The organism is Allorhizobium ampelinum S4 (assembly GCF_000016285.1).
Taxonomy (GTDB): domain Bacteria; phylum Pseudomonadota; class Alphaproteobacteria; order Rhizobiales; family Rhizobiaceae; genus Allorhizobium; species Allorhizobium ampelinum.
In genome coordinates, this window is sequence record NC_011989.1 from 3,152,596 (window position 1) to 3,209,655 (window position 57,060).

Below are 57,060 nucleotides of genomic sequence, written 5' to 3' on the forward strand. Positions count from 1 at the left end.
GAGACTGAAATCAACACACGATTTGCTTCCTATCTCCGCTCCTTGCTTACAGCGCTTACCGCTTCACTGGTGTTTCCGGCACGGGTGTCTTGACCATACCGTTTTCAAACCAGCCGATCAGGTTATCCGCCACCAGATCGGCCATGGCATTGCGGGTCGGCACCGAGGCGGAGGCGACATGCGGCAACAGCGACACATTGGGCAGATCGAGGAATTCCGCCGGTACTTTCGGTTCTTCGTAGAACACGTCCATTCCGGCGGCGGCAATCGTGCCATCCTTCAAGGCTGAGATCAGCGCCGGTTCATCGACGCTCCAGCCACGGCCGACGCTGATGAACACGCCGTTCGGCCCCAGCGCCTTCAACACGTCGGCATTGATCGCCTTGTGGGTTTCCGGCGTTTTCGGCACAATGCAGATCAGCGTATCGACGGCTGCGGCCAGATCCGTCAGCGAGGCATGGTAATCGTAGGGAACGCCGGGCTTGGGGCTGCGGGTATGGTAGCTGATCTTCACCTTGAAGGGTTGTAACCGGCTGGCGATTTCACCACCGATCCGCCCCAATCCATAAAGCCCGACATGGCGGCCCCGCAGCGACAGCGGCGACAGTGTAAACGGTCCCTCGTTCTGCCAGCGCCCGGCCCGCAGATAGCTTTCCGCCTGATGGAACTGCCTGATCGTGTTGAGCAGCAGCGCAATCGTCGTATCGGCCACTTCATCATCCAGCACGTCAGGCGTGTTGGTAACGATAACATTTTTAGACGCAGCTTTTGCCACATCCACCCCGTCATAGCCGACGCCGAAATTGGCAATGATTTCCAGCTTCGGCAGGCTGTCGATCAAGGCGCCCGGCACAGCACCGGCAATGGCAATGCCCCGCACGCGGGCGGCGTCAGCATCGTTTAACGCAACCGGCTGGCCGGGCGGGGTCTGCACCAGTTCGAAACCAGGCTGCAAACGTTCCAACACGCGCGGATGAATTTTTCCGGGAATGAGAATTACGGGCTTATTGGTCATAGGATCAAATCTCTATTCGTCTCGATGTTTAACGGGGCCAGTCGATTGGCGGATACGCATTTCAGGCTTGATAAGGTGAATACCATCAGGCTCATGACTGCCCGCCAGCTTATCCAGAAGCGCGCGCGCCGCAAGCCTGCCCACTTCCGCCTGTCCGTTTGACACAGTGGTCAGTGCCGGCGTGGCAATAGAGGCTTCCTCCAGATCGTCGTAGCCGGTGACGGATATATCGCGGCCCGGCACCAGCCCGGCACGCGATATGCCATTCATCAACCCAATCGCGACCAGATCGTTCCAGCACACCGCCGCCGTCGGCTTTTGTGGCAGCGACAGAAAATTCACCGCCGCCTCGAAACCACCCTGTTTGGTGCGCGGTCCGGGAAGGCGCAGATTGGGATCGACGGCAATGCCCGCCTTGCGCAAGGCGTTGACATAGCCCTGATAGCGGTCGCGCCCCGTCGAGGTTTGATCGGTGCCGCCAACCATGGCGATGACGCGGTGGCCAAGGCCGATCAGGTGGTTGGTGGCCAGCGAAATGCCGTAGCTGTCATCGCCGCGATAGGTCGGAAGGGCCAGCCCGTCCATGGACCGGGCAATCAGGATGGCGGGCATGCCATTGTCTTCGGCCAGCATCACATCCTCCGGCGGTGAGCCGATGGCAGGCGACATGATCACCCCGTCACCGCCCAGTTGCAGCAGCGTCTCGATGAAGGTCCGCTGCTTTTCCACCGAATCGTAGTGGTTGGACAGAATGAACGTCTGGCGGCTGCGGTCCAGCTCGCTTTCAATGGCTTTCAGAATTTCGCCGTAAAACGGGTTCATGATGTCATGAACGACAACACCGATAATGCCGGAACGCGAGGTGCGCAGGCTGGCGGCGCGACGGTTATAGATATAGCCAAGCAGCCGGGCTTGGTCCTTGATCTTTTCGCGCGTATCTGCCGCCACCAGCGGACTGTCTCGCAAGGCCAGCGATACCGTGGCGGTAGACAGGCCGAGACTTTCGGCAATGGTCGATAACTTGATCTTTTGCGCCACGGCTCCCCCCTCTGCCGGACGTGAACAGGCCGGCTTCAACGCATTTAAACAGTTTAATTAAAACGTTGAACGCGCCATGGCAAGGGCAGATGCACGGGCTCCTTCGATCAGTCAGCCAGGGGTTCATCGACCAGGTCGGGCCGTTGTGCGTCGGCAGGCGCCAGTAGATTGGCATCGATGGCGGCAAGCAGTTTCATCAACACTTTCACCTGCTTGCTGCTAAAGCCACGGGTAGCATGGCGCTCCACCGCAACATTGGCATCGGCGATCTTTTCCACCGTAGCCCGCCCCATTTCTGTCAGGAACACTTTCGTCTGGCGGCCATCGGCATCCGAGCCGCGCCGTTCGACAAAGCCCTGCACCTCCATGCGCCCGATGGTGCGAGTCATGGTCGGCGCCTTGACGCCCAGGCGCTGCGCCAGAAGGCCGGGCGTCAACCCTTCCTCCTCAGCCAGCAGCAGCACCACGCCTTCCTGCCCGGAATAGAGCCCGCTGCCGGTCAAAAGCCGCGTCTGCACCGTGCGAAAACTGCGTGACGCCTGGGTGATTGCCATGCCCAACTCGCCACTCAAGCCAAGTTTCGCCTGTTTCACCTCGTCTTTGGACTTGCCGGATTTCTTCTTTTTCTCGGTCTTATCTTTTTTAGCCATGCTACCCCCGCAGTCGAAAGAAAGTGCTGTTGTCACAGGCGCTCATGTCACGCATATGATGCATAGACAAAAACAGGTCAGTAAACCAGATGTCCCATCCAGAACCGTATTTCCAGTGCAACGATCCGGCTCTTTCGCCCGCCGAAAGGGCCAACTGGATTGCCGTCCTGCCGCTCGGCGCCCATGAACAGCATGGCCCGCATCTGCCCTTTGAGACCGACACGATCATCGCGCAGGGGGTTGTGGACCGGCTGATCCTAGCACTGCCCGACACCCTGCCCGTCACCTTTCTGCCCGTCGAGCCGGTCGGCTATTCCGTCGAGCATATGGATGTATTCGGTACGCGCACGCTTACCTTTAACGAGGCCGTGGAGCGCTGGCTCGGCATCGCCGAAACCCTGAGCGGCCAAGGCATTCGTAAGCTGATGATGCTCAACGCCCATGGCGGCAATTCGCCCTTGATGACCGTGGTCGCCACCGAAGCGCGCATCCGTTTTTCGATGCTGGCCGTGGCAACCAGTTGGACCCGCTTCGGGCAGCCGGACGGCCTGATCCGGCCTGAAGACAAGGCCATCGACATTCATGGCGGCGATATCGAAACTTCGGTCATGCTGGCATTGCGTCCAGACTTGGTCGCTATGGACAAGGCTCAGAATTTCTCGTCACGGCAAAGCGAGTTTGCTGCCCGCTTCACCCATCTGCGCGCCTATGGCCCACATGCCTTCGGCTGGAAAATGGCGGACCTCAATCCGCTGGGCGTCGCCGGAAATGCCAGTGTGGCAACAGCGGAAAAGGGCGAAAACCTGCTTTCCCATGCCGTTCACGGACTTGTGGAGCTCCTGTGGGATATCCATGACTTTGATATCGAGAAAGCCTTTGAACTGCCACCCCACTCGTCCTATATGGGGTAATATAGTTACAGGGCGGCGCGATGCTGCCTTCCAATCATCGAGGTTCCCATGAGTGAAGCAGCCGTAAAACCCACACCCGTTACCGTGCTGACCGGCTATCTCGGCGCAGGCAAGACCACGCTTCTCAACCGGATTCTGTCGGAAAACCACGGCAAGAAATACGCTGTCATCGTCAATGAATTCGGTGAAATCGGCATCGACAATGATTTGATCGTCGAGTCGGACGAAGAAATCTATGAGATGAACAATGGCTGCGTCTGCTGCACGGTGCGCGGCGATCTGATCCGGGTCGTCGAAGGACTGATGCGCAGGCCTGACCGTTTCGACGGTATCATTGTCGAAACCACCGGTCTTGCCGATCCGGTGCCTGTCGCCCAGACCTTCTTCATGGATGACGATGTGCGCGCCAAGACCGAGCTGGATGCCGTCGTCGCCCTTGTGGATGCCAAGCACCTGCCGCTGCGCCTCAAAGACAGCCGCGAAGCCGAAGACCAGATCGCCTTTGCCGATGTCGTTGTTATCAACAAGGCGGATCTCGTTACTCATGAGGAATTGCACCGGATCGAGGATATCGTCCGCGCCATCAATCCCTCGGCCCGGATCTACACCACCACTCGCTCTGGCGTAGACCTGTCGAAAGTGCTGAACCAGGGCGCCTTCAACCTGGAACGGGCGCTGGAAAACGATCCGCACTTCCTGAGCCATGATGAAGACGACGATCATGTCTGCGGCCCTGATTGCGACCATGACCATGGACACGATCATCATCATCACGACCATGGGCATGACCACGATCATGACCATGGACATCACCACCATGACCACGGTCCCTCGCCTATTCATGATGTGACCGTCACCTCGATATCGCTGCGCGGTGGCGAAATGAACCCGGACCGCTTCTTCCCCTGGATTCAGAAGGTCACCCAGACCGACGGCCCGAACATCCTGCGCCTGAAGGGCATTATCGCCTTCAAGGGCGATGCCGAGCGCTATGTGGTGCAGGGTGTTCATATGATTATCGAGGGCGACCACCAGCGGCCATGGAAAGATGGCGAAAAGCATGAAAGCCGCCTGGTGTTCATTGGCCGGGAACTGGACCGTGAAAAGCTGGAAAACAGCTTCAAGGCCTGCGAGGCTGCGGCATGAAGCTTATCCCTTCCCTGCTGCCAAACCCTGACAACCATACCGGAAAGACTGCCTGATGCCGACTGTTGCCCCGCTCGATCTGGAAGGCCACGTACTGACCGCGGCCTTCCTTGGAGACATTCCGGTTTTCGTCACAGCGGCTGGCGCTGTTCACCGTCTGGATGGCGGCGAGCAGGTCACCGAAACCGGGTCGGGCCTGCTGACCGCCATCAAGGACGACCATAACCAGACGCTTTTGACCGGCGGCGAGGATGGCAAGGTGCTGCGCATCGCTCATGATGGCACGGTCACGGAACTGGCGCACGCACCCCGCAAGTGGATTTCCGTTGTCGCAGCCGGGCCGCAAGGCGCGGTTGCCTATGGTTATGGCAAATCCGCCTTCGTGCGGCTGGCAAGCGGCGCGATACATCCCTATGAAGAGGAACGCACAGTCGAGGGTCTCGCCTTTGCGCCCAAGGGTTTGCGCATCGCCATTTCCCGCTACAATGGCGTGACGTTGCGCTTTGCAGCAGCCGAGGGCAAGCCAGTCGATCTGGAATGGAAGGGCGCCCATACTGGCGTCAGTTTTTCGCCTGACAACCGTTTCGTCGTCACCACCATGCAGGAAAATGCCCTGCATGGCTGGAAGCTGGATGGTGCTGGCAGTGATACCCGCCATATGCGCATGACCGGCTATCCCGCCAAGGTCAAGTCGATCTCCTGGTCGGCCAAGGGCAAGTGGCTCGCCTCATCCGGCGCGCCCGCTGCGATCGTCTGGCCCTTTGCCTCCAAGGACGGCCCGATGGGCAAGGCCCCGCAAGAGCTGGGCACACGCGCCAATATCATGGTCACCCAGGTCGCCTTCCATCCCGCAGAAGAGGTGCTGGCCATTGGCTATATCGACGGCATGGTACTGGCGGTGCGCCTGGCCGACGGCAAGGAGGCGCTGCTGCGCCGCCCGGGCAAGGGTGCGATCACCAGCCTGGGCTGGAGCGCAAGCGGCAAGTTGCTGGCCTTCGGGTCTGAAGCTGGCGATTGCGGCGTGATAGATATCTCCGGCTGATCTCAAGTAGAAAAACAACCATGCCAAGAAAACCAGGGCTAATGCCCTGGTTTTTTATTATTTAAATCAACTAGATTCAAATTTTAAGGAAAACATAACCAACCAGAAACTAAAAGAAATATGCTTTTTAAAGCGCTCTTGAAAAATAAGCGATGTGTTCAATTTTAGACCATAACCTGGCCACATCACCTCGACGCTTTCGTCCGCGTGATCTGCTCCTCCCGACATCACTTTCTGCGGACCACAACTATGAAGCTCAGCATATCCTCCACGGTGATCATTTCCGGCGTGATCCTTGCCGTCGGAGTCGTCATCACACTCGCGACAGCCATGCAGACCCTCCAGCGGCTGAAGGTCAACGGACCGATCTATCAGCAGATCGTCGACAGCAAGGACCTGATCGCCGATATCCTGCCGCCGCCGCTGTATCTGGTCGAGGCTTATTCCCTGATCAATGAGTCAGCGCTTCAGCCGGATATGGCCGCTATCAATATCGACCGCCTGAAACTGCTGAAAAGCCAGTATCAGGAACGCCGGGACTATTGGAAAGGCACAACCCTGCCTGATGCTCTGCGCAGCAAGTTGCAGCAGGATGTTTTGGTGAAAGGTGACGCGTTCTGGACACAAATGGATCAAGCCGTCGTTCCAGCCCTAAGCGGTGCTGATCCGACCGTGCTGAAAGCCGCACTCAATGAGTTGAAGGAACGGTTTCACACCCACGAAGCCGCCGTTAATCAGTTGGTCGACATGGGGAATACCTATGGTAAGCTGCGGGAAACCGAAGCCGCTACGGAGACCGCATCGCGCGAAACCTTCAGCTATGCGCTGGGAAGCGCGCTGATCCTCCTCAGCCTCGCCTCGATTTTCATCGTTCAACGCCGCGCCCTGTCGCCGCTGCGCCATATGACCACGGCGATGACCGCCATGGCCCATGGCGATCTCGATACGCCTCCTCCCTATGCGACCCGCACCGATGAAATCGGCGAAATCGCCCATGCGCTGTCGATCTTTCGCGATGCCGGCCTGGAAAAGCGCCGCCTGGAGCAGGAGGCGGATGCCAGCCGCGCCAGCACGGAAGAGCAGCGCCGGCAGCGTGAGGCCGAGCGGGCCGCCGAGGCGCAAGCCCTGCGCCGCGTGGTCGAAGAACTTGGCGACGGTCTGCACCGGTTGGCCGAGTGTAACATGCGCACCACGCTCGACACGCCGTTCGATGCCCGGTTCGACACTCTTCGCAGCGATTTCAACGACTCCATCCTGACGCTTCAGACCACTCTAAAGCAGGTTCTCGATGAGACCGGCTCTCTGCAAACCAATAGCCGCGAGATGCGGGACGCCGCCGACAGCCTGGCCAAGCGCACCGAGCAACAGGCCGCCGCCCTTGAAGAAACCGCAGCAGCGCTCGAAGAGGTTGCCTCGACCGTGAAGGCCTCCACCACAAGAACCCGCGAAACCCGGATGCTTGTGAAAGATGCGCGTGACTGTACCAATTCCTCCAATGACGTGGTCAACAATGCCATTACCGCCATGCAGCGGATTGAAAGCGTCTCCGGTGAGATCGGCACAATCATCGGCGTGATCGATGAGATCGCCTTCCAGACCAACCTTCTGGCGCTGAATGCCGGTGTGGAAGCTGCCCGCGCTGGGGAAGCCGGCAAGGGCTTTGCCGTGGTGGCCCAGGAAGTGCGCGAACTGGCCCAACGCTCGGCAGGTGCCGCCAAGCAGATCAAAACGCTGGTGGATCGTTCCAGCACGGAAGTGGCAAGCGGCGTGAAACTGGTAGGAACCGCTGGCGATGCCCTGACCCAGATCGGCGGCTTTGTCACCAAAATCGACGATAATATCGATGCCATCACCAAGGCCGCAGAAGAACAGGCTATCGGCCTTCAGCAGATCAGCAGTTCGGTCAACAGTCTCGACCAGATGACCCAGCAGAATGCTGCCATGGTCGAAGAGACCAATGCCATCAGCCAGACGCTGGCCGACGGCGCCATCTCACTGGCAGCCCTCGTCAATCGCTTCCAACTGCCGGCAACCCCCATGGCCCGGGCGGCGTGAGACGAACGGCGATCGAAAGATCGTCTTTCCTGTAAGCCAGTCTTCGGCCTTTACCCAAATCAAGCGCTCAGAAACAAAAATGGCGGCCACTTTAGCCGCCATTTTCCTATGTATCTCGATGAGGTTTAGAAGCGGTAGGTGACACCGGCGCCGATCAGCCATGGATCGAGCTTGGCAGTGCCCTTGACCTTGGAGCCACCAACGGTCGCTTCGAAATCCGGGCGCAGGTAATATTTCTTGACGTCGAAGTTGACGCCCCACTTGTCGTTGATCATGTAGTCGAAACCGACCTGCACGGCGGCACCGAAGGTATTCTTGACATCGAGCTTGGTGGCGGAACCGGTCGCCGACTGATTGTAGAACATCGTATAGTTGACGCCCGCGCCAACATAGGGCTGGAACTTGCCGAAATCGGTGAAGTGATATTGCAGCGTTACCGTTGGCGGCAGGATCCAGACCTTGCCGAGCTTGCCCAGGCTACCGATTGAGCCCCCGGCATTGACGTTCGCTGACGTCGTGCCGAGAATGAGTTCGGCAGCGATGTTGCGATTGAAGAAATAGCTGAAATCGACTTCCGGCGTGACGCTGTTGCTGTAGGACAGATCGGAGCCGCCAATGCCATCCACCGAGCCGCCATCATTGGGTACCACGGCCAGCGCACGGGCGCGGACCTGCCAGGGGCTGTAGGGCGTCAGCAGCGATTCGGCTTGCGGAGCGCTTGCCGCCGGTGTCAGATCCGCCGCAGAGGCCAGAGGCGTCGCCAAAGACAGCGATGCGAAAGCAAGGGGCGCAAGCGCTATCAAGCCAAGGGTGCGGTTCGTTGACATGTCATCTCTCCTTTATCGATTGATCAGCAGGTCCCCCTGCTGCATTGCAACCGATTATCGGTGACCGGACACCACCGTCCTTGAGACAAATCAAGAAAAGACAACCTTACGACAGGCCGCCAGTATTCAAGGATGAAGTGTGGCTTCCATGCATCATCTTTTTGATTTCTATCAATTTTTCTTCGAACAAGACCACCCTCCGACCAGACCTCAAAGCGGTGGCCCACATGCTCGCGTCAACCGGCAAAGGAAGGGTTATTTTTCATCGCCGCTTCCTATCACCCACTTGTGAGTACCCGGGCGGCGATTGGAGCGAGACAAGTCCTCTTCCGTCACGGAACTGTTAAAAACGCTTCCTATCGTCTTGCCACTCCGCCGATGTCAGCTTCCCCACCGCGGATCCTCGTAAAGGATATGGTCATGCCTCTTCATCCTCGGCAGCGAAACATGTGTGCCGGTTCAATTCTCATGTCTGCGTCTCTCTGTCTCATCCCCACCGCCCCGGCGGCGGCTGAGGTCAATACGGCAACGCCGATCAAGCATCTGGTGGTGATCTTCCAGGAAAACGTCGCCTTCGACCATTATTTCGCGACCTATCCGAAAGCTGCCAATGTCGAGGGTGAGCCCGCCTTTACTGCCGCGCCGCAGACGCCTGCCGATATCGATACGCTGGCCCATGCCGGACTGCTGGAGACCAATCCGAACAAGACCAATCCGGGCAATGGCCCCGATGCCACCGCCCCATTCCGTCTCGATCGCACCCAGGCCGCCACCAATTCGCAGAACCATGGCTATACCGCCGAACAGGCCGCCTATGACGCTTTCGCCATGGACCTGTTTCCCGCCAATACCGGGCGCGGCACCAAGGGTGCGGCCGGTGCCTTTGGCACCAAAGGCCAGGTCATGGGCTATTATGACGGCAATACCGTTACAGCGCTGTGGAACTACGCCCAGAATTTTGCCCTGAACGACCGATCTTTCTCCACCAATTTCGGCCCCTCGACCCCCGGCGCCATCAACCTCGTCTCCGGCCAGACCAATGGCGTGACCCTGCCACCCGGTTACACGCTGGAAAAGGACGGCACCTATGCCAAGGGCGAAGTCGTGCCTGATGGCAATGGCGGCTGGACGATGATTTCCGATCTCGACCCCACCGGCGATGTTTGCTCGAAAGGCCAGACAGCCCTGATGACCGGCCGCAATATCGGCGACCTCCTGAACGACAAGGGCCTGACCTGGGGCTTTTTCGAGGGCGGCTTCGATCTGACGCTCAACAATCCCAATGGCACGACCGGTTGCAAGCGCACGACGACATCGGCAATCACCAAGGTCGATGAAGTCGATTACATTCCCCATCACCAACCCTTCCAATACTATCCCTCGACCGCCAATCCCCAGCATATCCGCCCGAGTTCGGTCGCCGCCATCGGCACCAGCCAGGACGGCGGCGCCAACCACCAGTATGACATCAATGATTTCTATGCGGTTCTGAGCAACGGTACTCTGCCCGCCGTCAGTTTCCTAAAGGCGCCCGCCTATCAAGACGGCCATGCTGGCTATTCCGATCCGCTTGATGAGCAGGAGTTCGTCGCCAATGTCGTCAACAAACTCCAGCAATCGCCGGAGTGGAAGGACACCGCCGTGGTGCTGCTTTATGACGATTCCGACGGCTGGTATGACCACGCCCATAACGTCGTCAATCCGTCCAGCATTCCCGTCAAAGGCTATGACGTGCTTGATGGTGCGGCCTGCGGCACCGGAACTCCCTTGCCCGGTGTCAACGGCCAGCCAGTCCAGGGCCGTTGCGGCTATGGCACCCGTCAGCCATTGCTTGTGATCTCGCCTTATGCCAAGCAAAACTATGTCGATCATACCCTGACCGACCAGACCTCGGTCATGCGGTTTATCGAGGATAACTGGATGGCGGGGCAAAGGCTGGGCGGCGGCTCCTTCGATGCCATTGCAGGCTCCCTGAACGGCATGTTCAATTGGTCCCATGCTCGCAGCGATACGCTGATCCTCGATCCGAAGACTGGCCTGAAAAGCTAAGCGGAGACACCGAGAGCGGTTGTTCATGGCAGTGTTTAACGAAAAATCCCGCCTGCCGCTGCTGGCGTTGGCGCTTCTGAGCCTTGCCTTCGCAGGCTTAGGCTGGGCGGCCCAGACATTGGCGGAAACCCCGACACAGGCCGAAACCGGCGCACCCGCCCAGCTCAGTGCCGTGGCACAATTGGGCAAGGCGCTGTTCTTCGATCAGAGTCTGTCTGGTAGTGGCAGGATGTCCTGCGCTAGCTGCCATGATCCCGCCCATCATTACGCCCCAGCCAACACGCAGGCGGTACAGATGGGTGGACCCGATCTTAACCTCCCGGGTATCCGCCCCGTGCCAAGCCTTGCCTACAAGATCGCCACGCCTGGCTTCTCTGTGGGCGTGGAAAATGCCGCCGAGGAGGCGCAGGAGGCTTCGCCGATGGCAGAAGCTTCCGGCACGGCACTTGCCGCGCAAACTGCGGTGATCGCCGGGCCGGTCGCTGGCCAACCTCTCGTCAAAGCCGTGGCTGCCGCCGACAATGCCGTTCCCCAGGGCGGCATGTTCTGGGATGGGCGCGCCGACAGTCTGGAAGACCAGGCGTTGGGGCCGCTTTTGTCGCCCTTTGAAATGGCCAATAGCGATGCGCAGGCCCTCTATGACAAAATTAAAGCCGGATATGGCGCGCAACTGACGGCCTTGTTCGGCAAACAGGTTGCGGAGGACCAATCCATGGCCTTGTCGGAAATCGGTTTTGCATTGGCCCGCTATCAGGTGGAAGACCCGTCCTTCCATTCTTATTCCAGCAAATACGATGCCTATCTGCGCAGACAGACGCAACTTACTGCGGCTGAACAGCGTGGGCTCGCCTTGTTCGACGATCCGAAAAAAGGCAATTGCGCCTCCTGCCACCTGGACAAAATGGGCGGCGACGGACAGATGCCGGCATTTACCGATTACGAATTCGAGGCGCTCGGCGTGCCGCGCAATCCTGATATTCCCACCAATGCCAACAGGCTCTATTTCGATCTCGGCATTTGCGGCCCGATGCGCCATGACGAATTTTCCGCCCAGCCGCAAAATTGCGGGCTGTTCAAGACCCCAACCCTGCGCAACGTCGCCGAGCGCGGTGTCTATTTCCACAATGGCGTTTACAAGACGCTGGAGGAGGCCACTCGTTTTTACGTGGCCCGTGACACCGATCCTGCCAGCATTTATCCAAAAAATCCGGATGGCAGCATCGACAAGTTCAACGACATGCCAGATGCCTATCGCGGCAATATCGATGTGATCGATGCGCCCATGGACAGAAAGCCGGGCCAACCGCCCGCATTGAACGAGACGGAAATCAGGGATGTCGTGGCTTTTTTGAAAACACTGACCGATGGGTGGGGTGCGCAGCAACGCTAGGCCGCCGCTCTACATTGCTGCGCACCGTCCTCGATCTCACAGTCCGTCCAATAATCGCCGCTGGCCGGCTGCAAATGGCAATTTCTGTGCTTCCGGTGCTCACGTACTTTGACTACGCTCCGCTCCGGTTCTCGAAATCACCATTTTCGCCAGGCCAGCAGCAATTCTTGAACAGACTGTGACTGGGACCGAGGACGTATTCATAAGCCGCTTATGCCGCCTTGCGACGGGCCGGTGCGGTCAGCTTGCGGCCGGAGGCCGAGATCATGCCGACAGCGCCGTCCAGCCAGCCGTGGATCAGTTCCAGCGCCAGGAACCGGTCGCGGGCAAACGGTCCCGGCATGACAAGATGCATGGTTTTAGCGGCAAAAAAGCCGAAGCGCTCGTAATAAGCGGCATCGCCGACCAGAAGCACGGCACCGTGACCACGGCCCTTGGCTTCCATCAAAGCAGCACGCATCAGCTGCGAGCCAACGCCCTTGCCTTCATGCGCGGCATCGACGGCCAACGGCCCGAGCAGCAGCGCATCGATAACTTGGCCTTCAGCATTGACGCCAGCCTCAATATTCCACAGGCGCACGGTGCCGATTACATGGCCCTTGCGGTCACGCGCCACCAGCGCCAGCCCTTCAGCGGGCACACGGCCACGGCGGATCTTTTCAGACGACTTCGTGCGGCGGTCCGGCCCCATGGCGCGGTCCAGCAAGGCCTCGCGCGCCACGACATCGGCGGGAGTTTCAGCATCGATCTTGAAGGCAGGCTGCGCAAAAAAAGCGCGCACGGTGTTGATAACAGCGGTCATGGCGACCTCCTGTGCAAAAGAGCGTTCAAATGGTGAGAGAGCAATCCTGCCGGGGAAAATTAGCCCGGCAGGAGCACGATCAGATCACATAGGCTTTCAGCGGTTCGAAACCGTTGAACGCCACCGCCGAATAGGTGGTGGTATAGGCACCGGTGCCTTCGATCAGCACGTCATCGCCGATGGTCAGCGACAGCGGCAGCGGATACATGTTCTTTTCATACATGACATCGGCGCTGTCGCAGGTCGGGCCAGCCAACACGCAAGGCTCCATTTCGTCGCCGTCATGGGCCGTGCGGATCGGGTAACGGATCGCCTCGTCCATGGTTTCCGCCAGACCGCCGAACTTGCCGATATCAAGGAACACCCAGCGATGGGCGTCATTGTCGGACTTCTTCGAGATCAGCACCACTTCCGCCTTGATCACACCGGCATTGCCAACCATGCCGCGACCGGGCTCAATGATGGTCTGCGGAATGTTGTTGCCGAAATGCTTCTTCAGCGATGCGTTGATGGCCTGGCCATAGGCTTCAGCAGACGGAATGTCGCGCAGGTACTTGGTCGGAAAACCACCGCCCATGTTGACCATTTGCAGGTAGATGCCCTGCTTGGCCAGCTGTGCGAACACCCGCTTGGCATCGCCCAGTGCTGCATCCCAGGCATCGACCTTGGTCATCTGCGAGCCGACATGGAAGGACACGCCGAAGCTTTCCAGGCCATGCTGGTGGGCATAGACCAGAACGTCGACGGCCATCTGCGGCACGCAGCCGAACTTGCGCGACAAAGGCCATTCGGCACCCTCACCATCGGTGAGGACGCGGCAGAACACACGGGCGCCAGGGGCGGCACGGGCAATCTTTTCGACTTCCTCATGGCTATCGACGGCAAACAGGTTGATGCCGAGCGCATGCGCCTTGGCAATATCCCGTTCCTTCTTGATGGTGTTGCCAAACGAAATCCGCTGGGCGGTCGCACCGGCAGCAAGCGCCATTTCGATTTCGGCCACGGAGGCGCAATCGAAGTTGGAGCCGAGCGATGCGAGCAGCGACAGGATTGCCGGCTCCGGGTTTGCCTTGACGGCATAGTAGATGGCGCTGTCTGGCAGGGCGTGGCGGAATGCGCCATAATTATCGCGCACGACATCAAGGTCCACGACGAGGCAAGGGCCTTCAGGACGCTGGGTATTGATGAAGTCGAGGATGCGGGCGGTGGTCATGGCGATCCCTTCCATAGTAAAAAGGTTACCGGAACCCAAAGAGCTCCGGATGGACAAAGTGCGCCGAGACCTCGCTCGAAACCAGTCGGTGGAGACACTGGTACCGTACGAACGCTCTAACGCGGGCGATGGATCAACGCCCTCTTGCCTGAGAGCATCAATCCGCTTTGTCTGCCATGGATTGGTTGGGGAACCCGACCGCACTTCCGGCAATGATGGTGTGCCTCTTCAGTGACCCCGGCTGATGGAAAGCCGGCAGAGACTAGAAAGGCCCGCACCGTCGTTGCTTCAAGGTGTCCTCGCATTTCCCGGTTGGCCGGGATAACGACTGGAGGGGTTAATTCCAGGTACCTTACCGATTTCCTCACCACATCGAGGATCGGCGGACACCCACAGGCACGTGCGACTTTGGGCAAGACGGAGATAAGAAAACTCGCCGTCATAATCAAGCGGTTTTTGCAAGCCCGCTTCATTTTTTTATGTGTTTTATTATTGAACGAAGTGAGACTATTGTTCACCATACATCAAAACAACCCGAAGAGGCCCTCTTGGACACCCTGACCCGCATCCGCGCTTTCATCGATGTCGTTGAAGCGGAAGGCTTTTCCGCCGCCGCCCGCAAGACCGGGCGCTCCAAGGCGCTGCTGTCGAAATATGTTCGCGAGCTGGAGGACGAATTGGGGGCATTGCTTCTCAATCGCACCACACGGCAGTTTTCCATGACCGAGGCGGGTCACACCTATTATCGCAGCGCCGCCGACATCCTGAAAGAGATCGACAATCTCGCCGATCTGGTGCGCGAGAACAATGTCGGCATCAGCGGCAAGATTCGCATCACCGTGCCGCGCAGCTTCACCGATGCCGAAGTCGGTCAATCGCTGATCGATTTTGCCCTGCAACACCCCGATCTTTCCATCGAGATCGTTGCCGAAGACCGGTTCGTCGACTTGATCGAGGAAGGCTTCGACTTAGCCATCCGCGTCACCAAACTGGAAGATTCGGGGATGATCGCCCGCAAGCTGGCGGATTTCAGAAGTTACGCCTGCGCCAGCCCGGTTTTTCTGGAGAAATATGGTCCCCTCACCCATCCGCAGGATCTGTCCAAGGTGCCGGTGCTGATCGACACCAATACGCGCGGACACAACAGCCTGCGCCTGCGCCAGCCGGATGGCGAGGCCTTTACCGTGAATATTTCCGGGCCGCTGGAGGTCAATAGCCCCCAGACCACGTTGCGCGGCGCGCTATCGGGCCTTGGCATCGCCCTCTTGCCGGATTTCGTCGCCCGCAGACATATCGAAAGCGGCGCACTGATTTCGATATTTGAGGATTACATGCCCTCCGGCAGCGGGATCTATGCGGTCTACCCGCATCGCCGTTATCTGCCCGCCAAGGTCCGCGCGCTCGTGGATTTCATGCACAATTGGTTCAAGCGCAATGGCACATGCCAGCCCAAGCAAGGAACGCCACCTTCGGAGTGACGACAGTCCGGGCGCCGTTTCATCTCAGAATGCCCTCTTCACTTTTCCAAGGCAAAAGTCAGCGGCCCTATTTCCGTCCTATTGCTTGGCCACCACAGACCGTGAATATAAATGCGATGCGTCCATGCGACGCCGACAACACAGCGCGTCCTCTATGTTTCCAATGGCTCGCTGTCGCATTCAATATATGCAGCGGTTAGGGCGCAGATGAACATAGCAAGACCTCTTCTTCTCGCCGGTTTTCTTGTTGCAGGCTTTGTGAGCCTGTCGGTGCCCGCGGCTTTTGCCCATCCGCATGTCTTCGTCCAGGCCCGGCTGGAAGTGGTGGCGGGAGCGGACAATACCATCAAGGAATTGCGCAATACCTGGCGCTTCGACGAGGTGTTTTCCTCCAGCGTCATGCTGGATTTCGACAAGAACGGCGACCTGAAGCTCGACCATAGCGAGTTGCAGGATATCGCCAATACGATCAGAAGCTCGCTTGGCGACTATGGTTATTTCACCTTCATCAGTGCCAGCGGCGCAACCGTCAACGTCGCCAAGCCGCAGGTGTTCAACGCCGATTATAAAGACAATCAATTGCTGGTGTTCTTTATCGTCAAGCCGGAAAAGCCCATTCCGATCAAGGGCAATCTCAGCTTCGGCGTTCACGATCCGACCCTTTATACCGCCATCGACTTCAAGCAGGACAGCGACATCGTTGAGACCGGCGACGCGCTGAAGAAATGCAAGCGCACCGTGGTCCGGCCCAATCCCGATGATGTGATCAAGCAGAACCAGGCCAGTCTGACCGAAGCCTTTTTCAACGATCCGACCGGCACGGACATGGGCAAGCTGTTTGCAACGAGGCTCGACCTGGCATGTTGACGCCGACGCAATATAGACGGGCTTCAAGCACCACTCTTCTCGTAGCGGTCGCTCTTGCCGCGACACTCACCGCTACACTGGCCCATGCGGGTTCGCCGCTTGGCATCGGCACCGCCGAACCGTCTTTTCAGATGGACGGGCCGCTGGCGGGTGTGATGTTGTGGATCAACACCCATCAACAAGCTTTCTACCGGTCGCTGACCGAGGCGCTGCGCGGCATGCGTGACGATCCGCACCAGCTCTGGGTCCTGATCGGCTTGTCCTTCGCTTACGGGGTGTTTCATGCCGCAGGCCCCGGCCACGGCAAGGCGGTGATCTCGTCCTATATGGTTGCCAATGAGCTGGAGCTGAAGCGCGGCATCGCCATTTCCATCGCCTCGTCGATTTTGCAGGCCATCGTCGCCATCGTCACGGTGGGTGTGATGTTTCTTGCCCTGCGCGGCAGCGGTATTACGCTGACGCGGGCAACCGATGCCATGGAAGCCGCCAGTTTCGCGCTGGTGGTCGCCTTTGGCGTCTGGCTGCTGGTGCGCAAGCTGGGCGAGATTTTCCGGCATCGCCAGCCTGTGCCGGTCCTTGCCTTTTCCGGCGGGAGTGCTGGCGACATATCATCTGGCAGCGTGACATCCGGCTTGTTCGATGCGCCCCAGCCGGGAGGGACAAAATCCGCCTCGTTCTCAGGTTCTGGATCTCTTAAAGGAACCGGCCTACGGTTCAAGGCCGATGTAGCCGAGAGCGACCGTCATGTGCCGCGTGAGGGCGAAATCTGCGTGGATTGCGGCCGCAGCCATCTTCCGTCACCCGCCATGGTCGGTGCCGAGCATTTCAGCGTCAAGGAAGCCTGGTCGGCCATTGTCGCCGTTGGCCTTCGCCCCTGTTCAGGCGCGCTGCTGGTCATGACCTTCGCCATGCTGAACCAGCTCTATCTCGGCGGCATTCTATCGGTCTTCGCCATGGCGGCGGGAACCGCGATCACCGTTTCGGCACTTGCCATCGCTGCCGTCGGTGCCAAGGGCCTGGCGGTGCGGCTGGCGGGCCATGGCTCCCATACCGCCTACCGCGTCGGCCTTGCCATCGAAATTGGCGGCGCGTTGTTCATCATCCTGGTCGGAAGCCTGCTGTTGGCCGCCTCCCTGCAAGGCTATCACCTGTCATCCGGGTGACGCCGCTGATAGCGAGCCCTGAGCCAGAAGATCAGGAAGAACGACAAAAGGACCAAAGAGCCAACGGCAGCCGCCAGAAGTGGCGAAAATTGCCCGATCCACAGAACCAGATTGGGCAGGAACACCATGGCCAGCCCAAAGCCCAGAATGATCAGGCCAGCGGCAATCGCCGAATTTTTGTCGCGCGGGCTCATGTCGCAGTCCTCAAAGTGGCGCGAATATCCTCAAGCCGCCGTTTCTGATGGCCGTCAGCATCGAAATTGTCAGGATGAAGCCAGGCGTCGAACCCGGCTTTGACGAGAGGCCAATCGGCATCGATGATCGAGAACCAGGCGGTATCGCGGTTGTTTCCCTTGGAAATCATGTGCTGGCGAAACACGCCCTCGAAGGTGAAGCCGTAGCGGCGCGCCGTGATCTTGCTCGGCTCGTTGTCATTATGGCATTTCCACTCGTAACGCCGGTAGCCCAGATCCTCGAACACATGTCTGGCCAGAAGATAATGCGCTTCGCTCGACAGCGGTGAGCGTTTCATTGCCGGGCCATGCGCAACCGATCCAACCTCGACCACGCCGTTTTTTGGATCAGGCCGCATCAGGCTGGCCATGCCAACAATGGACCCATCGGCCTTGGAGCGAAAGATATGAGTAATCAGGCTGCCGCTGGCATTGGCGCCCTCCAGCCAGTCGCCAAACACCTCGACACCGGAAAAATCGTCATTGGGAAAATAGCGCAGCGCCTGATTGACGGCATCACCGCCACCCAGCCCGGACCACAGATCCGACAGATGCTGCTCACGGACAAAGGGCTCGACCAGCACATAGCGACCGTCAAGCCGCACTGGAGCTGGCGCCGCAACGCGATAGGTCTTCAGATCCTGCATGATGCCCCCCTGTTCGTATCACAGGTCAGGATTATGCCAGCAAGCCCGTGAAGGCAACGGCGATTTCCGCCGTTGCTCAGACTGCTGACAAAGCCAGCGTTTATCCTCGACGTCATGTTCGGCCTTGTGCCGAGCATCTAAGCAGATTAATTTAATGCAACAACGTCAGAGCCTTATTCGGAGACAGCAGACCCTCGGGACAGGCCCGAGGGTGACGACGTGCCGAGATCGGGGGTTGTCAATAAACTGGGCAACGGCGATTTCCGCCGTTGCTTTTGTTGGGCGTCAGTCTCAGACAGCCGGCGTCTCGACCTTGGCCGCAGCCACCGTCGCCTCAATATGGTCGATCAACCCATCGGCAAGCCCAAGGCGTCCAGCCAGAAGGTCGAGATAGCCGCGCTCGGCGCGGGTATCGGGATCGATGGTCAACCGCGAGGCCGTATAGAGCTCGACCTTCTGCTCCTCGGTGCGGGCAGCAGCCACCAGCGCATCGAGATCGGTCGGGTTGTCCAGTTCTGCACGAATAAAGGCCTCCGCCTCATCGCCGAGTTCCTCGACATGCAGTTTTTCCATGATATTGGCGCGCTCGCCTTCGTCGATATGGCCATCGGCCTTCGCCGCGGCGATCATCGCCTTGATCAGGGTGAGCGCGAAATCATTGCTGAGCGAGGTTGCCGGATCAAAGCCGGAATTTTCCGGTGGGGCGGGCAGTTCCGGCAGGGCGCGCAACTCTTCCGGGGCCTTGCCGGACTGGTAATTGCGATAGGCGCGGTAGCCGAGACCGGCTACCAGCGCCAAGCCGCCAACCTTCAGCGCGCCTCCGGCCAGCGACCGTCCGGTCTTGGTGCCGAGCAGCACGGAGACCAGCGCGCCGGTCTTCCAGGGATTGGACTTGGCATAGCCTACGGCGTCATCACCCCTCTTGCGAACAGAACCGCCGATGCCCGGGATCTGCGATCCCAGAAACTGCGTGAGGAGCTTTTTGGCGTCGATCATTCTCTTCTCCCTGATAATTCGGATGAGCAAGAGATAGGAACGCCCGCGCCCTTTCCCAAGGCGCGGGCGTCAAATTACGACATATGCCGCCGCTTGTAGTTCAGCCCTTCAGCGCGCAGGCCTCAACGGCCAGCTTGGTAATGCCTGCCCAATCGCCCGCAGCGACCAGTTCTTTTGGCGCCACCCAGGAGCCGCCAACGCAGACCACGTTGGGCAGCGACAGATAATCACGGGCATTCTTGAGTGAAATGCCGCCGGTCGGGCAAAACAGCGTGCCTGCCAGCGGCGAGGACAGCGATTTCAGATAGGCCGCCCCACCCGCCTGTTCAGCGGGGAAGAATTTCAGAACCTCATAGCCCTTTTCGCGCAGGGTCATCACTTCGCTGGCCGTGGCCGCCCCCGGCAGCAGCGGCACATCGGACCCGGCGGCAGCCGCCAGCAATTCCGGCGTCGTGCCGGGGCTGACGATAAACTGCGACCCGGCTTTCAGCGCGGCTTCGAAATGGGCGGGGTTGAGAATGGTCCCGGCACCGGCCACAGCCCCTTCGACCTCGGCGGCCACCCGCGAAATCGCTTCCAGCGCAGCTGGCGTGCGCATGGTGATTTCGATAGCTTTCAGCCCACCGGCCACCAGCGCCCGGGCCAGCGGCACGGCGGTTTCGACGTCGTCGATGATCAGCACGGGAACAACTGGCTGAAGCTTGAGCACCGCCAACAATCTGTCAGTCTTCGCAGTCATGAACATACCTTTCAAACGATTAGATGCTCCTGATTAGCGCGTGAAAACTGCCCTGTCGAGGCAAATGCGCGCAGCAGCAATTCAAGGATCGATGGAACTATTGTCAAACCGGCGCCATACTATAGAGTGAAATCGATTTTAACGTGACGGAAAGCAGCCATGGCAAAGGAAATCGAAAGAAAATTCCTGGTCCGCACAGACACTTGGCGTCAGCATGTCAGCAAATCCAGCAGCTTTCAGCAGGGCTATATCCTGTCGGGGGCAGATCGTTCCGTGCGCATCCGCATCCGCGACCGGGCCGATGCGTTGCTGACCATCAAGATTGGTCATGTTGGCCTCAGCCGCGATGAATTCGAATATGAAATCCCGCTCGCCGACGGGCTGGAAATGATCGACAAAGCCCAGGGCAACGTCATCGAAAAGACCCGCTATAACGTTGAATATGGCGGCTATCTCTGGGAAGTCGATGTCTTCGCTGGCGCCCATGCCGGGCTTGTGGTGGCCGAGGTCGAACTTGAAAATGACTGCGAAGACCCACCGCTGCCACCGTGGGTCGGGCGGGAAGTCACCGGCGACGGGCGCTATTCCAACCAATGGCTGGCAACCTCGACGCCACAGACGGAAAGGCGCAATGGCCTATCGCTTAAGGCCTGACCTGAAGACAGGCACCGCCATTGCCGGGATGCTGGGCGCGCTTTTGCAGGCTGCCGCAGCCGATCTTGATAGGGGCGCAGAAGCCCAGGCCGACGAACGGGACCGGGCCGTCCATCTTGCGCGCCGCAAACTGAAGCGCGCCAGAGCTCTCTACCGGCTGATCGCCCCGGCCATTGCCGACCTGCGTCGCCGGGAAAACCGGCGGATAGGCGATATTGCCCGCAGCCTTTCAGCACTTCGCGATGCTGCCGCATTGCTGGAAAGTGTCGAGGCGCTTCAAGAAGCAACCCTCAGCGATGAAGAAGCCGATGCCCTGCAACAGGCGTGGTCACTCCTGTCCAATCGCCATGAACGGCTGTCGGCCAATCTGGAGGCAGGCCAGAGCGCAGTGATGCGCGATGCGGCAGACGGCTGCCGTGAGGCGGCAGATGTCGCCATGGGGATTGAGTTCAACGACCGGCCCGCCAAGGTCGCCCGGATATTTGCCAAGGCCTGGGCCAAGACCTTCAAGCGCGCTGAAGCAGCCATTGCAGCCTGCCGCGAGGGCAGCGAAGCTGAAAGCTACCATGCGCTGCGCAAGGCCACCCAGACCTATTGGATGCATTTGTCCTTGCTGCGCGATCTTTGGCCAAGCGCCATGGAGATGAAACGCAGCGCCGCCAAGCAACTGGCCGATCTGCTGGGCCATGAAAATGACCTGTCGGTGCTGACCTCGGTGCTGGATGAAGACTCAAGTCTGTTTGCTGGCGGCGAAACTTTGTCCCATCTGCTCGCCATCATCATCCGCCAGCAGCAAACCCTGCGTCGGCAAGCACTTGAGGCGGCGGATGCATTGTTTGCCGACGGACCCGACCTTGAACCGGCCGTCATCGAAGCATTCTGGCTGCGGGCCGCAGCGCAATAGGCAGCAGTTGATGACCCGGTCTGAGCGTCTTCTTTCATTGCTGCAAATTCTGCGGCGCTATCGCCGCCCGGTGACCGGACAGGTGTTGGCCGAAGAACTGGGCGTCTCCATCCGCACGCTCTACCGCGACATTGCCACGCTCCAGAGCCAGGGCGCCGGTATCGAGGGAGAGGCCGGTCTTGGCTATGTGCTGCGTCCGGGCTACATGCTGCCACCACTGATGTTCAGCCCACAGGAAATCGAAGCGCTGGTGCTTGGTTCCCGCTTTGTCGCACAACGAACCGACCAGCATCTGGCCTTTGCCGCCCGCGACGCGCTTGCAAAAATCACCGCTGTGCTGCCCGACGAACTTCGCCGCAGCCTTGAGGATAATAGCCTGCTGGTCGGACCAAGCGATAAAGCGGCGGGGCAGCTTCCGGCCGATCTCAGCCCATATCGGCAAGCGATCCGCGCAGAACATGTGCTGCATATCGTCTACCGAGATGAAAAAGGGGTGGCGAGCAACCGCGATATCTGGCCCTTCGCCCTGACATTCTTTGAAGGCGCACGGATCTTGCTGGCATGGTGTACGCTGCGGGAAGATTTCAGACATTTTCGCTGCGACCGCATTGGGGAGTGCAAGACACTCGCTCTGCGCTACCCGGTGCGTCGAGCCAGCCTGCTGAAACGATGGCGCGAGCATAACAGCATTCCAGATCGGATTTTTTAGAGCGTCAGACAAAAGAGCAGAGCTGTCAACACTCCTGCCATTTTTTGGCAGCAGGCTGAGTTACAAACCGGGCGTCAACCTGAAGGAGACGTTCCCATGACAGCCACCTCGACCCCGAAAATGACCATTCTTTACGTCGACGCACCCGAGACAAGCGCCCATTTCTATCAGCAGGTCTTCGGTCTTGCGCCTGTCGAATTATCGGCGACATTTGCCATGTTCGCGCTGCCGGGCGGGTTCATTCTCGGCCTCTGGTCCCGCCACACCGTTGAGCCTGCGGCAAGCATCGCAGGCGGTGGCTGCGAACTGGCGATCCGGGCCGATACGGCTGCGGATGTCGATGATCTCCACGCGCAATGGCAAGCGCTTGGCGTACCCATGCTGCAAGCACCGACCGATATGGAGTTCGGGCGGACTTTCCTCGCCACCGATCCAGACGGCCACCGGATTCGCGTCTTCAACCCACCGGCATGACTTGACGAAACTCAAAGCGTGGTGTGCCTGCTGAAATTCGTTGATTCCCGGCGGCATTGGCAGTATTTCGCACGCCATGACAGACGATCTTCAAAATCCTCGCCATGAAGAGGGCGGCGCATTCTGTGTGGCCGCGCTCTATCATTTTGCGTCCTTCGCGCGGTTCGAAAGCTTCCGCGAACCGCTTGATGCGCTCTGCAAGGCGCAGGGCGTCAAGGGTACGTTGCTTTTGGCCCATGAAGGCATCAATGGCACGATTGCCGGCACGGATGCGGGCATTGCCGCGGTGCTGGCCTATTTGCGCGCCCAGCCGGAATTTGCCAGTCTTGAGCACAAGGAAAGCCGGGCGTCGAAAATGCCGTTCGTGCGCATGAAGGTGAAGCTGAAGAAAGAGATCGTCACCATGGGGGTCGAGGATATCGACCCCAACAAGATCGTTGGCACCTATGTCGATCCCAAGGACTGGAACGCGCTGATTTCCGATCCGGACACCATCGTCATCGACACCCGCAACGATTACGAGACCGCCATCGGCATTTTCCGGGGCGCTGTCGATCCCAATACCAAGACGTTCCGCGAGTTTCCCGATTGGGTGAAGAACAATCCCGGTCTGCACAACAAGCCGAAAATCGCCATGTATTGCACCGGCGGCATCCGCTGCGAAAAGGCCACGGCCTTCATGAAACAACAGGGTTTCGAAGAGGTCTACCATCTGAAGGGTGGTATCCTGAAATATCTGGAAAACGTGCCGGAGGAAGAAAGCCTGTGGGACGGCGCCTGTTTCGTATTCGACGAGCGCGTGTCCGTGACCCACGGATTGAAGGAGGGCGACCACCAGCTGTGCCACGCCTGCCGCAACCCGATCACGCCGGAAGAACTGTCCTCGCCCTATTATGAGGCAGGCGTATCGTGCAGCCATTGCTATGAGACCCGCACAGAAGAAGACCGGGATCGCTATCGCCAACGCCAGAAACAGATTGCGCTGGCCAAGCAGCGCGGCGAACGGCATATCGGCGGCTGATCCGGGATCTGTGAGGCAGCGCTTGCCGCCACACGTCCAGGCATAAGGATTGTCACGACAGGAGCGCAAGATCCGGTTGATCGAACCGTTCAAACGCTGGGCGGGCGAGAAGATAGCCCTGAATATAGGGCACGCCCATATCCTTCAGCACATCCAGCTCTTCCTTGGTCTCGACCCCTTCACACAGGGGAAGAATGCCGAACTCCGTCAACATCGCCAGCGTATGGCGCAACACGATCCGCTTGGCGCGATCCTGATCGATACCGCGCACCAGTTCCATATCCAGCTTGACGATATCGGGCTGAAATTTCGCCAGAAGCGTCAGCCCGGCATGGCCCGCGCCAAAATCGTCAATCGCCGTCTTGAAGCCAATGCTGCGATAGGTTTTCAGAATGTTGAGCAGATGATCGGTATCGATCCGCTCGTTTTCGGTAAATTCAAACAGAATCCGATTCAGGGGAAAGCCGACCCGTTCAGCGGTTTTAAGCGTCAGGCGAATACAGGCACGCGGCTCGTAAACGGCATTGGGCATGAAATTGATGGACAGCTTGGCCGTTGACGCCTCCGGTAGCAAGGACGCCGCCAGTTCAATGGCCTTAACTCGACAGTTTTGATCAAAGGCATAGCGATTTTGCGTGTTGATACCGGCCATGACCGTGGCGGCACCGGCACCGTCCGTGCCACGCACCAGCGCTTCATACCCAAACACAGCGCTAGTTCGGACATCAACAATTGGCTGAAATGCCATGGAAAACGGGAGGTCGAACGCCGTCCCGTCCCGGCAACTTTCACATGCCGTCATCCAGATCTCCCGTTTAAAACTCAGAGCAATTCTATTCTGAAATCTTGAAGAATTCACTTCTGCTAAAAAATCCGGAAAATACGGTGGGAATGAGGGCGCGACTATACCAATCGCTATTTCCGATGCTGTTTCTTGATCGTATCGATTTCGTACATCAGCGCCCGAAAGGCGATAATCGCCTCGTTATCGGCCAGTTTTTCATCCAGGACCAGCGGCTCCAGCTGTTTGATCACCACGCGCAGAGCGTCCTCGATACGACCAAGCTGCTTGCCGTAGCTGGCAACATTCATCAATATATCCTTCTCGGCCTCGGGATTGGTCGAGGGGCCGACATCGATATTGAACGTGACCAGACTGGCCTGCCCGACCTGGGTCGGACTATAGACCCAGGTCCATGGATTGATCGCCTGAGTGACATTGCCTGACAGTGGCAGCTGTACCCGTCCCATATGCATTCCCCCTTTTGATAGACACAACCTGAGAGGGAAGTTTGCCGTGTTGCGGCGCAATAAGCAAGAGCGCGACCACGCAAGAACGAGGGGGCCAGAAACGAGGCGGCAGAATGGCCTCATTCGGCGCTGTGGTTGCCCTTGGGAAATTCGGCTGCCAGCGCGCTATACCATTTGCCGCTGTTTTTCAGCGTGCGAACCTGCGTGCCATAATCGACATGCACGAGGCCAAACCGCATACGGTAGCCTTCGGCCCATTCGAAATTATCCATCAGGCTCCAGGCGAAATAGCCCTTCATGGGGATGCCGCTGGCAATCAGGTCGGCAATCACGCCCAGATGCTCGGCGTAATAATCCAGCCGTGGCTGGTCATCCACCACGCCCTCGGCCACCTCCATATTATAGCAGGCACCGTTTTCAGTGATGTAGCAGACCGGCAGCGTGTAGCGATCATAGAGCCCTTCCACCAGGGACTTCAGCGCCGGGGCATAGACTTCCCAGCCGATATCGGTCTTGACTGATGAGACCGGCGGCGCATCCACCGTGGCGGGGAACTCGGCGCCCTCAGCCGGATTGTCGGCAACCCGCATCGGCGTGTAATAATTCAGGCCCCACCAATCGAGTTTCTGGGAAATGACCTCCAGATCGCCATCCTCGATGACAGGCATGCGGTCGCCCAAAGCAGCAAAAAATTCTGCCGGATATTCGCCCTTGAAGACCGGATCGAAGAAAGCGCCATTGTGAAACTGATGGGCACGTTCAGCGGCGGCCTGATCAGCCGCACTCTGCGAGCCGGGGATGACCGAATGGGCGTTCAGCACCAGACCAGCAGGCACCTGCGGCGCGACCTGCCTGATAGCATCAATGCCCAGCCCATGGGCGAGATTGGTATAGTGCAAGGCATGCAGCGCTGCCTCCATATTGCGCTCGCCCGGCGCATGCACGCCGTAGAGATGGCTAAGCCAGACCGAGCACCACGGCTCATTGAACGTCGCCACGGCATCCAGCCGGTCGCCCAGCCGCGCCATCACCAGCTTGGCATAGCGCTGGAAGGCATAGGCCGTGGAGCGCGCCGTCCAGCCGCCATCGCCCATCAGCGCCAGCGGCAGATCCCAATGGTAGAGCGTCGCATAGGCTTTGATGCCACGATCTTTCAAGCCATCGACCAGCTTGTCGTAAAAATCCAGCCCCGCCTCATTCACCCGGCCCGTGCCATCAGGAATAATGCGCGGCCAGGCGATGGAAAATCGATAGGCGGAAACGCCCATCTCCTGGATCAGGTCGAGATCCTGTTCCCAGCGATTGTAATGATCGCAGGCCATATCGCCATTATGCCGCTCAAACACCCGCCCCGGCATGTTGGAAAACGCATCCCAGATGCAGGGCTTGCGCCCATCCGCCTTGGTGGCCCCTTCAATCTGGTAGGCGGCGGTGGCCACACCAAACAGGAAATCACCGGGGAAGCGGGCGGCAAGGGCTTTGGGGTCGGTCATCGTGGCTCCTTGTTGCGATCATGGACGCAGGCGGCCTGTTTATACCGCGCATAGCATCGGAACAAATGACAGTTTTCAACAGCTGAACGTTTGCCCTGGAAATTGGGGTGAACCGCTCTAATTCTCTCCGAATAAATATAATTATATCGATGTCATTGCTGCGCCAATACCATCGATTTCCATTCATTCGAATAGCCTGATTCTATAGCGATTTCTCCAATAGTCATAGTGGCGCCATGCGAAGAACCGTCATCGTCAGTATCATAGTCATCCTCAGCATTTTGGCGATCCAGCAATGGCTCGTGATTGGCCTGTTCTCCCACAATGTCTATTCTTTCTTTTATCCCAGCGAGGCGAAGAAGCATGAGGAGAGAGCCGCCGCCGCCTTTCTGAATGGAATCGATCTCGACGATGGCAACTATGCACTCGTGATCGCTAAGCCGGACGAGGCCCGCGTCATCACCGATAAGACCGTATTGCGGGCCAACAGTAACGACATCACGACCCTGTTCGATTTCACGCAATACCTCCCGGCAGAACGACCGGCCGGCTATTCTCTTCAACTTTTCAGAAACGGAACGGAAGTGAAACACGACGGCGTTCTCCGCGAGGAAAAATTCATCGTGCCTGAAAAGGTCTGGCAGGCAGGCACTGTCGTGACGTCAGAGGAAGTCAGCCTTCCGCGGGATGATTATGTGAAAGAAATTGAAAGACTGGATAAGGAACCGGGCGTTCTCTGGATCAGCAAAGAGCCGACGAAAGCGCCGGAAATCGATCTTAAGTTCCGCATCAATGTCCCGACAATCGCCATAGCGGCAGGCCACGAATTTGACTCCAACAGTTATAGCGCCAAGCTCAAGCAACGGCTTTCGGCCCTGATCGGGACTGTCGGACCGTTCACGATTGATGTAACGGCAGGGCAAGGGACCGGGAGACAATTCCTGACCAATGGCGACGATGACGACAACACCATCCGATCCACTAACGACCAATCCGGCTATCTCGGTATCGATGATTTCGATATGTATTTTTTCTATGCCGATCTGGAGAGCAATCAAGCCGTCTTCGACTATCTCCAAGCCCACAGCGCCGATATCGAAAACCTTGTCGCCGCAGACCGCAATCGTGATCTGGTTCTTGCTGCAAGGGCGCGCGTTGTAAAAGACGGCAAGGTAAACATTCCCGTCGAAAAGGTCGGCATCTCCGGCTATCAGGATAGAGTAGAAATTTGGGATCTTCAGCCGGTCCTGTACTATGCGCAGTATTGGCGCGAGAACCACTGACATCTCGCCCCTTCGATCATTACCAGGACCGAAGGGACGGCAACCGTTTGCAGTTTGCTTATCGAGACGAAACCCGCACCCAGGCCCCATTCTGCTTGGATGATTCAATACACGCCGTCACAAAGGCCACGCCCTTCACCCCATCATCCACCGTGGGATAAACCACATCAGGATCAACCGCCGCCCCCGTTCTTGCCGCAAGGATCGCTTGGGCCGCCTCGGAATAGATGGTGGCAAAAGCTTCGAGATAGCCTTCGGGATGGCCGCCGGGAATGCGGGTGACGCGGGCAGCTGCCCCGCCAGCACCAGCACCGCCGCGGGTGATTAGCTGTTTCGGTTCGCCGAGCTTGGTATACCAGAGGTAGTTCGGGTCGGCCTGTGTCCACTCAATCCCGGCTTTTGTGCCGTAGATACGCACTTTCAAGCCGTTTTCATTGCCGGTTGCTACCTGGCTGCACCAGAGCAAGCCTTTGGCTCCGCCTTGGAAACGCAGCATCACATGGGCGTTGTCATCCAGCCTGCGGCCTTCGACAAAGGTGTGCACATCGGCGGCGAGTTCCTCCAGTTCCAGCCCGGAAATGAAGCTGCCGAGGTTATAGGCATGGGTGCCGATATCGCCGGTGGAGCCGCCGACACCGGATTGGGCCGGGTCGGTGCGCCAGACGGCCTGCTTGGCGCCTGTCTGCTCTACCGGTTCCGCCAGCCAATCCTGCGGATATTCCATCTGTACCAGCCGGATCTCCCCCAACTCGCCGTTTTGCACCAGTTCACGGGCATGACGCACCATGGGATAGCCCGTGTAATTGTGGGTGAGGATGAACAGCGCCTTGGCTTTGTCGGCCACCTCTTTCAGCTTTTTGGCGTCGTCCAGATTGGAGGTCAGCGGCTTGTCGCAGATCACATGGATGCCGCGTTCCAGAAAGGCTTTCGCCGCCGGGTAATGCATGTGATTGGGCGTGACGATAGACACCGCCTCGATCCCATCCGGGCGCGCCGCCTCTTTCTCTGCCATTTCTTCAAAAGAGCCGTAGCAGCGGGTGGGATCAAGCCCCAGATCCCGGCCCGAGGCCAGGGATTTCTCCGGCGTGGAGGACAAAGCTCCCGCCACAAGATCGTAATGATCGTCGAGCCTTGCCGCCATGCGGTGGACCGCGCCAATAAACGCGCCCTGCCCGCCGCCCACCATGCCGAGACGAATTTTCGCGGCGCGTTGCTCGGATTTGCTTGCTTCGATTGTCATGATGTCCTTCCTTCGCCGTTACAGTCCCAGCATCCGCCGGTTGGCCGCCTCATCCGTGCCGCTGGCGGCGAAATCGTCAAAGGCGTGCTCCGTCACCCTGATAATATGGGCCTTGACGAATTCTGCCCCTTCGCGGGCGCCGTCTTCTGGGTGTTTCAGCGCGCATTCCCACTCGACCACGGCCCAGCCTTCGAAATCATTGGCCGCCATTTTCGAGAAGATCGCGCCGAAATCCACCTGTCCATCGCCCGGCGACCGGAAGCGGCCTGCACGGTTGACCCAGGATTGGTAGCCACCGTAAACGCCCTGTCGGCCATTCGGATTGAACTCGGCATCCTTGACGTGAAACATCTTGATCCGGTCTTTGTAGATGTCGATATTGTCGAGATAATCGAGGCATTGCAGCACATAATGCGAGGGATCGTAGAGCATGTTGGCGCGGGAATGGTTCTTCACCCGCTCCAGGAACATCTCGAAGGTTACGCCATCATGCAGGTCTTCGCCGGGGTGGATTTCGTAGCACACATCGACGCCCTGCTCGTCGGCATAGTCGAGAATGGGCAGCCAGCGTTTGGCCAGTTCGTCAAATGCGGTTTCCACCAGACCTGCGGGGCGCTGCGGCCATGGGTAGATAAACGGCCACGCCAGCGCCCCGGAAAAAGTGGCATGTGCCTTGATGCCGAGATGGCGTGAAGCTTTCAGCGCGTATTTCACCTGTTGTACCGCCCATTCCTGCCGGGCCTTCGGGTTGCCACGCACTTCCGGGGCAGCGAAACCGTCAAACGCCTCATCATAGGCCGGATGCACTGCCACCAATTGGCCCTGCAAATGGGTGGACAGCTCGGTAATCTCGACGCCATTGGCGCGGGCCACACCGGCCAGTTCGTCACAATAATCCTTGGATTCCGCGGCTTTTTTCAGGTCGATCAACTGGCTGGCCCAGGTCGGAACCTGCACGCCGAGATAGCCTTTATCGGCAGCCCATTTGGTAATCGCATCCCACGAATTGAAGGGCGCGGCGTCACCGGCAAACTGGCCCAAAAACAAGGCAGGGCCTTTAATCGTCTTCATAAACATCTCCTCCAAAATGATACTGAAACGTTGCAGTTTATCTAGCAAAGAAAACTGACAGGGAAAACCTCCATTTCCCTGTCAGCGCATCAACGCGATCAGACGTAGCGATTGACGACGTTTTCCAACAATTCCTGCTGACCGGAGACCGGCTGCGGATTGATGTTTTCGCCTTCAACGCGGGCCGCAATGCTTTCCAGCGTGCCGCTGGCCAGCATGGCCTTGGCGCCGTCGCTATTCCAGCCTGCATAACGGTTGGCAAGCGGGCCGGACAGAGCCTTGTCTTCCACCATTTTCGCAGCCGCCTTCAGGCCACGGGCGCAGCAATCCATGCCGCCGATATGGCCGATCAGCAGATCCGCCGGGTCGATGGACTGGCGGCGCAGCTTGCTATCGAAATTGGTGCCGCCGGAGGTAAAGCCACCCGCCTGCAGGACCTGATAATAGGCCAGCGCCATTTCCGGCACGTTGTTGGGGAACTGGTCAGTATCCCAGCCGGATTGATAGTCATTGCGGTTCATGTCGATGGAACCGAAAATGCCCAGCGCGTTGGCCAGCGCCAGTTCATGCTCAAACGTATGACCGGCCAGAATGGCATGGCCCTGCTCGATATTGACCTTCACTTCCTTCTCCAGACCATAAGTCTTGAGGAAGCCGTAGACGGTGGCCACATCATAATCATACTGATGCTTGGAAGGCTCCTGCGGCTTCGGCTCGATCAGGATTGCGCCCTTGAAGCCGATCTTGTGCTTGTATTCCACCACCATGTTGAGGAAACGGCCCATATGGTCCAGTTCCTGTTTCAGGTCAGTGTTGAGCAGGGTTTCATAGCCTTCACGGCCACCCCACAGCACGTAGTTTTCGCCGCCCAGCTTCTGGGTGGCATCCAGGCAAGTCTTGACGGTTGCGGCGGCAAAGGCAAAGACGTCAGGGTCCGGGTTGGTGGCGGCACCCGACATATAGCGACGATGCGAGAACATGTTGGCCGTACCCCACAACAGCTTGACGCCGGTATCGGCCTGCTTTTGGGCAAAGTAATCGACAATCTCATTGAGATTTTTGGTATTTTCCGCAAAGGACGCGCCTTCAGGACGCGCATCCGCATCATGGAAGCAATAGTAAGGCGTGCCGAGTAACTGGAAGAATTCAAAGGCCACATCGGCCTTCAGCTTGGCAGCCTCCATCGAATCCTTGAACCAAGGACGCTCAAACGTATTGCCGCCGAACGGGTCGGTGCCCGGCCACACGAAGGTGTGCCAGTAGGCCACGGCAAAACGCAGATGGTCCTCCATCCGCTTGCCCATCACCACTTCATCGGGGTTATAGTGGCGGAAGGCCAGCGGATTGGTGCTGTCAGGGCCTTCATATTTGATCTTGGTGATGTCGCCGAAAAAGCCTGTGCTCATGGGTTTTCCTCCTAATGTTAAACGTTTTCTGTTGTTTTCAATGGGCCAGCGTGATGGGACCCAATTGCTTGATGGCCGGATAGAGCGCGCGGTAGCGCTGATAAGCGTCCTCGTAGCCGTCGCGCAAAGCCGTCACGGGCTCAATGGTTGCCTCCGTCGGCGGGGCTGAGCAAACGGCGAGCGGATCGGCACCGGTTGCGGCAATCAACCCCAGGCGGGCAGCACCAAAGGCAGCCCCAAAGTCACCATCGGCTGGAATATCGACGGGAATGCCAAGCGTGGTGGCAATCGACGCCAGCCAGTAGCGCGAGCGCGAGCCGCCGCCAATCGCGGTGACCCGTGACAGTGACGTTCCCGCCGACTTCAGCGCTTCAAGACTGTCCCTGATGGCGAAGGACACGCCTTCCAGCACGGCCTGGGTCAGAACAGCGCGGCTGGATTCGTGGCCGAGACCAATGAACGCGCCCCGGATTTCGGCATCGTTATGGGGCGTGCGCTCGCCCGAGAGATAAGGCAGGAAGGTGACGCCAGTCGGGGCCTTGAGGTCCTCACCAAGCTCATGTGTCAGGTCTCCGGCAGGCTTGCCGCTGACACCGGAATACCAGTTCAGCGCGTCCGTGGCCGACAGGATCACGCCCATCTGGTGCCAGGTATTGGGAAGCGCGTGGCAAAAGGCATGCACGGCGCTTTCCGGCTTTGGCAGATAGGAGGCATTGGCGGCAAACAACACCCCGGATGTGCCAAGCGACACGAAGGCATGGCCTTCCGCCACCGTGCCCATGCCGCAAGCAGAGGCCGCGTTGTCCCCCGCCCCGCCGGCAACGATGACACCGGCACCCATGCCCCAATCAGCCGCCAGCTCGGCGCGCAACCGGCCCGCCTCGGCAGTGCCTTCGACCAATCCGGGCATGTGCTGCTCGCCGAGATCGGTGGCGGCGAGAAGCGCGCTCGACCAGGCGCGCTTGCCGGTATCGAGCCAGGAGGTACCGGCCGAATCCGACATCTCCGACAGATATTCACCCGTCAGCCAGAGCCGCAGATAATCCTTGGGCAGCAATACCTTGGCAACTTTGGCGAAGATGTCAGGCTCATTCTCCTTCACCCAAGCCAGCTTCGGCGCGGTAAAGCCTGGAAAGACGATATTGCCGGTCAGCGCGCGAAAACGCGGATCGGCATCCAGTGCTGCGGCTTGTTTGAAGGAGCGGGTGTCGTTCCACAGAATGCAGGGCCGCAAGACGTCACCCTGCGCATCGATCAATGTTGCGCCATGCATATGGCCGGAAAGACCAATGCCTTTGACGGCAGAAAGCTCGCGGGAAAACTGTGCTTTCAGCCCGGCAATCGCCTCCTGTGTCGCCCTGATCCAATCCGCCGGCGCCTGTTCCGACCAGCCGGAATGCGGGCGCGAGACGGTTAGCGCGCCATTGGCCGAGCCAATCACCGTCTGGTCCGCGTCGATCAACATCGCCTTGACGCCCGACGTGCCGAGATCCAATCCGAGATACATGAGAAGCCTCCCTATCCTGCCTGTTATCGCTGTTCTTGCTCTGGCAGATTGTCTTTGAGAAATATGTCGAGACGAATACGTTCCTGCGCAGCCAACACAGCCGCGCCATCGGCCTTGGCCTTCAGCACCCGGATGGCGCTGCGCACTTCATGCCCAGCGTCCTGGTTCAGCACCGCATCAATCAGCCCGGAGATCAGTGCCGCTCTCGTCACCGGCGTCAATTCGTGGGCGACCACCAGGGGGCGACTGTCGGCATCCAGCCGCTCCAATGCCGCGATCAAGCCGCGATTGCCTGCACCAAGACTGTAGAGGCCGGTTATATTCGGCGATTGCGAAAACAGATCGTGCAGCAGGGTTTCGACATGATGCGGATCGTCACGGCCTTCCAGCACCGGCAGCAAGGTCAGTTGCGGAAATTCAGCCGCCATCACGGCGCGAAAGCCCTCAAACCGGTCGCGGTGGTCGCGCACCAGCATCGACCCGGCGACAATTGCAATGGTCCCTTGCCGTCCGCCGGTAAACCGGCCAAGCAGGCTGGCTGCCGTGCGTCCGGCGGCACGGTTGTCTATGCCGACAAAATGGTCGCGCTCGGCACCGCTGAGATCCGAGACCAGTGTCACCACCGGTATGCCAGCAGCACGCAACCGCGCGACCGCCGCAGCCACGTCCGGCGCATCCACCGCCACCACGGCCACGCCAGCGGGTTGGCGGGCCGCAGCATCGTCCAGGGCCGCAACCAAAGATGCGGCATCGAAAGCCGCAACATCGATCATATCGATGCGGGTTCGCTCCATGCCAGCCCGGCTGGCGGCGTCGAGCACTTGCAGGCGCAGACCGTGCATAAAGGAATTGTCATTGGCCGGCAGGATGAAGATGAAAGGATAAATCCGGCCTTTGGCCAGATTGGCAGCCGCCAAATCCCGAACATAGCCAAGCATGCCGACGGCGCTTTCCACGCGGGCGCGGGTCGAAGCACTGACGCCGCTGCGATTGTTCAAAACCCGGTCCACCGTCGCCAAACTGACGCCCGCCTGTGCCGCAATGTCATGAACCGTGGGTTTCATACACACATCTCTCCGTCAGGATCTGACCTTTATCCCATGGTCCCACATCCGTAAATGATTTTCTGATGTACGTACATCAGAAACGCACAAAAAAAGGCCGCCTGTTGAGGGGCGGCCAAGTTTCTGCGGTGGATCGCGGGAATTAATGGTCAGGTAAAAACCTCTACCTAACCAGAATGACGGGGGGTCTTTTACCCGACGAAGCCTTGACCTGCTTTCTCTGGCGGAAAGTCAAATCAATTAGTGCGCCGCATCGGCGGGCACGGCACCTTCAGGTTTTTTAATCATCGTTGAAAGTGCCGTCAGTGCAATAAACAAGATTGTGATCCCTAAAAATACATCCATAAACGCCATGATCCATGCCTGCTGGTTGATCATGCTGGACAGCTTTTTAAAGGCCGCATTTTCACCATCGAGGCCGTAAAATGCGTAATTGGCCGAGACTGTATCAATCCAGCTCATCGCCGCCGGCTTGCTCCAGTTTATATGTTCCACCAGGCGACCGTAATGCTCATCGGTGCGCCGGGTCAGCAATGTGTTGATAATCGCCAGCCCTACGGCACCGCCGAGATTTCGTGTGAGATTGTAAAGACCGGAGGCGTTTTTGATCCGCTCAGGCGGCAAAGTTCCAAGGGCAATATTGTTGATAGGCACCATGCAGGTCATCAACGAGCAGCCACGCAGGATCTGCGGCAACAGCAAGTCATAAAAATCCCAATCAGCGGTCATGCCGGTTACCATATAGGTGCCAAGCGCAAAGCTGGTAAAGCCACACGCCATCATCAACCGCGGGTCCATTTTCGTCGACAATATGCCGGCAAGTGGCGCGGTCAGGAACATGGCAAGACCGGAAACAAACATTGTTTCACCGATCATCAGACTGTCATAGCCGCGTACCCGCGACAGATAGAGCGGATAGAGATAGGTCAAACCATAGAGGCCCATGCCCATGACGAAGGAAAACAGCGATCCAAAGGCAAAATTTCGATTGGAAAAGGCCCTGAGATCGACCACGGGTTGCTCGCAGGTGAAGGCACGGTAGAAGAACACCACCCCACCCAAGGTCATCAGCAGGGCGCCCCAAACAATGCGCTCGTCGTTAAACCAGTCCTTGTTATTGCCCTCTTCGAGAACATATTCCATCGCGCCCAGGAACAGCGCCATGGAAAACAGGCCCCACCAGTCGAATTTCGCCAGAAGCGATCTGTCGGGCTTGTCAAAGTCCACGAATGTCCAGACCACGAGCGTTACGATAATGCCGGGAAAGATGTTGATCAGGAACAGCCAGTGCCAGGACATGGCATGGCTGATATAGCCGCCAACCGTCGGGCCGATGGTTGGCGCAAGCGTTGCGACAAGGCCGATGATCGGCGAAACAATACTGCGCTTGGAAGGCGGAAAAATCGTAAACGCCGCGGCAAAAACCGAGGGAATCATGCCGCCACCGATGAAGCCCTGGATAGCGCGGTAGATGATCATCTGCTCGATATTGGTGGCGGTCGCCGCCATGGCGCTGGCAATGGTAAAGCCAGCCGCAGCACAGGAAAACAGCACCCGTGTCGACACGATCCGTGCCAGCATCCCCGATAGCGGGATCATAATCACTTCCGCAATCAGATAAGAGGTCTGCACCCAGGATACTTCTTCGGAACCGGCCCCGAGGCCAGCCTGGATTTCGGAAAGCGAGGCCGAGACGATCTGAATGTCGAGGATCGCCATGAACATGCCGAATACCATCGCCAGAAAGCCGATGACGTCGCGCCGGCTTGGCATTTGCGCAACCGCATCCGGTCCGGCCGTGCTTGCATTGTCCGTCATGATCTTGCCTCGAAATCCGTGCCTTGGCCGTGCTGATTACTTCGCGTCAGGCGCCTTCGGCGCGGTGCGGGTGTCGATATCGACCACAACACTCAGACCCGCACGCAGATAACCCTTGTCGAGTATCTCCTGCGGAATGGCGATCCGCACCGGAACACGCTGGATGACCTTGGTGAAATTGCCCGTGGCGTTTTCCGCCGGCAGCATGGAGAAGACCGAACCGGACCCCGCGGCGATCGAGACGACCCTACCCTCGAAGGCATGCTCATCATAGGCATCCACATGCACCCGCACCTTCGAGCCCGGCACGATACCGGAAAGCTGCGTTTCCTTAAAGTTCGCATCGATATAGAGACGGCCAATCGGCACCAGTGAGGCAAGCCGCTTGCTGCTCGACACGAGATCGCCGACCTGGACGCCCAGATTGCCGATCACACCGTCATAAGGCGCGCGCAGCACGGTGAAATCCAGATCGCGCTGCGCCTTTGCAACCACCGTTTCTTCTGTCAGCACGCCAGCCTGCGCCTCGGCTTTCTGGGCCTTGAGGACGGCAATGCTTGAAACGGAGGAGGCAACAGCCGCAACCGCAGCATCCACATTGGCCTGGGCGACAGCGAGCGTCGATGTTGCCGTGTCCAGCTCCGACTGAGACATCACGGACTGGGCCCGCAAATCCGTGACGCGCTTGAAGGACAATTGCGCCGTACGCAACGTCGCCTCGGCGGATGCCTGCTGCGCCTTGGACTGCTGAAGTGCCGCTTCGCCGCCCTGCACCTGCGCCTCGATGCGCTCGACCGTCAGCTTCTGCGTGGCGAGCTGGCTCTTGGCCTGATCGAGCGCAATGCGATAATCGCCGTCATCGAGCGTGGCGATCACGTCGCCCTTCTTAACATGATCGTTGTCAGTCACCGAGACCGACTGGACATAGCCGGTCACCTTCGGGGTAATCACCGCGATATCGCCGCCAATATAGGCGTCGTCGGTGGAGATCATGAACCGGCCCTCGGTCCAGTAATTGTAACCGTAATAGCCCGCACCCGCCAAAACGGCCAGCGCGATGACCGGCAGCGCAAAGTTGCGGCGCTTCTTCGGCGGAGCCTGGCCTGCGGCGGGCGCCACCTTCGCGGCGGGCGATGCGGTTTCAGCCCGCGCCTTGGCGTCGCGTGCCGTGGCGTCACCTGTCACCGGATCGGAACCCGCCTCGCCGGTCACGCCTTCATCCAAGGCGGAACGCTCCTGATCGACCGATTGATCCTGTGCATCGACGGCGCGGATCGCGCCCTTTCTGGGAGAAACAGACATAACGTCACCATACAACAAAGGCGGAAACAATCGAACGGAACCGTTCGGTTCGATTTGACATAGGCCAATTCATACCGCATATCAAGAGAACAAACGAGTGCCGGCCATCTAAAGTTAATTTTTGTGTTGCAAATGCCCCATATGAGCGAAGACACCCGAGCATGACAGTCGTCGACGATGAAAAACCCGCCCAGGCCGCTTCAGGACGTTTCGCCGCAGGTGAAGATCCGGCCAAGCGCGACCAGATCCTGGATGGCGCCAAACGCGCCTTCATGAAGCATGGCTTCGATGCGGCCAGCATGAACGATGTCACCCGGGAAGCCGGCGTGTCCAAGGGGACCATCTATGTCTATTTCCAGAGCAAGGAAGATCTGTTTGCCGCGCTGATCAACAACCAGAAGCAGAAATTTGCGGCCTCAATGCGCGATATCCTGGCGGAAGAGACCGATCTGCATATGGCGCTGCGCCGCTATGCCCTGGCTTTTACCAATTATATTCTCACCAGCGAAATGATCCCTGCCATGCGCATGCTGCTGGCGGTTCAGGATCGCATGCCGCACCTCTGTCAAAGCTTCATGCGGTCGGGACCGGAAAACGTCCGCACGGTTCTCGAGGACTATCTGGAGGTCCAGGTGAAGGCCGGACGTCTCGACATAGCCGATACCGAGCTTGCCGCCCGCCAGTACATCGAGCTGGCAACAGGCGCCTATTTCAAGAAGCGACTGTTCGGTGAAATCGAAGTGCCGCCGCCGCAGGCGGAAATTGACTACATCATCGATAACGCCCTGCATATTTTCCTGCTCGCCTATGATCGCAAGGCCGAAAACGGCCCTGAGGCGCAACGGGCGAACTGAGGAAATCCATCTCATCCTGTGGCCAAATCACCACGATAGCGTTGATGGTCCTCTCACATGACTTGCCGCCCTTGCTGATGCGGTATCGGCTCCCTATTTGTGTCGCAAAGCGCTTTTTGCACGGGGGATATCAATTTTATGCAGGACTTTACCTATTTGCTCAGCGATCCGGCGGCCTGGATCGCTCTTGTGACGCTGATCATCATGGAAGTGGTGTTGGGAATAGACAATCTGGTCTTCATTTCCATTCTCACCAACAAGCTGCCGGAGGGGCAAAGAGACAAGGCCCGCAAGATCGGTATCGGCCTGGCGCTCGTCATGCGCCTCGGCCTGCTCGGCACCGTCGCCTGGATCGTTCAGCTGACCACGCCGGTCTTTACGCTGTTTGGCCACGGCTTCTCGTGGAAGGACATGATCCTGATTGCCGGGGGCCTGTTCCTGGTCTGGAAAGCCACCAAGGAAATCCATCACAGTGTCGACCCGGTCGACAAGGAAGGCGATTTCATCGGCACGGCCACGACGACCATGGGGGCGGCCATCGGCCAGATCCTGCTGCTTGACCTGGTGTTTTCGGTTGACAGCATCATCACCGCCGTCGGCATGACCGAGCATGTGGTTATCATGGTGATCGCCGTGATCTTCGCCGTCACCGTCATGCTGCTGGCCGCCAACCCGCTGGGCCGCTTCATTGAGAAAAACCCGACCGTGGTCATGCTGGCGCTGGGCTTCCTGATGATGATTGGCATGACGCTGATTGCCGATGGCATGGGCTTCCATGTGCCGAAGGGCTATCTCTACGCCGCCATGGCCTTCTCCGCCCTTGTCGAAGGCCTCAACATGATGGCACGTCGCAAGAAGCAGGCGACGAAAGCCGAGGACGCGGCGCGCAAGAAGCTGCATTGACATTGATCGAGAGAGCAAGGGGCTCCCCTTGCTCTCTCAACTCTTGCACAGCGGCATTCCGCCTCCCACATCCTCACCGTTCTGATCTGTCATTCTGGTCCTGCCCTGGGAGCTGCCTGTGATCCTTGATGCCGCCATGCTGTCGCTGCGCAATCTGTTTGCGCCGGAAACCCGTTCGGTGTTCTGGAAAGTGCTGGGCTTGACGCTGGCCGCCCTGGCCGGGCTGTGGCTGGCGCTGCGTGAGCTGTTTATCTTCTATCTTTGGCCCTGGTTTGCCGGGTTTTTCCCCGCAACGCCGGATTGGGCCGGCTGGCTGGTGCTGATCCTCGGCATTGTCGCCAGTATTGGCCTGGCATTGGTGCTGGCGCTGCTTTTGGCGCCGGTCACGGCCATCATTGCTGGCCTGTTTCTTGATGATGTCGCCGAAGTCGTGGAAAAGCGGGATTACCCGACCGATGCGCCCGGCACGGCCATGCCGCTTGGCGATGCCATCGTCCAATCGCTGCAATTTTTCGGCATCGTCATCCTCGGCAATCTCATTGCCTTCATGCTGCTCTTCGTGCCGGGCATCAACCTGATCGCGTTTTTCCTGGTCAATGGCTATCTGCTGGGCCGGGAGTTTTTCGAATTTGCCGCCATGCGGCTGCGCCCGACCATCGAGGCGCGGCAATTTCGCGCCAAGCATTCCGGCACGATCTTCCTGGCCGGACTGGTGATAGCAGCGTTTCTAGCAATCCCTATCCTCAACCTGCTGACGCCGCTGTTTGCCGCAGGGCTGATGGTGCATCTGCACAAGATGCTGTCGGTCAAAGACCCGCAGTTTTCAAAGGATCTGCGGCGGTAGTTCCACCAGGGGCGCGGGAACATCGCAGGTCTTTTCCGGCGATTTGCACAGGTCAGCAATCACGCAGCGCTCGCATTCCGGCTTGCGGGCCTTGCAACAGTAGCGCCCATGCAGGATCAGCCAGTGATGGGCATGGAAGAGATAGTGCTTGGGGATGATCCGCATCAGGATCTCCTCGATCTCATCCGGTGTCTTGCCGGGTGCCAGCCGGATGCGGTTGCCGATCCGTAAAATATGCGTATCGACGGCCATGGTCGGAATGCCAAAAGCCATGGACATCACCACATTGGCAGTCTTGCGGCCGACGCCGGGCAGCGTCACCAATTCTTCGCGGGTTTTTGGCACCTCGCTGCCGAAATCATCGATCAGCTTTTGACTGAGGGCGATGACATTCTTCGCCTTGTTGCGAAAAAGTCCGATGGTTTTGATATAGTCGCGCACCTTCTCTTCGCCCAGCGCCAGCATTTTTTCCGGCGTATCGGCCACGGCAAACAGGGCGCGGGTCGCCTTGTTGACCCCCGCATCGGTTGCCTGCGCCGAGAGCGCCACGGCGACGACAAGGGTAAACGGGTTGACATGCTCCAGCTCGCCCTTCGGTTCCGGGCGCTGCACGGAAAACCGCCGGAAGATTTCCTCCAGCTCGGCCTTGGAATAGGCGCTGCGAACCGCGACTTTTCGTCCCGCTGGCTTGGGTTGAGAGGGGGAAGAAATTGACTTTTTCAAAGTTTGCGTGCTGGATTTCATGGTTCTATTTGATCAGGTTGGTAAAGAAGGATGGCGTCCATGGGTGAGGTTGCCGATCAACCGATTTTCGCTGCCGAACTGGTACCCTATCGGTCGCTAGGCCGAAAGGGGTTTCGCATCATGCTGATGCTGTCCGGGCTGGTCTGTGTCGGCTATGGCGGGTTTTTCCTGACGACCGGTGCCTGGCCAATCGGGTTTTTCTTCGGGCTGGATTTTCTGCTGCTCTACGGTGCTTTCCGGCTGAATTACCGCGCCGCCAAAGCCCGCGAGGAAGTCACGGTATCACGCACCGCCATCTCTATCCGCAAATTCACCCCCTCGGGGCGGATGACCGAATTTCGCTGGAACCCGTTCTGGGCGCGGTTCTTTGTCCGCCGCCACGAGGAATTCGGGATCATCTCCATGTCGGTGCAGGGGCAAGGCCGGGCCACCGATGTCGGCTCGTTCCTCAATCCCGATGATCGCGAAAGCTTTGCCAAGGCCTTTCGCGGTGCCTTGGCAACGGTAACGCAGCGGATCTGATTTCTGTCAGCGCATGGCAAGAAACGGGTGGCACGGCACGGCCTGTCATGGTCAAGTCGCCTGAGCCAAAGGAAGAGTGCCATGACCACATTTGCCCGCAGTTTTGAAACAGGCGCCAGCGACATCACCCCCGAAGGGAGCGATTACCAGACCGTGCGCCGGGTGATCGAGATGCTGACGCTTGACTATCGGGAGCAACCGGCGCTGGAAACCATTGCCGAACGGCTTGGCCAATCCCCCACGCAATTGCAGAAAACCTTTACCCGCTGGGCGGGCCTGTCGCCCAAGGCGTTCTTGCAGGCGGTGACGCTGGATCATGCCAAACGGCTGCTGGGCCATGAAGGCCTGCCCTTGCTGGAAACCGCGCTGGAGCTTGGCCTGTCCGGGCCGGGCCGCTTGCATGACCTGTTCGTCAGCCATGAAGCGATGTCGCCGGGCGAGTGGAAAGCCAAAGGCGCGGGCCTGACCATTCGCCACAGCTTCCACACATCCCCCTTCGGCCTAGCGCTGGTGATGGTGACGGATCGCGGCTTGGCGGGCCTCGGCTTTTGCGATCCGGGCGAAGAAGCTGCCTGCTACGCCGACATGGCTGGGCGCTGGCCACTGGCCAATTTTGTCGAGGACCCACTGGCCATCGAACCCTATGTGACCAGGATCTTCGACCCTGCCAGTTGGCAAGCGGAACAGCCGCTCCGCGTCGTGCTGATCGGCTCGGATTTCCAGGTCCGGGTCTGGCAAAGCCTGCTACAAATCCCGCTTGGCCGCGCCGTCACCTATTCCGACATCGCCCAGAAAATCGGCCAACCCACCGCCAGCCGCGCCGTCGGCGCAGCAGTTGGGCGGAACCCGATTTCCTTCGTGGTGCCGTGTCATAGGGCGCTGGGGAAGAGCGGCGCGCTGACGGGGTATCATTGGGGGCTGACGCGCAAACGGGCGATGTTGGGGTGGGAGGCTGGGCAGGTGGGGTGAGTGGTGGATGGCGGATGGCGGATGACGTCCGATGCTGCCCTTGCCCCTAAACCGACGTCGTGGTTACACCTGAACCGGAATTAGCAATACTCAGATAGATGAGTGACTGTATGTGGGGAATGTGAGTGAGTTTTCGAAGACGACGCTTTTCCAGGAATGCAATCATTATATTATTGGCCGCCGGGCTTCCTTTTGCGTACTTTTACTATCTTATCGCCACTGACTACCGCAAGGACCCGGCAAGGGTCGCCTTCATCATGAACATCTCGGAACTGCCACAGTCGGTTCGAGACATCGAATGTTCAGCAACTGCCATCACCGACCTAATCGTAACTTGCGCGTTTAGAATTAACCCCGAGGACTTTCAAAGCCTCGTAAGCGGGTGGCATTTCAAGAGTGACAGAGTTTCCGGTGATGGAAGAGATTACGGGACGGATGCGAAAATAGGTCCATCTTTCGATGCGGCGGTACGGTACTTCGTTTACCCAGACAGCTTCAAAAAAGGTGGCCGTGTCGATCTCGTGACGAATAGAGACCAGACTATGGTTGTCGCAAACCGATACGAGGAATGAAATCCGCAGTGGCGACAATGAGGGCGCAAAGTACACGTCCTCTCCTCACCCCACCAACCGTAACAATTCCCTGGGCGCCTCCTCGTCCTTGATTGGTGTATTGCAGCAGATGCGGAACATAGTGGCGCGGTAGAGACTGAGAAAGCGGGGGGTAGGAAGAACAATCAATTTGTGATGAGATATTAGGTGCTCGCTTTATGGAGGCTCCATGCCAGTTGGCTTTAGAACAGGCTCTAGTTTCGATCCCCTGCGATTGAATTGGGATGGTTCTGGTCCGCGTCCACTACCATGGACCGCTTGGTATCCGACAGACGAGAAGTCGTCCGCTCATCCTCTCGTCGAGAAATCCTGGTTCAGGAAACAACCCGTTGGTGTCAACGCGCAGATAGCGCATGCGGACGGGACGTTGCCGCTTGTTCTATTGTCGCACGGAACAGGCTCCACAGCCGCTGGTTTGGAATGGCTTGGCTTCCGGCTGGCCGAGCAGGGCTTTGTCGCGTTAGCGGTGAACCACCACGGACATACGGCCTTCGAACCTTTTCGCGCAGAAGGGTTCCTCTGCATGTGGGAGCGCGCGAAAGACCTGACAGCTATTCTCGACGACCCCAATTGGCGCAACGAACTAAGAGTCGAAACCGGCGATCAAATTTTCGCTGCGGGCTTCTCAGCCGGAGCGTATACGGCACTTTTACTGTCTGGAGCGCGTATCGCATTTTCACAGTTCGAGCCCGACAACCCGGAAAAGAGTCCGATCCGTGGGCCGCGAGAATTTCCAAACCTCGCCGATAAACTGCCGAAACTCTTTAAAAACCCGGTTTTTCGAAGGTCTTGGGAGCAAAGGCGCTCAGACTTTTCGGATCGCAGAATCCGCGCGGCATTCGCAATTGCTCCGGGTCGTTCCGTGCTGGGTTTCTCTCAGGATAGTCTTCAGGCTATCAACAAACCTGTCCATCTGATAGGCGGTGACGAAGACACTGTTGCGCCACCAGACCAGTGCTGCAAATGGCTGTTCCAAAATATTCCGGACTGTAGATATGAGATTTTGACGGGAGGTGTCGGTCATTACACCTTCCTCCCAGAAGGATCTGAGATAGGACGAGAAGCTGCACCTGAACTGTTTATGGATGGAGCAGGGTTAGACCGAACCGCAATCCACGATTACGCTGCAACATTGGCCGCAGAATTCTTCAGGTCAACATAGATTGGAAACTATTAAAAGGCCCTTCGGGCTATGTGGCATAGCAATAGCGCCGCCAGGCGAGATCCTCAACGACCCTGTCATTTCTCACGCAACCAACCCCAACAACTCCCTCGCCGCAGCCTCATCCGTAATCAGCGTGTTGCACCCTATACGGCGCATGGTGGCGTGGATGGCAATGGCGCGGTGGGCGCCGCCGGAGGCGATGACGATGTGTTTGGCTTTTTTCAGCGTGTCGAGATTAACGGACATGACCCGCTCGTTGATTGGGTGGGAGACCGAGCGGCCCTCGGCATCAAGGAAGTTGAACATGGTGTCGCAGACGCAGCCTGCCTCGATCAGTTCGTTCAGCGTGGCGCGGCTGATGAAGCCTTCTGACAGCGAGGTGGATTGCGGGCGGATGTCGCCGCAGGAGACCACGGCGAGGTCGAGGTTTTCGGCGAGGTCATAGAGGGTTTTCAACCCGCAATCCTCAATCAGCGCCCGTTTGGTGGCGACGCTATCGACCAGCAGTGGGGCCAGGAACATATAGCATTCCGCCCCGAGCTGGCTGGCCAGCCGCCATGTATAGTCGATGGGATTGGTCTGGTGGACGGCGACAATGCCGCCCAGCAGCGAGACGACCTTGCAATTTTCCCGGCGCGGCGGGCGAAAACCAGCCAGCGACGCCGTCATGGTGCGGCCCCAGCCGACGCCGATGGTCGCATTGTCAGTCACCACTTCGGTCAGGAATTGGCCAAGCGCCAGGCCGACGGCGCGGGCGATGCCTTCGGCATCCTGCCCGGCAGAGGACGGCACGACCACGGCTTCATCCAGGCCGAAGGCCTTTTCCAGTTTCACGGCCAGTTCGACGCAATCGTCGATGCCCTCAGCAATCCAGATCTGCACTTCGGAACGCTTCAACGCCTCATCCAGCAGCCGGATCACCGTCGAGCGGCTGATGCCGAGGCGTTCGGCCACATCCTTCTGGGTCAGGCCCTGGTTATAATAGAGCCAGGCAGCCCGAAGCCGCAGCGATGCTGCCTCCGAATAGCTGCTCTGGGTCTCCCGGCGAAGCTTGACCACGATGCGAATTGTCCCCTGTTTTCCGTCTCCTGACTATCGCAAGCCATGCAACATTTGTCAAATCCAACGGACAAATGTCTTGACTTAATGCCCCTCCATAACGATATTCAGATCAAAGGACAGAGGATATGGTCCCCAGGTCGCAAAGACGTGTTGGAACGCAAATGCCCGTCCAGTGTTCATTTAATATGTGACATGAAGGAATTGCCTGATGACTTCGAAACTCGAACAGCTTCGCGCCATGACCACGGTTGTCGCCGATACCGGTGACATTGAGGCCGTAACCCGCCTGAAGCCGGTGGATTGCACCACCAACCCGACCATCGTGCTGAAAGCCTTGGGCACCGACATGTTTGCCGATGCCTTTGAAGAGGCGATCAAATGGGGCAAAGCCAAGGGCGGCGCCTCTGATGCCGTGACCGAGGCGATTGCCGACCGGCTGGCGATTTCGGTTGGTGCGGCGCTTGCCAAGATCGTGCCGGGCCGGGTCTCGACAGAAGTGGATGCTGATCTGTCCTTCGATACGCAGGCCTCGCTCAACAAGGCCCGCGCCATCATTGCCCAGTATAAGGAGCGTGGCATCGAGAAGGATCGCATCCTGATCAAGCTCGCCTCCACCTGGGAAGGCATTCGCGCCGCCGAAGTGCTGCAAAAGGAAGGCATCGACTGCAACCTGACCCTGCTGTTTTCCAAGGCCCAGGCCATTGCCTGCGCGGAAGCCAAGGTGTTCCTGATTTCGCCTTTCGTTGGCCGTATTCTCGATTGGTACAAGAAATCGACCGGTGAAAACTACACCTCTGAGACCGATCCGGGCGTGGTGTCAGTGCGTCAGATCTATAATTTCTACAAGGTCAATGGCATCGAAACCATTGTCATGGGCGCGTCGTTCCGCAATGCGGGCGAGATCGAAGCGCTTGCCGGTTGCGACCGGTTGACAATCAGCCCAGCGCTGCTGGACGAGCTGGATGCGGCAACTGGCGATCTGCCCCGCGTGCTGTCTCCTGAGAAGACCACGCCCGATCCGCTGGTGTCGCTGGATGAAAAGGCGTTCCGCTGGGCGCTGAACGAAGATGCCATGGCGACGGAAAAGCTGTCGGAAGGCATTCGCGCCTTCGCCAAGGATCTTGGCACCCTACGTGGCATGGTGGCAAAGAAGCTGGCCGCCTGATTTCGACGATATCTTGAGGAATAGGGCGCGGCAAAGGCTGCACCCTCAGTTTATTGACAAACCGCGATCTCGGCATTTCGTCACCCTCGGGCCTGTCCCGAGGGTCTGCTGTCGCTGAATAAGCCATTGATGCTGTTGGATTAAATTAACGTGCTTAGATGCTCGGCACAAGGCCGAGCATGACGTCGAGGATAAATGCGGACTTTGTCAGCAGTCTGAGGGCGCGGCAAAGGCTGCGCCCTTTTTCGTTACCGCGAACCCTCACTCATCGCTATTGCCGCCCGCCCCGCTTTGGCTATTGCCGAACGGATTGGCATAGCCGCTGCCATTGTTCTGCCAGCTGGAACCTTGTCCGCCCTGGCCTTTGCCTCCTTGGCCTTTACCCCCCTGGCCTTTACCAACAGGCAATTCAATCACCGGATCAACCGGCACGCCGCCAATCATCCCTGGCGGGTCGCCACCGGTTTTGACGACATAGCGGCCATCCACCCAGCCGCTGATGCGCGGGCGGTCCACGGTGGCGATCCGGCACCAATAGCCGCCCCGGCTTTCCATGCAGTTCTGCATGTCAACAGGCGTACCTTCGGTCAGCGCATGAATGATGCGGAAATTCGGCCCTGCACCCGACAGAACCGGCAATTGCTGGCCAGGCTTGAGTCCGGTGACATGCCAGAGATAGGGATCGGGGAAATCCATTCCGCCTGGTGCGCCATTCCCCTGACCATTGACAGAAGGTGCCGGGATCACCGTCTGGCTGAAGGCTGGCATGGCGGAAAATACCAGGAAAAACGCCAGCATGCTGCGCCCGGTCATTCGGCTCAAAAGCCTGCGGCTGAGACTGGCTGCTGGAGGCATGGCATTCTCCTGTTGCTGGAAAAGGCCTGCTGGCCTTTCTGTGGGCGGTGACGCGCCACATTTTCACGGTTACATTGTCTTACCCGATGATCCGTTAAATTCAGGTGGACAACTCAGTTCGGAAAAAGTGGCTACCCCTGTGCAATGATGTTTATGATTGATTTCGACTGTAAATAAGCTTCAGGCGTTGTTTTCGTTCCCCGATGATGACAAGGTAGGGTCTTCGCGCTACCCGCACTCCCCCGTTGGTTTACTGGCCTCGTCTCTCTTCGATGGCCCTTTTCTCCGTTTGTTGACATGATGAAATCGACTTCGCTTGGCTATGTCTTTGCCTTTGCCGCCTATACGGTATTTTCCATGCAGGATGGCATTTCCAAGCATCTGGGCGATAGCTATTCGCCCGTCGTGGTCGCCACCGTGCGCTATTGGGCCTTTGCGATCTTCGCGCTCATTCTGGCCGCCCGCAGCCGCAATGGTCTGGTCGCGGCAGTCAAAACCAAACGGCCTATCCTGCAAATCCTGCGGGGCCTGTTGCTGGGCGCGCAGATCCTGGTGTCGATTGCTGCCTTTCACTATGTCGGACTTGCCCAATCGCAGGCAATCTTTGCCGCCGGGCCAATTTTCGTGGCGCTGCTGTCGGTGCCGCTGCTGGGCGAGCAGGTGGGCTGGCGGCGCTGGACGGCGATCCTGGTCGGCATGCTCGGCGTGGTGCTGATCCTTTCGCCGGGCTCAGGCAGTTTCAGCCTGATGGTGGCGCTGCCACTGTTCTGCGCGCTTTCAGGGGCTTTTTACGGCATTCTGACGCGGCTGGTCAGCCGTGATGATCCGCCCGTCACCAGCTTTTTCTATATGTGCATGGTCGGCTTTGTCGGGGCCAATTGCATGGCACCATTTTTCTTGGCTCCGATTGCCAGACAGGATTGGTTCTGGATGTTGGCGCTGTGCTGCACCGGCATTGCCGGGCATTTTTCGCTGATCAAGGCCTATGAGCACTTGAATGCCGTGGTGCTACAACCGATTGCCTATTACCAGCTAGTGTTAGGCTCAATCATCGCAGTAACGGTGTTTGGCGAAAGCCTGACCCACAATATGGTGCTGGGCTCGGTCATCGTGGTGGGTGCTGGCCTGTTCACCGTCTGGCGCGAACAGGTGGTGGCGCGGCGAAAAGCGCTTGAGGTTCAATCTATTGCAGAACCTGCTTCTTAACTAAACTTCATACGGGAACTGATTACGCCCTTATTAACCGTGGTTGCGAATATACGACGATAAAGAAAAACGAATATACCCAATTAAGCCTTCGGCAACAGGAAACTCCTAAAACTAGGGGGTGTTTTGCGTTTGTGGAGTGGGCCATGGGATATCGTGTGTCGTGAAGCTATTGCCAGGCAAAATCCATTTGTCGCGCAAGCTCCTGCTGATCGTCGGCGGCGTCGCGGTCCTGTGTGGCGCCACGGGTTCGGCTGCCGTCTATATCGGCCGTGATGCCCTGCTCGGTCCATCCTATAGCGAGGTCAACGGCCTGACCTGCATGGAACTGCAATCGGCCACCATCAAGCGCAAAGACCGGCTGTGGGTTCGCAAATATGTCACCACGGACGCAACCGATGGCGTAACCCGCATCAAGACCGCGCTGCGCATCGCCAAATCCGTTGCCGAGACGGAAAAACCAGATCTCGTTCAGGTCGTGGTGCTCGATCAAAAGGGGCCAAAGGACCAGTCCGACATTCGTGGCCGCGCGATTGGCGCCGATGTCATCTATATTCCCAATCCCGCCCAGCTAGCCGAAACCGCGCAGATGCAGAGCCTGACGGCGCGCTATGTCGACAAACAGGCGAATAGCAATGGCGATTTTTACGGCGAGCGGGTGGAAATGCCGCTGGCCGACGCAAGCACCATGATGGCCAAGCTGACGGACACCGCCCCTTGCGAAAAGCCGGTCCTTGCCACGCCCGAAGGCGAAGGCAAGAAAGAAGGCGGACACGCGAAAGAAGATGGACACGCCAAGGAAAAACCCAAGGAAGGGCAGAGCTCGCATGGCGAGGCAGCGCATGGTGAAGCGGCTCCAGCCGAGGCTCATGGCAGCGAAGCGCCAGCTGAGGAAAAGCCCGGCTTGATCGCCTCGCTTAAAGGCATGATTTTCGGCGCTGAAGAGAAACCGGCAGCACCGGCACATGACGCCGCCCCGGCTGCCGATGCAGCCCCTCCTGCCCATGCTGAGGAGGTCAGCCACTCCGACAACGCGGCCCCTCACCAAGCCAACGCCGACAAAGCGCCCACTCAACAGCAAGGTGTTGAACATGCAGGTAGCGAAAAGGCAGGAGAACCCGTTCCGGCACCTGCGTCCCCCGCAGCGGCATCTACTCCGGCGGCAACATCACCAGTGGCCGCAGCCGATCCGACGCCACAGACCGTGGAGAGTAAGGGCTGGCTGAGTTCGATCAAATCCATGGTCACAGGCACAGATAAGCCGACAGCAGAAACCACTGCGAAAGCCGAGGCGCAGAGTGATTCAAAACCGCTGGTAACAGAGCCTAGCGCCACGCCCTCGGTTCTGCCACGCGGAATTTCACTGCGATAAAGACGCCAGAATCGCCCCGAAATAGCATCGTGCAGAACACGCAATCGGCACGATGCTATAGGGCTTTTCAGCCTCGCTGCTTGATCCGCGCGATCAATCGACCTTGGCGCGCCGCGCCGGGAACAGAATGATGTCTCGGATCGACGGCGCATTGGTCAGCAGCATGATCAGGCGATCGACGCCAATGCCAAGTCCACCGGCTGGCGGCATGCCCTGGTCGATGGCGTCGAGAAATTCGTCGTCCAACTGCTTGTCCTTTTCGCCACGGGCATGGGCCTGTTCGAGCTGCTCGACCATGCGCTTGCGCTGTTCTTCCGGATCGTTCAGCTCGGAAAACGCATTGCCGATTTCCCAGGCGTTGCAATAGGTCTCAAACCGTTCGACCAGACGCGGCTCGCCGGGCACTTCCTTGGCAAACGGCGAAATGTCCTTGGGGAAATGCGTCACATGGCTTGGCTGGATCAGCGTGCCCTCGACCTTTTCTTCAAAGATGAAGGACAGACATTCGCCCCAGGTCCAATCCTTCTCGACCGCAAACCCGGCAGCCTTGGCCGCCGCGCGGGCTTCTTCATCGGTCTTGATGGCCAGGAAGTCGATGCCCGTGACCTCCTTGACGGCATCCGGCATAGGCACGCGCTTGAACGGACCTTTGAAGGAGATTTCCTTGTCGCCAAAGGCAAATTCGGTCGAGCCATGAATGCGCATGGCGAGGTCGGCAAACAGGCGCTCGACCAGATCCATCACGTCTTCGTAGTCGGCATAGGCCCAGTAGCATTCCATCATGGTGAATTCAGGATTGTGCCGGGTGGACACGCCTTCATTGCGGAAGTTGCGGTTGATTTCGAAAATCTTGTCGGCAAGACCAGAGACCAGCGTGCGCTTGAGGAACAGTTCTGGCGCAATGCGCAGATACATGTCCTGCTTCAGCGTGTTGTGATGGGTCTTGAACGGATCGGCAGACGCTCCGCCATAGACGGATTGCAGCATGGGGGTTTCCACCTCCATGAAGCCATCGCTTTCCATGAAACGGCGGATGCCGGAAACGATCTTCGAGCGCTGCTGGAAGCGCAGCTTGGATTCGTCATTGGTGAGAATGTCGAGATGGCGCTTGCGATAGCGCACTTCGATATCCGTCACGCCGTGATATTTCTCCGGCATCGGCAGAAGCGTCTTGGTCAGCATGGTGATGGTTTCGGCGTTGATGGTCAGCTCACCGCGCTTGGTGCGGCGAACCGGACCGGTAACGCCAACAATATCGCCCAGATCGATCATCGGCAGCATGGCGCGCGCTTCTTCCGGGGTCATATCCTTGTGGCTGAAGATCTGGATTTTGCCCGAGGCATCGCGCAGGTCCATGAACATGCCGGAATTGCGCGAGGAATAAATGCGGCCTGCAACCGTAACCGTATCGCCCGATTCCGTGTCCGGCTCCAGCTCCGCATATTTTTCGGCCAGTTCAGCCGTGGTGGCGGTGCGGTGGAAGTGAGCTGGATAGACATCGCCGATCTGCTGGCGCAGCAGCGCCAGTTTCTGGCGGCGCACCTCGGTGGCGTCGGAGGAAAGGGCGGTTTCGGTGTTTGCTTCGGTCATTGGTTCGCCTATCGGGCACGAAATTCTTGGATCAATTGTGGAGCATAGCGGCTGAAAACGGCTATGATAAGCCCTCCCTCATAAAGGGGGAGAGCTTTAGCTGTCAGGCCGCGCCAGCCATGGAGGTCAAGACCTGAATGGCCACCTTGAGGCGCTGGCGCACCACGGAACGGCCCAGCAGCGCCATGCTGTCAAACAGCGGCAGAGAACGCTGGCTGCCGGAAACGGCAACGAACAACGGCGGGGTGACGACGCGCAGCTTCTTGCCCAACCGGTCGGCAATGGCCCGCAGTTCTTCCTCGATGGTCGCAACATTCCATTCGAGGATCTTTTCGAGATCGGCTTGAACGGTGGTGACGATCTCAAGCGTTTCCGCCGGGCTGGTTTTCAACCCGCCGAAGGAAGCAGGCGTCAGGCCGACATCATTGGCCAGCAGGAAGCCTGCCAGCGGCGGCAATTCGCCAAGCTTGGTGATCCGGCTCTGAGCGAGCTTCAGGCCTTCCGTCAGCCTGTCGTTTTCGCTGGCCCAGGTCAGAACGCGGCCCAGGAATTCGTCCGGCGTCAGCTTTTCGCGCAGCCAGCGACCGTTCAGCCAGTCGAGCTTCTGGATGTCGAAGATAGCACCCGCCTTGGAGAGATTGTCGGGGTCGAACTTGGCGATCAGCTCGTCCATCGTCAACAGCTCTTCGCCTTCGGCGATCTGCATGAAGAACAGGCCAAGGAAATTCATCAGCGCTTCGGGCAGGTAGCCGAGGGCCGAATAATAAGAAATAGAGGTCGGGTTCTTGCGCTTCGACAACTTGGATTTGTCGGCATTGCGCATCAGGCTGAGATGCATGAACACCGGCGGCTCAAGACCGAGATATTTGTAGATCAGGATATGCTTCGGCACGGAGGCCAGCCATTCCTCGCCGCGCGCCACATGGGTGATCTTCATCAGGTGGTCATCAACCACATTGGCCATGTGATAGGTCGGCATGCCGTCTGCTTTCAGCAGAACCTGCATATCGACGCTTTCCCACGGGATCGACACGTCGCCATAAACGCCGTCATGGAAATCGCAGGAGCCTTCGGTTGGGATTTTCAGGCGCACGACATGCGGCTCGCCTGCGGCAACGCGCGCATCGACTTCTTCCGCCTTCAAATGCAAGCAGAGACCGTCATAGCCGGGCGGCTTGCCCGCTGCGCGCTGCGCTTCGCGCATCTGGTCCAGCCGGGCGGGCGTGCAGAAACAGCGGAACGCATTGCCCTCAGTCACCATCTTGTCGACGAACGGACGATAGGTGTCCTTGCGCTCGGACTGGCGGTAGGGACCGTAGGGACCGCCAACATCCGGGCCTTCGGCCCAGGTCAGGCCGGTCCATTTCAACGCGTCCAGCACCTTCTGCTCAAATTCCGCCGTCGAGCGGGTCGCATCGGTATCCTCGATGCGCAGAATGAATTCACCGCCGTGTTTCTTTGCGAACAGATAGTTGAACAGCGCGATATAGGCTGTGCCGACATGCGGTTCACCGGTGGGAGAAGGAGCGATACGGACGCGGACGCCGGAAGTGGTCATGATTTTGCTCGTGGTCATGGAGGCGAGGATCGGGCAGAGCCAAGCCATCGCATTTTGATGATCTGGACGCGGTGAAAGCCACGCTCAAGGCAGGCTTCCAGCGATAATCCTTTGGCTGGCCTTAGGCCATATCTAAGGCCAAGCGTCAAGGAAAACCCAAGCATCGGCGGGAACGCATGGGCCGGTGACAGAGGATTTTGAAAAAGATTGCGAAAAAAATCAGATTGGGCGGAACCATTTCCGGTATCGCCCGTTAGGAGTGCAGGAAAGCGGTTGTGAATCCCGCGAACCTAAAACCCCCGTCCCCCGCTTGAAAGCCTGCGTTCCGCCAACGCAGGCTTTCGGCATTTCAGGCCCTCTACATTTCAGGCCCTGCTGAGCCATGGCTATTTCAATGGCCAGACCACGATCAGTGCCGGGATAGCAACGAGAATGATCAACAGCGACAGCGGCAGGCCAAGGCGTGGATAATCACTGAATTTATAGCCGCCCGGCCCCATCACCAACGTGTTGCATTGATGACCGATCGGGGTCAGGAAATCACACCCGGCGCCAATTGCCACCGCCATCAGAAAGGCGTCGGGCCGGAAGCCAAGATTATGGGCAAAGCTGGCGGCAATCGGTGCCATGACCAGAACCGTCGCCGCATTGTTGAGAAACGGTGTCACCGCCATGGCAGTCACCAGAATCAGCGCCAGCGCACCGTAAGGCGGCAGCCCATGGGCAACATGGCCAAGCCAACCGGCAATGACATCGGTTCCACCCGTACTGCGCAGGGTATCGCTGACCGGGATCAGTGCCGCCAGCATGACGAGGATCGGACCATCGACAGCCTGATAGAAATCGTTGAGCGGGATGACCCGGAACACCACCATCGCCAGGGCAGCGGCAAAGAAGGCAACCGGCACCGGTGCCAGACCGACTGCGGTTGATCCCATCGCGGCAATCAGGATCAGCACCGGGATAAGCGCGCTGCGGCTGGTGCCGAGCAGGATTTCGCGCTCGGCCAGCGGCAGGCAATCCAGGGTCTGCAACGCGGCTGGCAGCGCGGTGCGTCGCCCCTGGAGCACGACGACATCGCCAGCGCGCAAGGCCACATGCGCCAGCCGCTCCTTCAGCCGCTTGCCGCGGCGGCTGACGGCCAGGAGGTTGATGCCATACGTGTTGAACAATGAAACATCGCGGGCCGTCAGGCCTTCCAGCGGCGATCCCGGCCCGACCACCGCCTCGATGGCGGTGATTTCACCGCCCGAACCGATCTCCCGGCCCGACAGTTTTAAACCGGATTGGCTGACCAGCCGGTCAAGCGCATCGGATGGTCCCTCCAGCAGCAATGTGTCCTGCTCTTTCAACACCATATCCGGGAAAGGCGAAATACGGCTGTGGCCGCGCAGGATGGCGGTGGCGATCACTTCGCCGGCGGTAGTTTTCAACAGATCGCGCAGCGGTTTGCCTGATAGTGCGGAACCTTCGGGCAGGGTCGCCTCGGTGGAGAAATTGGAATTGCCGAGTGCTTCCTGCAAAGTCGGGTTCTGGTTTTGGCGCTTGGGCACCAGCCAATAGAACAGCATCAGGAAAATCACCCCGGCAACGGCCAGGATCGCGCCGACAGGGGTGAAATCGAACATGGTGAAAGGCGTGCCGGTCAGTTCGCCTCGCAGCTTGGACACGACAATATTGGGTGAGGTGCCGATCTGGGTCATCAACCCGCCCAGAAGCGCACCGAATGCCATCGGCATCAGGAAGGCGGAGACCGGCGTCCCTGACTTCTTCGAGAACTGGAACGCGACCGGCATCATGATGGCCAATGCGCCGATATTCTTGATGAAGGCCGACAGCACTGTCACCGTCAGCACCAGAAGCAGGATCTGGGCGCGCATTGATGTCAGGTTGGGGAAGAATCGTTTAATGGCGGCATCGACCAGACCGGACCGCGCCACCCCGGCGCTGACCACCAGGGCACTGCCGACGATGATAACGATATCGTCACTGAACCCGGAAAAAGCCTTATCGGCTGGCACAAGGCCAAGAGCAACGGCCGCCAGAAGGGTCAGCCCCGCCACCACATCGTAGCGGATACGGTCCCACATGAAGGCAACCATCATCAGGCCGATGACGGAGAAAGCCAAAATCTGTTGAGTCGTCATGCATGTCCGGATCGGTCAGAGTTGGGCTCAAAAGGCTTGAAGTGCCGGTTTGTTCCTTACCGTTGCGCCGTCGCTCCGCCACCATGCACTCTTTGAGAGTAGCATGCACAGGAAACGACGGCATCAACGCGACTGTGACATTTCATAATTCGAGCATGATGATCAAGTCTACAGCCTTTAGGTTACCTTGGCCTTCAGGCAACCTTGGCCAATAGCTTTTCTTCCAGCCGTGCCAGAATATCCTTGCAGACGGCATCTTCTTTTTCGACGCCGTGCATGAGGATCTCACGGGCCGCTTCGACATCGGAGGGATCGGCGTAATAGGCGTGGAATTCGCCCAGCACCGCATAGGCCGCCATTTCGCCAGCCTCGACAGCCAGTTCCAGCATATTTTGCGCGCCATCGAGATCAACGATGCCACCAATGCCCTTCATGCGGAACCGTCCCAGATTGACCATGGCGAGGGCATGACCGTTTTCAGCCGCCATTTCAAACCAGATCCGCGCCTGGTTGAGATCGCCCTCCCCTTCGCCTGCACCGGTCGCGGCAACCACCGCCATCTGGAACTGCGCGGCGACATCGCCCTTCAGCGCGGCCTTTTCAAGCCACATCACCGCTTCCACCGAACTGGCCTTGACGTCGATGCCATGGCGATAACGCCGCTCCAGATCACGGCAGGCGCGCCTGTCGCCCATGCGGCCAAGCGCCGTCAGCCAGCGCACGCCCCGGGCGCGGCCCCGCTCGGGATAGGCTTCGTGCAGATAATATTTCGCCAATTCCTCGATAGAGGAGCGGTAGCCCTTGGCGGCAGCAGCGCTGAGCAAGCGCAGTGCCTTCTCCTCGTCGGGTGCGGTGCCAAGGCCATTCAAATATTGCATAGCAAGGTAATGGCGCGCCGTACTGTTGCCAGCCGCTGCCGCATATTTGAAATATGGCAGGGCGCGGGCATAGTCCACCTCGCCCAAATGTCCACCGGCCAGCAGCGTTCCCATGCCCAGATGCGCTCGCACACTGCCCGCCGTCACCGCTGGCTCATAACAGACCAGTGCCGTATGCGGATCGGCCTCGCCGCCAATGCCGGACGCCAGAAGATAACCGGCCAGCGCCGACCCATCGACATTGCCGTGCTCATGGGCGCGAAGTGCATAGTCGCGGGCCAGTTCCGGCTCGCAAACCAGCTGCATGACATCGCCATAGAGCCGCACAGCCGCCGGAGACGTCGGCATGTCCTGGCGCGGTGAAATCAGATAGAGCCGGGCCGTCAGCGCCATGGCACCGACATGCCCCGCATCGGCGGCATAGCGCGCCAACCGGCGGGCCTCGGCCAGATCGGAAATCACCCCGCGCCCCGTTTCATATAGCCGCGCCAGTTCATAGGATGCCCCGACATGGCCGCCCTTGGCCGCCTTGCGTAGGGCGCTTGCGGCCAGCGGCATTCGGCCCGCCCCAAGCTTCTTCATGCCATGGCGATAAGCCTGCCGGATTGCCGCGCCTCGGACAAAAAAGGGCACAAAAGACAGCAATTGCTTCATGGTTCGCGCATTCCCTCGCTCACGACCGGCACAACCCGGTCAAACAGATAGGCCGCCACAGTCTGGTCGCCAACAACCACGTCCGTCACCAGCGTCATCCCGGCAATCAGGCTGAAATCCGCCGGATTGCTTTTCAGATGCGGGTCGTCAATGGTGATCTTGGCGATATAGAATGTCCGCTCGGATGCGCCTTGCGTTGCCGCGCCGTCGCCGCGCGAGACTTTCAGACTATCAGGGCTGACAGCCCGGACTGTGCCGCGCAAGCCGCCAAAGCGGGCGAAAGGCCAGGCATCGAGCTTGATATCGACCGGCTGGCCAACCTTGATAAAGCCCTGGTCCTGGGTGGAAATTTCCGTTTCCACTTCAAGCCGAGCTGCCTTGGGCACCAGCACGAACATTTTCTGTGCCGTCTGCGCCACCGAGCCGATAGAAATATCGCCGATCTGAAGCACGGTTGCGTCTTCCGGCGCCTTCAATTCGATCAGGTCGGAACGCTTGTCAGC

At 58.6% G+C, this 57,060-nt stretch carries 52 protein-coding genes (1 of these 52 only partly in view); 24 read left to right on the forward strand and 28 right to left on the reverse strand.

Going from position 1 to position 57,060, the window contains the following annotated elements:
• Positions 1–55 precede the first annotated feature (55 nt).
• From AVI_RS14970 to AVI_RS14980, 3 genes are all read right to left on the reverse strand, one after another.
• A complete protein-coding gene (locus AVI_RS14970; RefSeq protein ID WP_015917141.1) occupies positions 56–1,015 on the reverse strand; it encodes a 2-hydroxyacid dehydrogenase in 960 nt (319 codons plus the stop codon).
• 12 nt (positions 1,016–1,027) lie between these two features.
• Positions 1,028–2,053 (reverse strand): LacI family DNA-binding transcriptional regulator, encoded by a 1,026-nt coding sequence (locus AVI_RS14975; protein WP_015917142.1) that lies wholly within the window; start codon positions 2,051–2,053, stop codon positions 1,028–1,030.
• Between the two features lie 107 nt (positions 2,054–2,160).
• Positions 2,161–2,703, reverse strand: coding sequence for a MarR family winged helix-turn-helix transcriptional regulator (locus AVI_RS14980; RefSeq protein WP_015917143.1), 543 nt, complete (start codon positions 2,701–2,703; stop codon positions 2,161–2,163).
• A gap of 89 nt (positions 2,704–2,792) precedes the next feature.
• On the opposite strand from AVI_RS14980, the gene AVI_RS14985 reads away from it, so the two are divergent.
• The 4 genes from AVI_RS14985 to AVI_RS15000 all read left to right on the forward strand — a co-directional run bounded on the left by AVI_RS14985 (position 2,793) and on the right by AVI_RS15000 (position 7,857).
• Positions 2,793–3,614 (forward strand): creatininase family protein, encoded by an 822-nt coding sequence (locus tag AVI_RS14985; RefSeq protein ID WP_015917144.1) that lies wholly within the window; start codon positions 2,793–2,795, stop codon positions 3,612–3,614.
• Positions 3,615–3,662: 48 nt separating this feature from the next.
• Positions 3,663–4,760, forward strand: coding sequence for a CobW family GTP-binding protein (locus AVI_RS14990; protein WP_015917145.1), 1,098 nt, complete (start codon positions 3,663–3,665; stop codon positions 4,758–4,760).
• A gap of 55 nt (positions 4,761–4,815) precedes the next feature.
• Positions 4,816–5,802: a WD40 repeat domain-containing protein gene (locus tag AVI_RS14995; RefSeq protein WP_015917146.1), complete on the forward strand. Its 987-nt coding sequence runs from the start codon at positions 4,816–4,818 to the stop codon at positions 5,800–5,802.
• Between the two features lie 249 nt (positions 5,803–6,051).
• Positions 6,052–7,857 carry a methyl-accepting chemotaxis protein gene (locus AVI_RS15000; protein ID WP_015917147.1) on the forward strand — a complete coding sequence of 602 codons (1,806 nt, stop codon included), beginning with the start codon at positions 6,052–6,054 and terminating at the stop codon, positions 7,855–7,857.
• A gap of 125 nt (positions 7,858–7,982) precedes the next feature.
• Here the strand turns inward: AVI_RS15000 and AVI_RS15005 are convergent, their stop codons facing one another.
• Positions 7,983–8,684, reverse strand: coding sequence for an OmpW/AlkL family protein (locus AVI_RS15005; protein ID WP_015917148.1), 702 nt, complete (start codon positions 8,682–8,684; stop codon positions 7,983–7,985).
• A 468-nt stretch (positions 8,685–9,152) separates the two neighbouring features.
• Here AVI_RS15005 and AVI_RS15010 point away from each other — a divergent pair, with 468 nt between their 5' ends.
• Together AVI_RS15010 and AVI_RS15015 are read left to right on the forward strand one after the other, a co-directional pair.
• Entirely contained in the window at positions 9,153–10,733 is a 1,581-nt protein-coding gene (locus tag AVI_RS15010; RefSeq protein ID WP_234617777.1) for a phospholipase C, read from the forward strand.
• A 25-nt stretch (positions 10,734–10,758) separates the two neighbouring features.
• Positions 10,759–12,123 carry a cytochrome-c peroxidase gene (locus tag AVI_RS15015; protein ID WP_015917150.1) on the forward strand — a complete coding sequence of 455 codons (1,365 nt, stop codon included), beginning with the start codon at positions 10,759–10,761 and terminating at the stop codon, positions 12,121–12,123.
• 211 nt (positions 12,124–12,334) lie between these two features.
• Here the strand turns inward: AVI_RS15015 and AVI_RS15020 are convergent, their stop codons facing one another.
• Both AVI_RS15020 and odc2 read right to left on the reverse strand, forming a co-directional pair.
• On the reverse strand, positions 12,335–12,925 hold the full coding sequence (locus AVI_RS15020; protein WP_015917151.1) for a GNAT family N-acetyltransferase: 591 nt from the start codon (positions 12,923–12,925) through the stop codon (positions 12,335–12,337).
• A 79-nt stretch (positions 12,926–13,004) separates the two neighbouring features.
• A complete protein-coding gene (gene odc2, locus AVI_RS15025) occupies positions 13,005–14,138 on the reverse strand; it encodes an ornithine/lysine decarboxylase (protein WP_015917152.1) in 1,134 nt (377 codons plus the stop codon).
• A gap of 548 nt (positions 14,139–14,686) precedes the next feature.
• Here odc2 and AVI_RS15030 point away from each other — a divergent pair.
• From AVI_RS15030 to AVI_RS15040, 3 genes are all read left to right on the forward strand, one after another.
• The gene (locus tag AVI_RS15030) at positions 14,687–15,616 is read left to right on the forward strand and encodes a LysR family transcriptional regulator (protein ID WP_015917153.1); all 930 of its coding nucleotides are present in this window, start codon (positions 14,687–14,689) and stop codon (positions 15,614–15,616) included.
• A 207-nt stretch (positions 15,617–15,823) separates the two neighbouring features.
• Complete coding sequence (locus AVI_RS15035; RefSeq protein WP_015917154.1) at positions 15,824–16,483, forward strand: DUF1007 family protein; 660 nt, start codon at positions 15,824–15,826, stop codon at positions 16,481–16,483.
• Positions 16,477–17,646: a nickel/cobalt transporter gene (locus AVI_RS15040; protein ID WP_015917155.1), complete on the forward strand. Its 1,170-nt coding sequence runs from the start codon at positions 16,477–16,479 to the stop codon at positions 17,644–17,646. Before AVI_RS15035 ends, AVI_RS15040 begins: the two co-directional genes overlap by 7 nt.
• Here the strand turns inward: AVI_RS15040 and AVI_RS15045 are convergent.
• The 4 genes from AVI_RS15045 to AVI_RS15060 all read right to left on the reverse strand — a co-directional run bounded on the left by AVI_RS15045 (position 17,628) and on the right by AVI_RS15060 (position 20,261).
• Entirely contained in the window at positions 17,628–17,840 is a 213-nt protein-coding gene (locus AVI_RS15045; RefSeq protein WP_015917156.1) for a hypothetical protein, read from the reverse strand. The two genes, AVI_RS15040 and AVI_RS15045, sit on opposite strands and share 19 nt — an antisense overlap.
• Positions 17,837–18,526: a GNAT family N-acetyltransferase gene (locus AVI_RS15050; RefSeq protein ID WP_015917157.1), complete on the reverse strand. Its 690-nt coding sequence runs from the start codon at positions 18,524–18,526 to the stop codon at positions 17,837–17,839. The genes AVI_RS15045 and AVI_RS15050 overlap by 4 nt, the downstream gene beginning before the upstream one ends.
• A 291-nt stretch (positions 18,527–18,817) precedes the next feature.
• A complete protein-coding gene (locus tag AVI_RS15055; RefSeq protein ID WP_015917158.1) occupies positions 18,818–19,522 on the reverse strand; it encodes a tellurite resistance TerB family protein in 705 nt (234 codons plus the stop codon).
• Between the two features lie 100 nt (positions 19,523–19,622).
• Positions 19,623–20,261, reverse strand: a complete 639-nt coding sequence (locus AVI_RS15060; protein WP_015917159.1) for a 2-dehydro-3-deoxy-phosphogluconate aldolase — start codon at positions 20,259–20,261, stop codon at positions 19,623–19,625.
• Positions 20,262–20,420: 159 nt separating this feature from the next.
• On the opposite strand from AVI_RS15060, the gene AVI_RS15065 reads away from it, so the two are divergent.
• From AVI_RS15065 to trhO, 5 genes are all read left to right on the forward strand, one after another.
• Positions 20,421–20,915, forward strand: a complete 495-nt coding sequence (locus AVI_RS15065; protein ID WP_015917160.1) for a CYTH domain-containing protein — start codon at positions 20,421–20,423, stop codon at positions 20,913–20,915.
• Entirely contained in the window at positions 20,893–21,819 is a 927-nt protein-coding gene (locus tag AVI_RS15070; RefSeq protein ID WP_015917161.1) for a CHAD domain-containing protein, read from the forward strand. Before AVI_RS15065 ends, AVI_RS15070 begins: the two co-directional genes overlap by 23 nt.
• A 10-nt stretch (positions 21,820–21,829) precedes the next feature.
• Positions 21,830–22,528, forward strand: coding sequence for a helix-turn-helix transcriptional regulator (locus tag AVI_RS15075; RefSeq protein ID WP_015917162.1), 699 nt, complete (start codon positions 21,830–21,832; stop codon positions 22,526–22,528).
• Positions 22,529–22,624: 96 nt separating this feature from the next.
• Positions 22,625–23,002, forward strand: a complete 378-nt coding sequence (locus AVI_RS15080) for a VOC family protein (RefSeq protein ID WP_015917163.1) — start codon at positions 22,625–22,627, stop codon at positions 23,000–23,002.
• A gap of 76 nt (positions 23,003–23,078) precedes the next feature.
• On the forward strand, positions 23,079–24,023 hold the full coding sequence (trhO, locus tag AVI_RS15085; protein ID WP_015917164.1) for an oxygen-dependent tRNA uridine(34) hydroxylase TrhO: 945 nt from the start codon (positions 23,079–23,081) through the stop codon (positions 24,021–24,023).
• A gap of 52 nt (positions 24,024–24,075) precedes the next feature.
• On the opposite strand, the gene AVI_RS15090 is transcribed toward trhO, so the two are convergent.
• The 3 genes from AVI_RS15090 to AVI_RS15100 all read right to left on the reverse strand — a co-directional run bounded on the left by AVI_RS15090 (position 24,076) and on the right by AVI_RS15100 (position 26,767).
• Positions 24,076–24,825: an EAL domain-containing protein gene (locus tag AVI_RS15090; RefSeq protein ID WP_015917165.1), complete on the reverse strand. Its 750-nt coding sequence runs from the start codon at positions 24,823–24,825 to the stop codon at positions 24,076–24,078.
• A 113-nt stretch (positions 24,826–24,938) separates the two neighbouring features.
• Positions 24,939–25,274 (reverse strand): hypothetical protein, encoded by a 336-nt coding sequence (locus AVI_RS15095; RefSeq protein ID WP_041698210.1) that lies wholly within the window; start codon positions 25,272–25,274, stop codon positions 24,939–24,941.
• A 119-nt stretch (positions 25,275–25,393) separates the two neighbouring features.
• Positions 25,394–26,767, reverse strand: a complete 1,374-nt coding sequence (locus tag AVI_RS15100) for a GH1 family beta-glucosidase (RefSeq protein ID WP_015917167.1) — start codon at positions 26,765–26,767, stop codon at positions 25,394–25,396.
• 281 nt (positions 26,768–27,048) lie between these two features.
• Between AVI_RS15100 and AVI_RS15105 the strand changes: the two genes are divergently transcribed.
• Complete coding sequence (locus tag AVI_RS15105) at positions 27,049–28,050, forward strand: hypothetical protein (protein WP_139192537.1); 1,002 nt, start codon at positions 27,049–27,051, stop codon at positions 28,048–28,050.
• A 58-nt stretch (positions 28,051–28,108) separates the two neighbouring features.
• Here AVI_RS15105 and AVI_RS15110 read toward each other — a convergent pair whose 3' ends face one another.
• The 7 genes from AVI_RS15110 to AVI_RS15140 form a co-directional block, all read right to left on the reverse strand.
• Positions 28,109–29,290 carry a Gfo/Idh/MocA family protein gene (locus tag AVI_RS15110; protein ID WP_015917169.1) on the reverse strand — a complete coding sequence of 394 codons (1,182 nt, stop codon included), beginning with the start codon at positions 29,288–29,290 and terminating at the stop codon, positions 28,109–28,111.
• A gap of 18 nt (positions 29,291–29,308) precedes the next feature.
• Positions 29,309–30,361 (reverse strand): sugar phosphate isomerase/epimerase family protein, encoded by a 1,053-nt coding sequence (locus tag AVI_RS15115; RefSeq protein WP_015917170.1) that lies wholly within the window; start codon positions 30,359–30,361, stop codon positions 29,309–29,311.
• Positions 30,362–30,459: 98 nt separating this feature from the next.
• On the reverse strand, positions 30,460–31,767 hold the full coding sequence (gene xylA / locus AVI_RS15120) for a xylose isomerase (protein WP_015917171.1): 1,308 nt from the start codon (positions 31,765–31,767) through the stop codon (positions 30,460–30,462).
• Positions 31,768–31,804: 37 nt separating this feature from the next.
• Positions 31,805–33,274 (reverse strand): xylulokinase, encoded by a 1,470-nt coding sequence (xylB, locus tag AVI_RS15125; protein ID WP_015917172.1) that lies wholly within the window; start codon positions 33,272–33,274, stop codon positions 31,805–31,807.
• A 23-nt stretch (positions 33,275–33,297) separates the two neighbouring features.
• Entirely contained in the window at positions 33,298–34,338 is a 1,041-nt protein-coding gene (locus tag AVI_RS15130; RefSeq protein WP_015917173.1) for a LacI family DNA-binding transcriptional regulator, read from the reverse strand.
• 240 nt (positions 34,339–34,578) lie between these two features.
• Positions 34,579–36,156 (reverse strand): DHA2 family efflux MFS transporter permease subunit, encoded by a 1,578-nt coding sequence (locus AVI_RS15135; protein ID WP_015917174.1) that lies wholly within the window; start codon positions 36,154–36,156, stop codon positions 34,579–34,581.
• A 36-nt stretch (positions 36,157–36,192) separates the two neighbouring features.
• Positions 36,193–37,458: an HlyD family secretion protein gene (locus tag AVI_RS15140; protein WP_080517027.1), complete on the reverse strand. Its 1,266-nt coding sequence runs from the start codon at positions 37,456–37,458 to the stop codon at positions 36,193–36,195.
• 161 nt (positions 37,459–37,619) lie between these two features.
• Here AVI_RS15140 and AVI_RS15145 point away from each other — a divergent pair, with 161 nt between their 5' ends.
• The 3 genes from AVI_RS15145 to AVI_RS15155 all read left to right on the forward strand — a co-directional run bounded on the left by AVI_RS15145 (position 37,620) and on the right by AVI_RS15155 (position 40,059).
• Positions 37,620–38,312: a TetR/AcrR family transcriptional regulator gene (locus tag AVI_RS15145; RefSeq protein ID WP_015917176.1), complete on the forward strand. Its 693-nt coding sequence runs from the start codon at positions 37,620–37,622 to the stop codon at positions 38,310–38,312.
• Positions 38,313–38,450: 138 nt separating this feature from the next.
• Positions 38,451–39,215, forward strand: coding sequence for a TerC family protein (locus AVI_RS15150; RefSeq protein WP_015917177.1), 765 nt, complete (start codon positions 38,451–38,453; stop codon positions 39,213–39,215).
• Positions 39,216–39,333: 118 nt separating this feature from the next.
• Entirely contained in the window at positions 39,334–40,059 is a 726-nt protein-coding gene (locus AVI_RS15155; RefSeq protein ID WP_041697091.1) for a sulfate transporter family protein, read from the forward strand.
• Here the strand turns inward: AVI_RS15155 and nth are convergent.
• Entirely contained in the window at positions 40,039–40,803 is a 765-nt protein-coding gene (gene nth, locus AVI_RS15160) for an endonuclease III (protein ID WP_015917179.1), read from the reverse strand. The genes AVI_RS15155 and nth overlap by 21 nt on opposite strands.
• 39 nt (positions 40,804–40,842) lie before the next feature.
• On the opposite strand from nth, the gene AVI_RS15165 reads away from it, so the two are divergent.
• The 3 genes from AVI_RS15165 to AVI_RS15180 all read left to right on the forward strand — a co-directional run bounded on the left by AVI_RS15165 (position 40,843) and on the right by AVI_RS15180 (position 44,067).
• Positions 40,843–41,325: a DUF2244 domain-containing protein gene (locus AVI_RS15165; protein ID WP_041697093.1), complete on the forward strand. Its 483-nt coding sequence runs from the start codon at positions 40,843–40,845 to the stop codon at positions 41,323–41,325.
• Between the two features lie 81 nt (positions 41,326–41,406).
• Positions 41,407–42,294, forward strand: coding sequence for a methylated-DNA--[protein]-cysteine S-methyltransferase (locus tag AVI_RS15170; protein ID WP_015917181.1), 888 nt, complete (start codon positions 41,407–41,409; stop codon positions 42,292–42,294).
• Between the two features lie 780 nt (positions 42,295–43,074).
• Complete coding sequence (locus AVI_RS15180; protein WP_015917183.1) at positions 43,075–44,067, forward strand: alpha/beta hydrolase family protein; 993 nt, start codon at positions 43,075–43,077, stop codon at positions 44,065–44,067.
• Positions 44,068–44,151: 84 nt separating this feature from the next.
• Here the strand turns inward: AVI_RS15180 and AVI_RS15185 are convergent, their stop codons facing one another.
• Complete coding sequence (locus tag AVI_RS15185) at positions 44,152–45,129, reverse strand: sugar-binding transcriptional regulator (protein ID WP_015917184.1); 978 nt, start codon at positions 45,127–45,129, stop codon at positions 44,152–44,154.
• 211 nt (positions 45,130–45,340) lie between these two features.
• Between AVI_RS15185 and tal the strand changes: the two genes are divergently transcribed.
• Positions 45,341–46,297, forward strand: a complete 957-nt coding sequence (gene tal / locus AVI_RS15190) for a transaldolase (RefSeq protein WP_015917185.1) — start codon at positions 45,341–45,343, stop codon at positions 46,295–46,297.
• Positions 46,298–46,558: 261 nt separating this feature from the next.
• Here the strand turns inward: tal and AVI_RS31155 are convergent, their stop codons facing one another.
• Positions 46,559–47,152 carry an SH3 domain-containing protein gene (locus AVI_RS31155; RefSeq protein ID WP_015917186.1) on the reverse strand — a complete coding sequence of 198 codons (594 nt, stop codon included), beginning with the start codon at positions 47,150–47,152 and terminating at the stop codon, positions 46,559–46,561.
• 300 nt (positions 47,153–47,452) lie between these two features.
• Between AVI_RS31155 and AVI_RS15200 the strand changes: the two genes are divergently transcribed.
• Both AVI_RS15200 and AVI_RS31160 read left to right on the forward strand, forming a co-directional pair.
• On the forward strand, positions 47,453–48,358 hold the full coding sequence (locus AVI_RS15200) for a DMT family transporter (protein WP_015917187.1): 906 nt from the start codon (positions 47,453–47,455) through the stop codon (positions 48,356–48,358).
• A 190-nt stretch (positions 48,359–48,548) separates the two neighbouring features.
• Positions 48,549–49,730: a hypothetical protein gene (locus tag AVI_RS31160; protein ID WP_071204381.1), complete on the forward strand. Its 1,182-nt coding sequence runs from the start codon at positions 48,549–48,551 to the stop codon at positions 49,728–49,730.
• Positions 49,731–49,823: 93 nt separating this feature from the next.
• Here AVI_RS31160 and lysS read toward each other — a convergent pair whose 3' ends face one another.
• The 5 genes from lysS to AVI_RS15230 form a co-directional block, all read right to left on the reverse strand.
• Positions 49,824–51,320, reverse strand: coding sequence for a lysine--tRNA ligase (lysS, locus tag AVI_RS15210; RefSeq protein ID WP_015917189.1), 1,497 nt, complete (start codon positions 51,318–51,320; stop codon positions 49,824–49,826).
• 103 nt (positions 51,321–51,423) lie between these two features.
• Positions 51,424–52,878, reverse strand: a complete 1,455-nt coding sequence (gene gltX, locus AVI_RS15215; RefSeq protein WP_015917190.1) for a glutamate--tRNA ligase — start codon at positions 52,876–52,878, stop codon at positions 51,424–51,426.
• 386 nt (positions 52,879–53,264) lie between these two features.
• On the reverse strand, positions 53,265–55,025 hold the full coding sequence (locus AVI_RS15220) for an SLC13 family permease (RefSeq protein WP_015917191.1): 1,761 nt from the start codon (positions 55,023–55,025) through the stop codon (positions 53,265–53,267).
• A 194-nt stretch (positions 55,026–55,219) separates the two neighbouring features.
• A complete protein-coding gene (locus AVI_RS15225; protein WP_015917192.1) occupies positions 55,220–56,557 on the reverse strand; it encodes a tetratricopeptide repeat protein in 1,338 nt (445 codons plus the stop codon).
• Positions 56,554–57,060 carry the 3' end of an HlyD family type I secretion periplasmic adaptor subunit gene (locus tag AVI_RS15230; protein WP_015917193.1) on the reverse strand. Its footprint extends 864 nt past the window's final position, so only the last 507 of its 1,371 coding nucleotides appear in the window; its start codon lies off the right edge, out of view; it ends in the stop codon at positions 56,554–56,556. Before AVI_RS15230 ends, AVI_RS15225 begins: the two co-directional genes overlap by 4 nt.

Excerpts from the sequence above, each read along its gene's own strand:
- AVI_RS14970 (WP_015917141.1), bottom strand. The coding sequence starts at position 1,015 with ATGACCAATAAGCCCGTAATTCTCATTCCCGGAAAAATTCATCCGCGC.
- AVI_RS14980 (WP_015917143.1), bottom strand. The coding sequence starts at position 2,703 with ATGGCTAAAAAAGATAAGACCGAGAAAAAGAAGAAATCCGGCAAGTCC.
- AVI_RS14985 (WP_015917144.1), top strand. The coding sequence starts at position 2,793 with ATGTCCCATCCAGAACCGTATTTCCAGTGCAACGATCCGGCTCTTTCG.
- AVI_RS14990 (WP_015917145.1), top strand. The coding sequence starts at position 3,663 with ATGAGTGAAGCAGCCGTAAAACCCACACCCGTTACCGTGCTGACCGGC.
- AVI_RS14995 (WP_015917146.1), top strand. The coding sequence starts at position 4,816 with ATGCCGACTGTTGCCCCGCTCGATCTGGAAGGCCACGTACTGACCGCG.
- AVI_RS15000 (WP_015917147.1), top strand. The coding sequence starts at position 6,052 with ATGAAGCTCAGCATATCCTCCACGGTGATCATTTCCGGCGTGATCCTT.
- AVI_RS15005 (WP_015917148.1), bottom strand. The coding sequence starts at position 8,684 with ATGTCAACGAACCGCACCCTTGGCTTGATAGCGCTTGCGCCCCTTGCT.
- AVI_RS15010 (WP_234617777.1), top strand. The coding sequence starts at position 9,153 with ATGTCTGCGTCTCTCTGTCTCATCCCCACCGCCCCGGCGGCGGCTGAG.
- AVI_RS15015 (WP_015917150.1), top strand. The coding sequence starts at position 10,759 with ATGGCAGTGTTTAACGAAAAATCCCGCCTGCCGCTGCTGGCGTTGGCG.
- AVI_RS15020 (WP_015917151.1), bottom strand. The coding sequence starts at position 12,925 with ATGACCGCTGTTATCAACACCGTGCGCGCTTTTTTTGCGCAGCCTGCC.
- odc2 (WP_015917152.1), bottom strand. The coding sequence starts at position 14,138 with ATGACCACCGCCCGCATCCTCGACTTCATCAATACCCAGCGTCCTGAA.
- AVI_RS15035 (WP_015917154.1), top strand. The coding sequence starts at position 15,824 with ATGAACATAGCAAGACCTCTTCTTCTCGCCGGTTTTCTTGTTGCAGGC.
- AVI_RS15040 (WP_015917155.1), top strand. The coding sequence starts at position 16,477 with ATGTTGACGCCGACGCAATATAGACGGGCTTCAAGCACCACTCTTCTC.
- AVI_RS15045 (WP_015917156.1), bottom strand. The coding sequence starts at position 17,840 with ATGAGCCCGCGCGACAAAAATTCGGCGATTGCCGCTGGCCTGATCATT.
- AVI_RS15050 (WP_015917157.1), bottom strand. The coding sequence starts at position 18,526 with ATGCAGGATCTGAAGACCTATCGCGTTGCGGCGCCAGCTCCAGTGCGG.
- AVI_RS15055 (WP_015917158.1), bottom strand. The coding sequence starts at position 19,522 with ATGATCGACGCCAAAAAGCTCCTCACGCAGTTTCTGGGATCGCAGATC.
- AVI_RS15060 (WP_015917159.1), bottom strand. The coding sequence starts at position 20,261 with ATGACTGCGAAGACTGACAGATTGTTGGCGGTGCTCAAGCTTCAGCCA.
- AVI_RS15065 (WP_015917160.1), top strand. The coding sequence starts at position 20,421 with ATGGCAAAGGAAATCGAAAGAAAATTCCTGGTCCGCACAGACACTTGG.
- AVI_RS15070 (WP_015917161.1), top strand. The coding sequence starts at position 20,893 with ATGGCCTATCGCTTAAGGCCTGACCTGAAGACAGGCACCGCCATTGCC.
- AVI_RS15075 (WP_015917162.1), top strand. The coding sequence starts at position 21,830 with ATGACCCGGTCTGAGCGTCTTCTTTCATTGCTGCAAATTCTGCGGCGC.
- AVI_RS15080 (WP_015917163.1), top strand. The coding sequence starts at position 22,625 with ATGACAGCCACCTCGACCCCGAAAATGACCATTCTTTACGTCGACGCA.
- trhO (WP_015917164.1), top strand. The coding sequence starts at position 23,079 with ATGACAGACGATCTTCAAAATCCTCGCCATGAAGAGGGCGGCGCATTC.
- AVI_RS15090 (WP_015917165.1), bottom strand. The coding sequence starts at position 24,825 with ATGACGGCATGTGAAAGTTGCCGGGACGGGACGGCGTTCGACCTCCCG.
- AVI_RS15095 (WP_041698210.1), bottom strand. The coding sequence starts at position 25,274 with ATGGGACGGGTACAGCTGCCACTGTCAGGCAATGTCACTCAGGCGATC.
- AVI_RS15100 (WP_015917167.1), bottom strand. The coding sequence starts at position 26,767 with ATGACCGACCCCAAAGCCCTTGCCGCCCGCTTCCCCGGTGATTTCCTG.
- AVI_RS15110 (WP_015917169.1), bottom strand. The coding sequence starts at position 29,290 with ATGACAATCGAAGCAAGCAAATCCGAGCAACGCGCCGCGAAAATTCGT.
- AVI_RS15115 (WP_015917170.1), bottom strand. The coding sequence starts at position 30,361 with ATGAAGACGATTAAAGGCCCTGCCTTGTTTTTGGGCCAGTTTGCCGGT.
- xylA (WP_015917171.1), bottom strand. The coding sequence starts at position 31,767 with ATGAGCACAGGCTTTTTCGGCGACATCACCAAGATCAAATATGAAGGC.
- xylB (WP_015917172.1), bottom strand. The coding sequence starts at position 33,274 with ATGTATCTCGGATTGGATCTCGGCACGTCGGGCGTCAAGGCGATGTTG.
- AVI_RS15130 (WP_015917173.1), bottom strand. The coding sequence starts at position 34,338 with ATGAAACCCACGGTTCATGACATTGCGGCACAGGCGGGCGTCAGTTTG.
- AVI_RS15135 (WP_015917174.1), bottom strand. The coding sequence starts at position 36,156 with ATGACGGACAATGCAAGCACGGCCGGACCGGATGCGGTTGCGCAAATG.
- AVI_RS15140 (WP_080517027.1), bottom strand. The coding sequence starts at position 37,458 with ATGTCTGTTTCTCCCAGAAAGGGCGCGATCCGCGCCGTCGATGCACAG.
- AVI_RS15145 (WP_015917176.1), top strand. The coding sequence starts at position 37,620 with ATGACAGTCGTCGACGATGAAAAACCCGCCCAGGCCGCTTCAGGACGT.
- AVI_RS15150 (WP_015917177.1), top strand. The coding sequence starts at position 38,451 with ATGCAGGACTTTACCTATTTGCTCAGCGATCCGGCGGCCTGGATCGCT.
- nth (WP_015917179.1), bottom strand. The coding sequence starts at position 40,803 with ATGAAATCCAGCACGCAAACTTTGAAAAAGTCAATTTCTTCCCCCTCT.
- AVI_RS15165 (WP_041697093.1), top strand. The coding sequence starts at position 40,843 with ATGGGTGAGGTTGCCGATCAACCGATTTTCGCTGCCGAACTGGTACCC.
- AVI_RS15170 (WP_015917181.1), top strand. The coding sequence starts at position 41,407 with ATGACCACATTTGCCCGCAGTTTTGAAACAGGCGCCAGCGACATCACC.
- AVI_RS15180 (WP_015917183.1), top strand. The coding sequence starts at position 43,075 with ATGCCAGTTGGCTTTAGAACAGGCTCTAGTTTCGATCCCCTGCGATTG.
- tal (WP_015917185.1), top strand. The coding sequence starts at position 45,341 with ATGACTTCGAAACTCGAACAGCTTCGCGCCATGACCACGGTTGTCGCC.
- AVI_RS31155 (WP_015917186.1), bottom strand. The coding sequence starts at position 47,152 with ATGCCTCCAGCAGCCAGTCTCAGCCGCAGGCTTTTGAGCCGAATGACC.
- AVI_RS15200 (WP_015917187.1), top strand. The coding sequence starts at position 47,453 with ATGAAATCGACTTCGCTTGGCTATGTCTTTGCCTTTGCCGCCTATACG.
- lysS (WP_015917189.1), bottom strand. The coding sequence starts at position 51,320 with ATGACCGAAGCAAACACCGAAACCGCCCTTTCCTCCGACGCCACCGAG.
- gltX (WP_015917190.1), bottom strand. The coding sequence starts at position 52,878 with ATGACCACTTCCGGCGTCCGCGTCCGTATCGCTCCTTCTCCCACCGGT.
- AVI_RS15220 (WP_015917191.1), bottom strand. The coding sequence starts at position 55,025 with ATGACGACTCAACAGATTTTGGCTTTCTCCGTCATCGGCCTGATGATG.
- AVI_RS15225 (WP_015917192.1), bottom strand. The coding sequence starts at position 56,557 with ATGAAGCAATTGCTGTCTTTTGTGCCCTTTTTTGTCCGAGGCGCGGCA.